Genomic DNA, 54773 nt, shown 5'->3' on the forward strand with positions numbered 1-54773 from the left:
GGGAATAGCTCAGTTGGTAGAGCGCAACCTTGCCAAGGTTGAGGTCGCGAGTTCGAGCCTCGTTTCCCGCTCCAAATTAAAATCATCAGTCATGGCTGATGGTTCGCCGGCAACGGCGGGGTAGCAAAGTGGTTATGCAGCGGATTGCAAATCCGTCTACGCCGGTTCGATTCCGACCCCCGCCTCCAGTTAAAGCCCCGTAAGTCAAAGACTTGCGGGGCTTTTGCTTTGTTCGGCCCGCGCCCGCAATCGCCAAGCTCTGCGTGGTTTCTCCTCTTTGTCCCGGATCGGGATCAAGCCCGCCGTCCCCCGCGGCGGCGTGCCATGGCCTTGATCGCCATCCCTGTTTGCCAGCGGCCCGGCTCTGGGATAGAATCGCCGTCTCTTTGCCCGCCCCGGTGGTGAAATTGGTAGACACAAGGGACTTAAAATCCCTCGACTTCGGTCGTGCCGGTTCGATTCCGGCCCGGGGCACCACGACGGCAAAACCGTCCACGAGACGAAAACAACCCGCACAGCCTGGCGCTGGGCGGGTTTTTTTATCGGCTTCTCTTAAAGCTGCGCCTCGAATTCATAGAGATCGCTGCGGCACAAAACTTCGCTGAATTCCAATACCTGCTCCGCCGCGTTCAAGCTGGTCTGCCGGATGCGCAGCAGCGGCGTGCCGGCCTGCACATGCAATAGGGCGGCGCTGTCCTGATCCGCCGCGCAGGAGGTCAGACGGAAGGTCTTGCGGCCGATCTCGACGCCATGGCGTTCCCACCATTGGTATAGCGAGTGTTCCAGACGCTCCGGTTCGGGCAGGTAGGCCAGCGGGATATAGGTGGTTTCCAGCGCCGCCGGCGTGCCGTCCATCAGCCGCAGGCGGCGCAGCTTGGCGATGTCTGCGCCGACAGGCAGGCGCAGCAGGCTGGCGATGGCGGCCGGCGCGCTTTCCCGTCGCCGCAACAGCCACTGATTGGCCACGCTGCCGCCGCTGCGCAGCACCTGCTCGGTGAAACCTCCGCTGTCGTTGAGCGAATAGCGAAAGGCTTGAGCGACGCGAGTGCCCTGGCCTTGCTGACGGGTGATCAGCCGCTTGCGTTCCAGTTCCGCCATCGCCTTGCTGATGGTGACGCGCGACAGTCCCAGTTTTTCCGCCATCTGCCGCTCGGTCGGCAGGAACGCCCCTTCGGGCAACTGGTGCTGGCGGATGGCCTGTTCCAGCGCGTCGGCGATCAGCAGATAGCGCGGCGTTGCGCCGGGCTGCCGCAGGCTGGCGGACAGGCATTCCAGAATCTCGCTCATATCGTGTGAAAGCTCCTGTGCGTGCGGGCTTCAGTCTAAATCAATGCCGACGGCAATGGGGTGGGCTGAGCTCTGTGGCATGCTTTCCTGATCAATAGTATGGTTATGTACTATTGGATTTGTATTGGACTTATCATACGATGCCAATCGAAGTCCATGGTTCCTGTTTACGCTCGCGTTGCGCGAAGGCGGGGCAAGGCGAAACAGCCGGGAAAGCGGAATGCGCCTGCGAGGCATGGGCGTTTCGCGGGCGGCTCCTGGTTTCCTTGACGCGTGGCGGATCGTAAACGGGTTCTGGCGGTCGATGGGCATCCTGGCGGAGAGGCAGGTTTGACGATGATCAGCAAGGGCTACCAGTCCATTCTCGGGGCCCTGTACGGGCAGGCGGCGGGGGATGCCATGGGCATGCCTTCCGAGCTGTGGCCGCAGCGGCAGGTACGGGCGTTTTTTGGCTGGATAGACGATTTTCTGCCGGGCCCGGCCGAGAATTTCGCCGCTTCCGAGTTCGCCGCCGGAGAGTTTACCGACGACACCCAGCAGGCCATTGCCTTGATGGACGCGTTGATCGCCGCGGACGGCGCGGTGGAGCCGGAGCGCATCGCGGACAACATCATTGCCTGGGCCGAGCGCATCGACGCCTTCAACAAGAATATTCTGGGGCCCAGTTCTAAGGCTGCGCTCAGGGCTATTTTGTCCGGCCAGTCCATTGATTCTCTGGGCGCCAACGGCGTGACCAACGGCGCGGCGATGCGGGTGGCGCCGCTGGGTTGCCTGCTGTCCAGCCAGGACCGCGCGGCTTTCGTGCAGGCGGTGAGGCTGAGTTGCAGCCCCACGCATCAGTCCGATATCGCGGTGGCCGGCGCGGCGGCCATCGCCTGGGCGGTGTCGCGGGCGGTGGAGGGCGCGGCCTGGTCCGACATCAAGGCCGAGCTGCCCGCCATTGCCGATCTGGCGCAGCTGGAGCGGGTGACGACGTTCAGCCCCTTGCTGAGCCGGCGCCTGGCCTGGGGCTTCGAGCTGGCGGAAGGCTTGCGGGGCCAAGACGATGCGGCCGTGGTGGCCGAGCTGTACCAGACCTTGGGCGCCGGCATGGACACCATAGAGTCGGTGCCCGCCGCCTTGGCCCTGGTGGACTGCGCGCAAGGCGATCCGCGCCGCTGCGCGGTCTTGGCGGCGAATCTGGGCGGAGACACCGACACCATAGGCGCGATGGCGACTGCGGTGTGCGGCGCCTTGCAGGGGGCGGACGCCTTGCCGGTCGCATGGCGGGAACGCATCCGGGACGTGAATGGCGTTGATTTCGAATCTTACGCGCGGGCTTTGTGCGCATTGCGGTTTAGGGGGTGAGGGGATGAGCGATGTACAAGCGGTAGACGGCTGGCGGCTGGAGAGCGCGGGCATAGATCTGGTGCCGGAGCATGAGTGCAAGGGCCGGCCGGTGGAGTTGTTCTGGGTATGGCTGGCCGCCAATATCGGCATCCTGGGCGTGGTGTACGGCGGCATCGTCACCAGCTTCGGGCTGTCGTTCTACCAGTCCTTGCTGGCCGCGGCGGTCGGAGTGGCCAGTTTCGCGCTGGTGGGTTTGACCAGCATTGCCGGCCAGCGCGGCCGCACTTCCACGCTGACCTTGTCGCGGGCCATTTTCGGCCTGCGCGGCAACGCCGCGCCCACCGCCTTCAGCTGGTTCAACCTGATGGGCTGGGAGGCGGTCAATGTGGTGACCGGCGCCTTGACGCTGGCGGCCTTGTGCCAGTCGCTGGGCATGGCGGAAAGCCGTCCGCTGACCGCGGTCTGCTTGTTCCTGTTCATCGGTCTGACCATCGTGGTCAGCCTGCTGGGCCAGGCCACCGTGGTCTGGATGCAAAGCTGGCTGAGCCGGATCTTCGGCAGCATGACCCTGGTGGTGATTCTGTACGTGGCGACGACCGCGAACTGGGGCGCCATCTTGGCGCGGCCGGACGGCGACTGGCTGACCGGTTTCTGGCCGGCGGTATCGGTGATCGCCGCGGGCACCGGCATCAGCTGGGCCATCGCCGGCGCCGATTACAGCCGTTACCAGCGGAGCGGAGCGTCCGGCGGCAGCATTTTCGGCGCGGTGATGGTGGGGGCGTCGCTGCCGCTGATGCTGCTGATCTTCACCGGCGTGCTGTTGTCGGCGCAGATCCCGGATCTGGCCAGCGCGGCCAATCCCATCGCCAAGATCGGCGCGGTGCTGCCGGCCTGGATGGCGGTGCCCTATCTGCTGACCGCTACCGCCGGCATCGTCACCATGGCCGTGCTCAGCCTGTATTCGGCCAGCCTCAATCTGCTGACCATAGGCGTCAAGGTTCGTCAGGCGCAGGCGGTGTCCATCAATGCGCTGATCGTGCTGGCCATCGCCGCTTACGTCTTGTTCGTGTCCAGCGACTTCCTGGGACCCTTCATCGCGTTTCTATTGTTTTGCGGCGTGTTTCTGGCGGCCTGGGAGGCGGTGTTCGTGCTGGATTACCTCTTGTTGCGTCACCGCCAAGGCTATGAGGCCGCGGCCCTGTCCGGCGGCGGGCGGCAGGCCTTCTGCGGCGGTCCGCTGCTGTGCTGGCTGCTGGGCGCCGCTTGCGGCCTGCTGGTGAGCAAGACCGGCTTCATCGACGGCCCGCTGGCGGTGGGCGTTTTCGCAGATTCCAGCCTGGGACTGTTTGTATCCTTTGGGACCAGTTTGCTGGCTTATGGATTGTATTTGTTGCTGAAGGAGCGACGCGCATGACCATTCCGTGTCCAAACTATCATCCGACCAGAGCCATCCTGGCTTTGGGCGGCGCCGTGGGCGACGTGGTGTTGACCCTCCCGGCCTTGCCGCGCAGCGGCGCCGACGTGGAGGCGTTGCAGCAGGAACGCGAGATCGGCGGCTGCGCCTTCAATGTGGCGCGAGCGTTGCGCCAGTTGAACGCTCCCGTGATCAACGGCATGCCGGTGGGCAACGGCCCTTGGGGCGCGGCGATAGACGCGGCCATGCGGGAGTTGGGCTTGCCGGTGCTGCTGCGCAACGCGGATCGCGACAACGGCTGGTGCGTGGCCATGGTGGAGCCCAGCGGCGAGCGCAGCTTCATTTCGATCTCCGGTTGCGAGACGGAATGGACGCGCGAGCAGTTGGACGCGCTGCCCTTGCCCGCCGACGGCCTGGTGTACGCCAACGGCTATGAACTGGCCGGAGAGGGCGGAAGGGCGTTGCGCGCCTGGCTGCTGGCCTTGCCGGCGGAACAGTTGCGGGTGATAGACCCCGGTCCGCGCGTCGTCTTGCTGGAGCCGGCGTTTCTGTCCGCCCTGAGCGGCACCGAGACCTTGCTGACGCTGAACCGGGACGAGATCGCCCTGTTGTGCGGCGACGGCGATCCGGTGGCGGCGGCGCAGCGTTTCGCCAAGGATTACCGGCTGACGCTGATCTGCCGGCTGGGGCAGGACGGCGCCTGGGTGTGCCCGGGCACCGACGCGCCGTGGCACCTGCCCGGCTACCAGGTTTCGGTGGTGGACACCATAGGTGCCGGCGACGCGCATTGCGCCGGCTTGTTGGCCGGCCTGTCCAGCGGCTGGCCGCTGCATTACGCGGTGGATCTGGGCAACCGGCTGGCGGCCTGCGTGGTGGCCAGCGCCGGCCCTGACGCGGCGACGGACTGGGACAGCTTGAATCGCCGCTTTCCCGTCGCCTGCCTGTAAGCCGCCGGCTCACGCTTGAGAAAGTGGCAAAAGAAAGACGGGATAAGGGCGGAAAGGGCGCAATCGGCGTCTAATGCTGGACATCAAGGGGCATTACTTAGTACTCTCCCTCCCTCGTAAGCGCCAGCCCGAGCGAGGGAACGCCCGGAGCGTTCCGTCTGGTGTTTTCGCCCATGACCGCCAAGTCGGCTCCTCCGCCGACAAACAGCGGCGGTCGATGGGGGCGGGCGCCTGGTCTTCGGACCGGCCGCGCCGCTTGGGCCCGGTTCCAGGCCTTCGCCATGTTCGGCGATTTTTTACGGCGCGCCGGCGTCTTGTCGGAGCGCCTTGGTCAAACCGCATTACGATGTCGTCATTTTTTCACCGGCTGTCAAGCTGGCCGGGCGGCGGGTTGCGGCGCTTCGCTTGATTGGGCAGCATGCGCTGCTTTTGCATCAATGGATCTAGATAGAAGTTCATGAAGCCAAATACTGAAACGGCACTCGGTGCTGCACTTAAGTCCGCTGTACAAAGTCTGTCCAAGAAAAAGCAGACCGAGATGATCGCGGATCATGTCTACAGCAAGTTCGACGTTTTCCGCCAGTTTCGTCCGCTGGCCTTGGGCATCCATGAGAGCCTGATCGCGGCTTTGCCGCAGTTCGACTCTACGCTGATCTCCCGCGTGGTGGCCAATCACTGTCGCAAGCCGCGCTACGTGAAGTCTCTGGCGCGCGGCGGCAAGCGGTTCGATCTGGCCAACAAGCCGGTGGGCGAAGTCAGCGCCGAGGAGAAAAAGGCGGCGGAACAGATGTCCGCGCCCAAGCCGGCCGCGGCGGCCCCTGCCCCGGCTCCGGCCGAACCCGCAGGCGACGCGGCGGAATAAGCGTGCCGCGGCCGCGTGGCATGAACGTAAAACAGCCTGACAGATCCGTTTGTCAGGCTGTTTTGCATTGGCGGGACGGAACATTGGCGTGGGCGGGGCGGTCGCAGCAGAACGCGCCGCGCGGCGGCGCCGAATCAGGACAGGAGTAGAATTCCCGGCATGAAACGTTATTTCTTGTGGGCCGCGATGGCCCTGAGCTTGTCCGCCTGCAGCGCGCTGCAGCAATTGGGCGCGCCCATCAGCTCGCATCCTTCCTCGCCGGCCAAGGGCCGGCCGCAGACGGCGCCGGCGCCCAGCGCCAAATCGGACGCCTTGCTGCGGGAAGCCAACCGCCTGGCCGACAAGGTCAAGAGCGGCGAGTTGACCCGGCTGGCCGCCGCGGATCAACTGGGCGCGTTCCGGCTCAAGGCGGTGGGCTCCAATCCCATCGACGACAACACCTTCGCCATGTACCGCTATCTGACGGTGGAGCGCGAGGCGGGCCGCATCGACCAGGAAACGTTTCGCGCCAAGATGGACGAGCGTCTGCGCGAATGGATGCGACGCTGGCCCAAGATGAATCCGAAACCGGCCGAGCCTGCCTTCACCAACTTCCTGCTCAAGCTGTACGGCTTGCCGGCCCTGGGGGCTTGAGCATGGGCAAGAAAGCCAAGCCGGACGCGGCCGGCTGTCCCTGCGGGCTGGGCGGCGCTTACGCGGCCTGTTGCGGCCGTTACCTGGGGGCGGACGGCGCGCCCGCGCCCACGGCGGAAGCCTTGATGCGTTCGCGCTACACCGCTTACGCGCGCGGCGACGAGGCGTATCTGCTAGCAAGCTGGCATCCCAGCACCCGGCCGCAGGCGCTGGATCTGGCCGCGGACGCCGGCGTGGTCAAATGGCTGGGCCTGGAGGTGTTGGCGACCGAGGCCGGCGGCGCGGCCGACGCCGAGGGCGTGGTGGAGTTCTCCGCGCGCTACAAGGTGGGCGGCAAGGCCGAACGCATGCGCGAGCGCAGCCGCTTCCTGCGCGAGGACGGCCGCTGGTTCTATCTGTCCGGCGAACTGAGCTGAGCTGTCGCTAGAGAATCTAGTGCTTCTGCGTTCGCAGCAGGCTTTCGATGGCGCGCTCCAGCGCCGCCGGCTTGACGTAGGGGGCGAAACGCTTGCGGATGCGCCCTTCGCCGTCCACCAGGAATTTGGTGAAATTCCATTTGATGCGCCGGCTGCCCAGCAAGCCGGGCTTGGCGGCGACGAGATGACGCCAGAGCGGATGCGCGTCGGCGCCGTTGACGTCGATCTTGGCGGATAGCGGGAAGCTGACCCCGAAATTCTTCCGACAGAACTGGCCGATGGCGGCGGGGTCCCCAGGCTCCTGGCCGCCGAACTGATTGCAGGGGAAGCCGATGATCTCCAGGCCTTGCTCGCGGTAGCGCTGGTACAGCTGTTCCAGGCCGCCCAATTGCGCGGTGAAGCCGCACTCGCTGGCGGTGTTGACCAGCAATAGCACTTTGCCGCGATAGCTCGCCAGCGGCAGGGTCTGCCCGTTTAAAGACTCAATGGAAAAATCATATATGTCCGGCATATTTCCGCCTTTCGCCAAAGCGAAGATCATGGCAAGAAACCGGAGGCAGGGCAATGGGATCGGCGGATAAAAAAAGGGGCGCAACGGCAAGGGGGAACCGCTACGCCCCAAGAAGAAATCAATTGCTGTACAAGGGCCGACCAACCGGGAAAGTCAGCTAACCCTCTGTTTATCCTAGAACATTAAGGTGAAATTGCGAGGACGGATTTGGCGGGATTTAAATGACAAAGGGATGGCTAAGCCATCCCTTTTTTGCTGGCGGGAAGCGTTTCAGGGGCGCGGCAGGGTTACGCCCACCTGGCCCATGTATTTGCCGGCGCGGTCGCTGTAGGACACGTCGCAAATTTCATCGGATTCGAAGAACAAGACCTGGGCCACGCCCTCGTTGGCGTAGATCTTGGCCGGCAGCGGCGTGGTGTTGGAGAACTCCAGCGTCACATAGCCTTCCCATTCCGGTTCGAACGGGGTGACGTTGACGATGATGCCGCAGCGGGCGTAAGTGGATTTGCCCAGGCAGACGGTCAGCACCGAGCGGGGAATACGGAAGTATTCCACGGTGCGGGCCAGCGCGAAGCTATTGGGCGGGATGATGCAATAGCCCTTGCCGGAGACTTCCACGAAGGAATTGGGGTCGAAGTTTTTCGGGTCGACGATGGTGCTGTTGATATTGGTGAACACCTTGAATTCGTCGGCGCAGCGGATATCGTAGCCGTAGCTGGACGTGCCGTAGGAGATCACCTTCTGGCCGTCCACCATCTTGATCTGGTTGGGCTCGAAGGGTTCGATCATTTTGTACTCGTCCGCCATCCGGCGAATCCACTTGTCCGATTTGATGCTCATTGTCTTGGGCCCGTAGCTTGTCGATTGATTGTCCGCGATTTTAACCGCAAGCGCAGTGGCCGGCTATCGATAATCCATCGTCGATCCGGATAGGACAATGCTATTGATGCAGGTCAAGCAGGGCGGGAATTGCCGCGGTTTGCCGATATTCGACGGGGTTCGGCTGGATATACTAATGCAAACCATTCTCGTTCTTGATCGGATCATCATGTTGACTTTGGATGCATTCCCCGCCGGACGCCACGGCGTGGTCGACAGCCTGGAGCTGGCCGAAGAGGCCATGCGCCGCGTCGCCGCCTTTGGCCTGGAGCCGGGCTGCCGGTTTTATCTGCGTCGGGCGGCGCCCTTGGGCGGGCCATTATTGCTGGACGTCGGCGCCACGCGCTTCCTGCTGCGCCGCAGCCTGGCGCGCCTCATCGTGGCGAGGGTGGCGGTATGAAGCGTTTCGCCCTGATCGGCCTGCCCAATACCGGCAAGTCCACCTTGTTCAACCGTCTGACCGGCATGTCGCAGCGCGTCGGCAACTGGCCGGGCCTGACCATAGAGTTGAGCAGCGCGCGCCTGTTGCTGGGCGGCCACATGGTGGAGTTGGTGGATTTGCCCGGCGTCAATGATTTGACCGGCTATTCCGACGACGAAGCGGTGGTGCGCGACGTGCTGCTGGCCAGCGCCTTCGACGGCGCGGTCCTGGTGCTCAACGCCAGCCAGCTGGACCGGCAACTGCCGCTGGCCTTGCAGGTGCTGGCCAGCGGCCTCAACTGCCTGGTGGTGCTGAATATGGCCGACGAGGCCAAGGCCCTGGGCGTGAGCGTGGATGTGGAGCGCTTGTCGGAGCGCCTGGGCGCGCCGGTGTTTCTGGCCTCGGCCCGGCATATGCAGGGCTGGCCGCCGCTGATGGCGGGCTTGAACCGGCTGGCCAACGACGGCGGCCCGGCGACGCGCGCCAGGCTGGACGCGGTGCCGGACACCCGGGAGGCGATGGCGGAGGCCAAGCGGCGGCTGGCGGGCTGCTGGGCCTTGCCGCCCGTGCTGCCGGCGGGGCTGACGGAGAAGATGGACCATTGGCTGATGCATCCATGGCTGGGTCTGCCGCTGTTCTTCGCGCTGATGGCGCTGCTGTTCAATCTGACGTATCAGATCGGCACCCCATTGCAGGAGCTGGCCGGCGCCGGTCTGGACTGGATCAAGGAGCAGGCGCTGACGCCCTTGCTCGCGCCCTTGCCCGAGATTGTGCAGAGCCTGGCGCTGGACGGGATCTGGCAGGGGGTGTCGACGGTGCTGACCTTCGCGCCCATTTTGCTGGTGTTTTTCGTATTGATGGCGATGGTGGAGGATTCCGGCTACCTGGCGCGCGCCGCCTATCTGACCGACGCCTTCATGGCGCGGCTGGGGCTGGACGGCCGCGGCTTCGTGATGCAGCTGATGGGCTTTGGCTGCAATGTGCCGGCCATCATGGGCACTCGGGTGATGCGCGAGCGCAAGCAGCGGCTGCTGACCATGCTGGTGATCCCGTTTTCGCTGTGTTCGGCGCGTTTGCAGGTGGTGGTGTTCTTCGCCGGGCTGTTGTTCACGCCGACGCAGGCGCCGTGGGTGTTGATGGGCCTTTATCTGATGAGCTTCGCCGTCGCGGTGTTCACCGCCTGGGTGTTCAAGCGCCGTTACGCCGGCGGCGAGGCCTTCTTGCTGGAAGTGCCGCCGTACCGGCTGCCCGGCTTGAGCCATTTGCTGAGCCGGGCGGTGGGGGAGGTGCGGGCCTTTCTGCAACTGGCCTCCAGTTTCATCCTGTTGGGCGTGGTGCTGGTCTGGCTGCTGACCCATGTGCCGGCGGGCGAGGGCAAGACCCTGGCCGACGCTCTGGGCAGCCTGCTGGCCCCGGTGCTGGACCCGATAGGCATCCGCCACGAACTGGCGGCGGCCTTGCTGTTCGGCTTCATCGCCAAGGAAATCCTGCTGGGCAGCCTGGCGGTGATCTACGGGGTGCCGGAGGCCGGCCTGGGCGCGGCCTTGCTGCAACATCTGGATTGGCGCTCGGCGATGAGCTTCCTGATCTTCACCTTGATCTACGTGCCCTGCCTGTCCACGGTGGCGGCGATGTACCGCGAGTCGCGCAGCAAGGCCTACACCGCGATGTCGGTGGCGTGGTCGGTGGGACTGGCCTGGTTGTTGTCGTTCGCGTTTTATCAAGCCGGCGTGCAACTGTGGCCCTGAGGGCTTAGAATGAATGGTTCGCGAATTCCGTTCGCGCCGGCGGCGCGCCCGCCGGCGTTATTGAACTACAACAACAAGAGGTCGTTTTATGCAAGGTGATCCCAAAACCATCGAGTTGCTGAACGAACTGCTGGCGGAAGAACTGTCCGCCGCGGACCAGTATTTCATTCATGCCGAGATGTACAAGGACTTCGGTCTGCACAAGCTGTTCGAGCGCATCGATCACGAGCGCGAGGACGAGTTGTCGCACGCGCGGGTGCTGATCGCGCGCACCTTGTTCCTGCAAGGCAAGCCGAACGTGGCCAAGCGCGTGCCCATCGTGGTGGGCGAGAACGTGCGGGCGATGCTGGCCAGCGATCTGGAAGTGGAATACCGCGTCGGCAACTTGCTGAAAAAAGTGGTGGCCCACTGTGAGAGCGTGAAGGACTACGTGACGCGCCAGGAACTGATGGTGCTGCTGGAAGAGACCGAGAACGACCACGCCCACTGGCTGGAGCAGCAACTGCGCCTGATCGATATGGTGGGCGAGCAGAACTATATCCAGTCCCAAATGTAAGCTCCGGGAATTTCGGCGTTAAGACGCGGCCGCCTTCAGGGCGGCCGTTTGTTTTGCGGCGCCCGCGCCGGTTTTGACTTGGCGCAGCATGGCCGGCGAGGCTTGCGTCTATCATCGCCGGCAGATGAATTCGCCGGAGGGCGCGATGTCGCTGGATCTATCCGTTTCCTGGCTGGGCATGAAGATGGCCAGCCCCCTGTTCAACGCTTCCGGCGTCTATTGCCGCACGCGGGAGGAACTGGAGCAGGTGCGCCGCTCCGCCGCCGGCGCGGTGGTGACCAAGAGCTGCACGCTGGAGCCGCGCACCGGCAATCCCGAGCCGCGTTATCGGCGCACCGCGCTGGGCAGCATCAATTCCATGGGCCTGCCCAACGAGGGCTACCGCTATTACCTGGACTACGCCCAGGCTTACGACGACGCCAAGCCGCTGTTTCTGTCCGTGTCCGGCATGACGCTGGACGACACCCTGACCATCCTGACCGAACTGGCGGCGCTGAAGCTGCCCTGCCTGCCGGAGGTGAACCTGTCCTGCCCCAATCTGCCGGGCAAGCCGCAGCTGGGCTATGACTTCGCCGCCAGCGCCGAGGCTCTGGCGGCGATCAGCCGGGTGTACGCGCGGCCGTTCGGCGTCAAGTTGCCGCCGTATTTCGATCCGGCGCACTTCGCCGCCATGGCCGCGGTGTTGAATGCTTTCCCATTGCTGCGCTTCGTCACCTGCATCAATTCGGTGGGCAACGGCCTGGTGATAGATCTGGACAGCGAGGCCGCGGTGATCAAGCCCAAGGGCGGGCTGGGCGGCTTGGGCGGCGACTACGTGTTGCCGACGGCGCTGGCCAATGTGCGCGAGTTCGCCCTGCTGCTGGCCGACAAGCATGTGATAGGCTGCGGCGGGGTGAAGAGCGGGGCGGAGGCCTTCATGCACATCCTGGCCGGCGCCGCCGCGGTGCAGGTGGGCACCTGCCTGCACGAGGAGGGCGTCAGCGCCTTCGATCGCATCGAGGCGGAGTTGGCCGCCATCATGCAGGCCAAGGGCTACCAGCGGCTGGATGAGTTCCGCGGGCGGCTGAAGACGCTGTGAGCGCATGAAAAAAGCCCGGAGAACCCGGGCTTTTTTCTATAGAGCGTGTTTACGATCGCGCGAGCTAAGGCGAGACAAGGCGAAAACGGCAGAGAAAGCGGAATGTACTTGAGGTACATGAGCATTTCGAGGCGGTACTCACTGTGTCACGCTTCACGACGCGCAGCAGATCGTAAACAGGCTCTTAACGGCTGATCGGCTTGTAGCGGATGCGCTTGGGCTTGGCGGCTTCCTCGCCCAGGCGTTTCTTCTTGTCGGCTTCGTATTCCTGATAGTTGCCGTCGAAGAAGGTCCATTGCGATTCGCCTTCCGCCGCCAGGATGTGAGTGGCGATACGGTCCAGGAACCAGCGGTCGTGGGAGATCACGAACACGGTGCCGGCGTATTCCAGCAAGGCGTCTTCCAGCGCGCGCAGGGTTTCCACGTCCAGGTCGTTGGACGGTTCGTCCAGCAGCAGCACATTGCCGCCCTGGAGCAGGGTTTTGGCCAGGTGCAGGCGGCCGCGTTCGCCGCCGGAGAGCATGCCCACCTTCTTCTGCTGATCGGCGCCCTTGAAGTTGAAGCGGCCGAGGTAGGCGCGGCTGGACATCTCGAACTTGCCCACGGTGAGGATGTCGGCGCCGGCGGCCACGTCCTCGAACACGGTCTTGTCGCCGTCCAGGCCCTCGCGAGTCTGCTCGACAAAGGCCATCTGCACGGTCTGGCCGATCTTGACCTCGCCGCTGTCCGGCTGTTCCTTGCCGGCGATCATCTTGAACAGCGTCGATTTACCGGCGCCGTTGGGGCCGATGATGCCGACGATGGCGCCCGGCGGGGCCTTGAAGCTGAGATTGTCGATCAGCAGGCGGTCGCCGAAGCCCTTGGACACGCCGTTGAACTCGATCACCTCATTACCCAGGCGCTCGGCCACCGGGATGAAGATTTCCTGGGTTTCGTTGCGCTTCTGGGTTTCGTAGCTGGACAGTTCCTCGAAGCGGGCCAGACGCGCCTTGGATTTGGCCTGACGGCCTTTCGGGTTCTGGCGCACCCATTCCAGTTCCTGCTTCATCGCCTTCATGCGCGCGCCTTCGCTCTTGGATTCCTGCGCCAGGCGGGCTTCCTTCTGCTCCAGCCAGCTGGAGTAATTGCCTTTCCACGGGATGCCTTCGCCGCGGTCCAGTTCCAGAATCCATTCGGCGGCGTTGTCCAGGAAGTAGCGGTCGTGGGTGACGGCCACCACGGTGCCGGGGAAGCGCACCAGGAATTGCTCCAGCCATTCCACCGATTCCGCGTCCAGGTGGTTGGTGGGTTCGTCCAGCAGCAGCATGTCGGGCTTGGACAGCAGCAGCTTGCACAGCGCCACGCGGCGCTTCTCGCCGCCGGACAGCGGGGCGATCTTGGCGTCCCACGGCGGCAGGCGCAGCGCGTCGGCGGCGATTTCCAGCTGGTGCTCTACGTTATCGTTGGCGCCGGCGGCGATGATGGCTTCCAGCTTGGCTTGTTCTTCGGCCAGCGCGTCGAAGTCGGCGTCCGGGTCGGCGTAGGCGGCGTAGACCTCTTCCAGGCGTTTTTGCGCGCCCATCACGTCGCCCATGCCGCTTTCCACTTCCTCGCGCACGGTCTTTTCCGGGGCCAGCTGCGGTTCCTGCGGCAGGTAGCCGATCTTGACTCCGGCCAGGTGCTGCACCTCGCCTTCGTATTCCTTGTCCGCGCCGGCCATGATGCGCAGCACGGTGGATTTACCGGCGCCGTTCAGGCCCAGCAGGCCGATCTTGGCGCCGGGGAAGAAGGACAGGGAGATGTCCTTGATGATCTGGCGCTTGGGCGGAACGATCTTGCTCACGCGGAGCATGGACATTACATATTGTGCCATCGGTATTCACGCTGGATTGAAGGGGATAAACCGGGATTCTACCAAATCCCCCGGTGTAGAGCCTGTTCAAAGTCTCGCGAGCAAGGGCGAGACAAGGCGAAAACGGGGGAAGAAGCGGAATGTACATACGGTACATGAGCATTCTGAAGCCGGTTTCAACGCCGTATCGCCGAAGCGCAGTAGACTTTGAATAGGTTCTTAGGTCAGTCGCGCGGCCGCTAGAACAGTAGCGCCAGCGCCGCCGTCGCCAGCATGGCGAAGGCGCAGGCCACCTTGGCCACCGCGCCGACGATGAAGCCGATAAAGGTGCCGATGCCGACCTTGCCGGCCTGGAAGGCGTCCTTGCGGGCGATGAACTCGCCGATGACGGCGCCGACCAGCGGGCCGAGCAGCACGCCGGCCAGTCCGAAGAACATGCCGACGATGCCGCCGATGAAGGCGCCCCACAGCGCCTGGCTGCTGGCGCCGCTGGCCTTGGCGCCCAGCAGGCCGGCGAAGAAGTCAATCACCAGGCCCAGCGCGGTGAGCAGGGCCATGATGATCAGGCTGATCGCGCCCAGATGGTTGAAGTTGTCCAGCCAGGCGGCCAGCAGCAGGCCGCCGAACATCAGCGGCAGGCCGGGGATGATGGGCAGCATGGTGCCGGCCAGGCCGGCGACGATGAGCAGGGCGGCAAGACTGTAGCCGGCGATTTCCATGGGGGTCCTTGCGGGAGAACGCGCCCGCGGCCTGGCCGCGGGCCGGGTGTCAGCGGGTGTACTCTTCCAGCAATTGCAGTTGCGCGCAGTGCGGCTTGCCGCGGGAGGTGCGGCGTTTGTAGCTGCCGTCCGGCAGCATGTCCCAGGCGTTGACGTTGTCGTCCAGATAGAGACGCAGCGCTTCCTTGATCACCCGGCGCTTGAGTTTGACGTCGACGATGGGCACGCAGGTTTCGATGCGGCGGAAGAAGTTGCGGCCCATCCAGTCGGCGCTGGCGATCAGCAGGTCTTCCTTGCGGTCGTTGTGGAAGTAGAACACGCGCGGGTGTTCCAGGAAGCGGCCGACGATGGAGCGCACGACGATGTTGTCGGACAGCCCCGGCACGCCGGGCCGCAGCGCGCACACGCCGCGCACGATCAGCTGGATCTTGACCCCGGCCTGGCTGGCGCGGTACAGCGCGTGAATCACCTGGCTTTCCAGCAGGGCGTTCATCTTGGCGATGATCTGCGCCGGCTTGCCGGCCTGGGCGTGGGCGATTTCGCGGTCTATCGCCTCCATCACCATGCTGTGCAGGGTGAACGGGCTCTGGAACAGCAGCTTGAGCTGGCTGGCGCGGCCCAGGCCGGTCAGCTGCACGAAGATGTCGTTGACGTCGCTGGCGATCTGCTCATTGCAGGTCAGCAGGCCGAAATCGGTGTAGAGGCGGGCGGTGCGCGGGTGGTAGTTGCCGGTGCCCAGATGCACGTAGCGGCGCAGGCCGTGTTCCTCGCGGCGCACCACCATCAGCATCTTGGCGTGCACTTTGTAGCCGATCACGCCGTAGACCACGTGGGCGCCGGCGTCTTCCAGCCGGCTGGCCCAGCCAATATTGGCTTCCTCGTCGAAGCGGGCCATCAATTCCACCACCACGGTCACCTGTTTGCCGGCGCGGGCGGCGGCGATCAGCGATTCCATCAGCACCGAGTCGGTGCCGGTGCGGTACACCGTCATCTTGATGGCCACCACGTGCGGATCGGACGCGGCCAGCGTCAGCATGTCTATCACCGGCTGGAAGCTCTGGAAGGGGTGATGCAGCAGGATGTCGCCCTTGCGGATGGCGTCGAACAGCGGCGTCTTCTTGCGCAGCATTTCCGGCAGCGTGGGGATGAAGGGCGTGAACTTCAGATCCGGCCGGTCCACCAGGTCCGGCACCTGCATCAGCCGCACCAGATTGACCGGGCCGTTGACGCGGTAGACGTCGCGCGGCTTGAGGTTGAACTGGGTCAGCAGGAATTCTTCCATGTGCGCCGGGCAGGTGTCGGCGATCTCCAGCCGCACCGCGTCGCCGAACTGGCGCTGGCGCAACTCGCCTTGCAAGGCGGTGCGCAGGTTTTTCACTTCCTCGTCTTCCACCGTCAGCTCGCTGTCGCGGGTGACGCGGAATTGGTAGCAGCCCTTGACCGCCATGCCGCTGAACAGCTCGTGCACGTGCGAGTGCAGGATGGAGGACAGGAAGACGAAGGTGTGGCGGTGGCCGTCGCTGACGTCCGCCGGCAGCTTGATCACCCGCGGCAGGATGCGCGGCGCCTGGACGATGGCGATGCCGGAGGCGCGGCCGAAAGCGTCGCGGCCTTCCAGCTCCACCGCGAAGTTCAAGGATTTGTTCAGCACCTTGGGGAAGGGGTGGGACGGGTCTAGACCTATCGGGGTCAGGATGGGCATCAGTTCGCGGAAGAAGAAATCCCGCACCCATTGCTGCTGAGCCGGGCTCCATTCATTGCGGCGCAGGAAGATGATGTTTTCCTCGCGCAGCGCCGGGAACAGCACTTCGCTCATCACCGCGTACTGGTCGCGCACCAATTGGTGGGCGGCGGTGGCCACCTTGGCCAGCGCCTGTTCCGGCGTGGAGCCGTCGGCCAGGATGCGCTCCGGCGTGGCCTCGGCGGTTTCCTGCAGCCAGGCCACGCGCACTTCGAAGAACTCGTCCATGTTGGAGGACACGATGCACAGGAATTTCAGCCGTTCCAGCAGCGGCAGGTTGGCGTCTTCCGCCTGGGCCAGCACGCGGCGGTTGAATTCGAGCAGGCCAAGTTCGCGGTTGATCAGCAGGTCTTGCGTGTGTGACATACGGGGTTCAAGCCAACAGTGGAGAGTTCAGGGAAAAACAAAGCCCTCGCTTGGAGGGCTGGGCATGGCGATTAGTTCTGCGGCGGAGTATAGCCGGCGGGAGCGTCGGCGCCGTCGCCGAAGAAATAGGCTTCCAGCTGCGCGGCCAGATACTGGCGGGCGCGGGCGTCGGCCAGGCTCAGGCGGTTTTCGTTGATCAGCATGGTCTGATAGCGCAGCCAGCCTTGCCAGGCTTCCTTGGACACGTTCTCAAACACTCGCTTGCCCAGTTCGCCCGGCAGCGGCGGGAAGTCGAGGGCCTCGGCTTCGCGGCCCAGCTTGACGCAATTGACGGTTCTGCTCATGGCGCAATCCTTAAAATATCGGAAAAAGGTTAATTCAATATTGTGTCACAGAGATGAAACGCTTCCAACCTCGACGCGGCCCTAGGCTTACAAGACCTTGACGAAAACCTTGGAGCGGCGCTGATAGTTGTAGAACTGCTGCCGCGCCAGCGGCAACGCGCTCTTGTCCGCTTCGGCGAAGCCGCGCTCGACAAACCAGTGCGCGGTCTGGGTGGTGAGCACGAACAGCGATTGCAGGCCCTGGGTGCGCGCCTGGTATTCCACATGTTTGAGCAGCATCTCGCCGAAGCCGCCGTCGCGCTTGTCCTGAGCCACCGCCAGGCAGGCCAGTTCGGCGGTGCCGGAGTCGGGGAAGGAGTGCATGGCCACGCAGCCGTAGATCTTGCCGTCGTGTTCCAGCACCGAGTATTCGCCGATCTCCACTTCCAGGTGTTCGCGGCTGCGCTTGACCAGCACGCCTTGTTCTTCCAGCGGCTGGATCAGGCCGATGATGTCGCCGATGTCTTCGATGCTGGCGTTGCGCACCCTCACCAGCGGGTCGCGGGCGATCATGGTGCCGTTGCCGCCGCGGGTGAAGTGTTCCACCAGCAAGGCGCCGTCGGCGTGGCGGCTGATCAAGTGGGCGCGCGGAATGCCTTCGCGGGTGGCGCGGATGGCGTAGGGCAGGTAGGCGCTGACGTCTTCCTGCAGCCGGCCGGAGGCCAGCAGGTCCTCGGCCTGCTGCGCGGTCAGCGTGCTGATCAGTTCCTCGTCCAGCATCACGCCGCGTTGTTCGATCACGAAGATCAGCTTTTCCGCCTTCAGGGTGATGGCGACATGGGTGGCCAGTTCTTCCATGGTCAGGTTGAAGGCCTCGCCGGTCAGCGAGTAGCCGATGGGCGACAGCAGCACCAGTTCGCCGTGGTCTAGGCGGGCGCGGATGGCGGCGCCGTCGGCGCGGCGCACCTGGCCGGTGTATTGCATGTCCACGCCGTCCAGCACGCCCAGCGGCTGGGCGGTGACGAAGTTGCCGCCGGCCACGCGCAGATGGGCGCCGTGCATCGGCGAATTGGGCATGCCCATGGACAGCAGCGCTTCGATGTCGCAGCGGGTGGCGCCGGCCGCCTGCTTGACCACATCCATGGTGGCGGCGTCGGTGACGCGGCGGTCGCGGTGGAACAGGCGGGCGATGCCGTGTCGTTTCAGCAGGCCTTCGATCTGGGGGCGGATGCCGTGCACCAGCACGATGCGCACGCCCAGGCTGACCAAGAGGTTGATGTCTTGGGCCAGGCTGGCGAATTCGCCGTCCTGCAGGGTTTCTCCGCTGACGGCCAGCACGAAGGTCTTGCCGCGGTAGGCGTTGATATAGGGGGCGGCTTCGCGAAAGGAAAGCACGAATTCGCGGGTAAGCATGGGGTCAGCGGCTCCGGCCGGAAAACTAGGGTTGAGCCGGATAGCGTAGCAGGAATGACGGTGTTTTGCAGGAGGACAATAGCGGGCGCGCATGAAAAACGCCCCTGGAAAAACCAGGGGCGCGCGATGGCTGCCGTCGCGGGATCAGCTGCCTTTTTTCTGCAGGATTTGCTGCACCTTGAGAATGTTCAGCGCCTGCGACAGTTGGTTGTCGTTCTTGGGGTTGGGATCGCGCGGACCGAACTGGCTCTTTTCTTCCGGCTTGGCCTTGTCCTTGCCGTCGTCCGGCTTGGCCGGGGCCGGCTGGGGGGCCGGAGCGGGAGCCGGCTTGACGCTGCTCTTGGACGCCGGCTTGTCCTCGCCGTTGGGGTTGGCCAAGTGGTTTTCCAGATCGGCTTCGCGCACGCGGATGGCTTGTTCCGCCGCGGTCAGCGTGCCGTCCTCCACCACCACGTCGGGCACGATGCCCTTGGCCTGGATCGAGCGGCCGTTGGGCGTGAAGTAGCGGGCGGTGGTCAGCTTGATGCCGCCGGCGTTGCCCAGCGGCATGATGGATTGCACCGAGCCCTTGCCGAAGGTCTGGGTGCCCACCAGCACCGCGCGCTTGTGGTCTTGCAGCGCGCCGGCGACGATTTCCGACGCCGAGGCGGAGCCGCCGTTGACCAGCACCACCAGCGGCACGTTGCGGGCTTCCACCGGCAGCCGGGCCAGCGGGTCGCTGCCGTTGGGGCGGGCGTAGTTCTGCAGATTGGCGGTCAAGCGCATCTTGGCGTCCGGCGTGCGGCCTTCGGTGTAGACCACCAGCTGGTTCTTGGCGAGGAAGGCGGCGGATACGCCGACCGCGCCGTTGAGCAGTCCGCCCGGATCGTCGCGCAGGTCCAGCACCAGGCCTTTCAGCCCCTGCTTGTTTTCCTTGTAAAGCGCCTGCACGCCGGCGGCCAGGTCCTCGGAGGTGTGCTCCTGGAACTGGGTGATGCGCACATAGCCGAAGTCCGGCTCCAACAGCTTGTACTTGACGCTCTTGGTCTTGATCACCGCGCGCGCCAGCGTGAACACCAGCGGTTTGGTCTCGGTCTTGCGGGCGATGGTCAGCGTGACCTTGGTGCCCGGCTTGCCGCGCATTTTCTTCACCGCGTCGGTCAGGGACAGGCCGCGCACCGGGGTGTCGTCGATCTTGATGATCAGGTCGCCGCTCTTGATGCCCGCCTTCTGCGCCGGCGTGTCCTCGATAGGGGACACCACCTTGACCAGGCCGTCCTCGGCGCCGATCTCGATGCCCAGGCCGCCGAATTCGCCCTGGGTGCCTTCCTTGAGTTCCTTGAAGGCCTCCGGGTCCATGTAGTCGGAGTGCGGGTCCAGACCGGTCAGCATGCCCTTGATGGCGGCGGTGATCAGCTTCTTGTCTTCCACCGGGTCGACGTAGTCCTGCTTGATGCGGCCAAACACTTCGGCGAAGGTGCGCAGCTCGCTCAGCGGCAGAGGGGATTCGCCCTTGTCGGCAAAGGCTTGCATGCTCAGCGTCAGCACGCCGCCGGCCATGGCGCCGGCCACTAGCCAGGCAATCTTCTTCATTCTTTGGCTGCTCATGTTTGTTATCTGTCTCCGTTGCCTGGCTTAGCGCGCCCAGGCTTGCGGGTTTAGGGGTCGTCCCATGTGTCGGATTTCAAAGTACAGGCCGGATTCGCCGCTGTCCAGTGTTCCTGTGTTGCCGATCGTGTCGCCGGCCTTGACGCTGCTGCCCACGGATTTGCCTATCACCGATAGTCCGGTATAGACCGTCATGTAATTGCCGCCGTGATCGACCAGAACGGCGTTGCCGAAACCGCGCAGTTGATCGGCGAACACCACGGTGCCGTCGGCCACGCTGCGCACCGGGGTGCCGTTGGCGGTCTGGATGAACAGGCCTTTCCAGCTGACGCCTTGCTGACGCGGCTTGCCGAAGCGGCCGACCAATTGTCCGGCCACCGGCATTTTCATCCGCCCCTGCAGGCTGACGAAGGCGCGGCCGGCGGCGCTGTCGTCGGCCACGTCGGTGATGGCTTCCTCTTTCACCGTGACCGTCTGCTTGGCTTCCTCCGGCACCGGCTTGCCTTGTTTCTTGGCGTTTTCCGCCAGCTTGCGGCGGCGTTCGTTTTCCTTGCGCGCGGCTTCGCGGGCGGCGGCCAGCCTGGCCTTGCGTTCTTCCGCCGCCTTGCGCGCGATCTCGGCGCGGCGACGCTGGATTTCCTTGTTGATCTGGGCGATCAGGCCGGTCAGGCGTTTTTCGTTTTCCTGCAACTGGCTGAGTTTGCTCTGTCCCGTCTTGATCTCGCCGGTGACCTTGTTGAGTTCTTGCTGCTGGCTGGCCTTGTCCTGCTGCAGCGAGCTCTTTTCCTGGCTCTTGCGGTCCGACAGCGAGTTGAGCCGCGCCAGTTCCTGCTCCAGCTGGAAGGACAGCGCTTCCAGCTCGTGCTGGTGGGTGATCAGCTGGGCCACCAATTGCTGTTGGGCGCGGGCGATGTGCTGATAGTAGGCGAGGTCGCGCGCGCTCTGATTGGGGTCGTTCGCGTTCATCATCAGCTTCATCGCGTCGTGCTGGCCGCTCTTGTACTGGCGCGCCAGCATCAGGGCCACGCGCTGGCGCACCGCGGCCAGGCTGTTGCGGCTGGCGTTGATCTGGGCGCGCAGCGCTTCGAGCTGCTGTTCCGAGCTGCTTTGTTTCTTTTCCAGCTTCACCAGCGCCTGGCTGGTCTGGCTAATGGCTTGTTCCGACTCCTTGATCGCCGATTGCGCTTCTTTTTGCACCGCCTGCTTCTGGGCGATGTCTTTTTTCAGAGTGTCGATTTCCTTGCGCACCGATTTGAGATCTTGCTGGTGCGGGGCGGTGGACAGCGCGGCGGAGGCCGGAGGCGCGGCGTGGCTGCTTCCGGCGATCAAGGCCGCCATCAGGACATAGGGTTTCATGGCCGGGAATATGCTTTCTGCTTGGGCCGCGGGCCGGACGCCCCGTCCTCGAGCGAGGGGTCCGGCTCCTTGACGCCGGCGGAGCCGGCGGCGGCGGGTCTTATTGGAGTTCGATCAGCGATTGACCGGTCATCTCCGCTGGTTGTTCCAGGCCCATCATCGCCAGCAGCGACGGCGCGATGTCGCGCAGCGAGCCGCCGGCGCGGATCCGGGCCGGACGGCCGACATAGAGGAAGGGCACCGGGCTCAGCGTGTGCTGAGTGTGCGGCTGGTGGTGTTCGGCGTCGTACATCTGTTCGCAATTGCCGTGGTCGGCGGTGATCAGCACCTCGCCGCCGGCGGCGCGCATCGCCTCCACGCAGCGGCCGACGCAGTCGTCCAGCGCTTCCACCGCCTTGACCGCGGCGTCGAAGATGCCGCTGTGGCCCACCATGTCGCCGTTGGCGTAATTGCAGATGATGGCCTGATATTGGCCGGAGGCGATGGCGGCGACGATTTTGTCTGTGACTTCGCCTGCGTTCATTTCCGGCTGCAGGTCGTAAGTGGCCACCTTGGGCGATGGCACCAGGATGCGGTCTTCGCCGGGATAGACCTGCTCCTCGCCGCCGTTGAAGAAGTAGGTGACGTGCGGGTATTTCTCGGTTTCGGCGATGCGCAGCTGTTTCAGGCCCTGGCTGGCCAGGTATTCGCCGAAGCCGTTGCTGATTTTCTGCGGCGGATAGGCGATGGACAGGCGGCTGTAGGCTTCGCCGTAGGAGGTCAGGGTGACGAAGTCGGCGAACTTGGGCTGGCGCGCCTTGAAGCCGTCGAAGGCCGGGTCGGTCAGCGCGCTGACCAATTGGCGCGCGCGGTCGGCGCGGAAATTCATGAACACCACGACGTCGCCGTCGCGCATCCGGGCGCTCTCGCCGATGGCGGTGGCCTTGACGAACTCGTCGTTCTCGTCGCGGGCGTAGGCCGCTTCCAGCGCTTCCAGGCCGTTGCGGGCGTGGAACAGGCCTTCGCCTTCCACCAGCAGCCGGTAAGCCGGCTCCAGGCGCTCCCAGCGTTTGTCGCGGTCCATCGCCCAGTAGCGGCCGGTCACGGACGCCAGGCGCGCGGCCGGGCATTCCGCCAGCACCGCGTCCAGCCGTTCCAGATAGGTCTTGGCGCTGCGCGGCGGGGTGTCGCGGCCGTCCAGGAAGGCGTGCACGTGGATGCGCGCGACGCCGGCGGCCTGGGCCGCGCGGATCAGCGAGTGAATGTGGTTTTCATGGCTGTGAACGCCGCCGTCGGACAGCAGGCCCATGATGTGCAGCGTCGCGTCCTTGGCTTTGGCGATGCCGGAGACCAGCGCGGGATTGGCGGCGAAGCGGCCGTCTTCGATGTCGCAGTCTATGCGGCTGATGTCCTGTTGCACCACGCGGCCGGCGCCGATGTTGAGGTGGCCCACTTCGGAATTGCCGAACTGGCCGGAGGGCAGGCCGACGAAGTTTTCCGAGGCGTTGATGGTGCCGTAGGGGAAGGTCTGGCGCAGACGGTTCCAATTAGGCATCGAGGCATGAAGAATTGCGTTGTCATCGCCTTCGGTGCGATGGCCAAAACCGTCGAGAATCAACAACAACACCGGTTTGATGGATTTCATGGCATTCACATTCTGAATATTAGAAAATCTTGATGGTATTGGATTTAGTGTAGTATTGTACCGCAGTCAGACTAAATAAAATGACTCTACAGGGAGAGAAGCCTTGCTGTTCAACGATGACCAGATCGAGCAGACCTCGAGGGCGATGAAGGCCATGTCGCACCCGCTGCGTTTGAAGATCATATCGGTGCTGGAAGACCAGGAAGTGAGCGTGCAGGATATAGTCGAGCAGGTGGGCACGTCGCAGAGCAATATTTCTCAGCATTTGGCCATTATGCGCGACAAGGGCGTGTTGCGCACGCGTAAGGACGCCAACCGCGTTTATTACCGCGTCGGCGACATCCGCACGCTGGAAGTCTTGAAGATGATGCGCGAGGTGTTCTGTGGCTTCGGCGAATAATTCTCCGCCCGGCTGACGCCCGCCGCCGGCCTCCGGCCGGCCTTTGATCGTACCCGGATATGAAAACGCCGCGGCGCATGGCGAGCCGCGGCGTTTTTGCGTCGGGCCCTCGGCCCGGCGATCAATTACTTGGCGGCGGAAGCCGCTTTGTGTTCAGCTTTCTTTCCCGAATGCTTGTGGCCGGATTTCTTGTGGTGCGCGGCGCCCGAAGCATGCTTCTTGTGGTGCTTTTTGCCGGCCTGCTTGTGTTCGGCCTTATGCTCCATTTTCTTTTCGGCGGCGGGCGCGGACGCCGGGGAGGCGGCCAGGGCGCTAGTGGCGAAAGCAGCGGCGATCAGAGCGGAAATCAGTTTCATGATATGTCCTTTCTTGTGTGAAGCCGGTGGTGCATGTCGGCTGCAATTCCAAATGGGTGGAATATGCCTTCTCTGGGATTGAACCCTTCTCGAAAAGTTCACAGGAATTCACAAAGTATCGCTGCGCCGCAAAATGATGACATTGGGTTTTACGGCAACCTGTAGCTGAGCGCCACGCCGACGAGGATGGCCGCGCCTACGCGATTATTGTCGAGAAAGGCTTTGAAGCAGGCGGCGCGGTCGCGTTCCCTGATGTCCTGATATTGCTTGGCCATCAAGGCGACGGCCACGAGCAAGGACAGGTAAAAAGGCCAGGCCAGCGCCAGGTGTAGGCCGATGCCGGCCATCAGCGCGAGGAAGACGGCGTGGAACAGCATGATGGCCAGCACGTCGTAGTCGCCGAAGGTGATCGCCGAGGTCTTGATGCCGATCTTGAGATCGTCCGGTTTGTCGCTGATCGCGTAGGCGGTGTCGTAAGCCAGCGTCCAGCTGGCGTTGGCCAGCAAGAGCAGCCAGGCCAGCGCCGGCACCTCGCCGGTCTGGGCGGCGAAGGCCATCGGGATGCCGAAGGAGAAGGCCAGGCCCAGATAGGCTTGCGGCACCGGGAAGAAGCGCTTGGTGAACGGATAGCTGGCGGCGATGAACAGCGCCGGCACGCTCAAGAGCAGGGTCAGGCCGTTCAGCGGCAGGATCAGCAGCAGCGACAGCAAGGCCAGACCGGCGGCCAGCAGCAAGGCCTCCTTCTTGCCGACCGCGCCGCGGGCGAACGGCCGTTGCCGGGTGCGCGCCACGTGGCCGTCGAAGTCGCGGTCCGCGTAGTCGTTGATCACGCAGCCGGCCGAGCGCATCAGAAAGGTGCCGACGACGAAGATCAGCACGATCAGCGGGTCGGGCCGGCCCTGGCCGGCGATCAGCAGCGCCCACAGCGTAGGCCACAGCAGCAGGAAAGTGCCGATGGGTTTGTCCATGCGCATCAGTTGCATGTAAACCGTCAAACGTTCATTGAGGCGGGTGGCGTTCATCGCAGGAAATTCTCCAGCTCCGGCAAAAAGAGTTCGCAAACCAGCAAGGGCGCCTGCCGCAGCAGAAAGCGGCAGCGCCGCGCCGGGTAGCTGGCGTGCGGGCTGAGTCGGGCCGCCGGCGCGAACAGCGGATGATCGGCGGCGATGAGGCGGTAGCGCAGCGGGTCGCGGAGCAAATCGGGCAGACCGCCGAACAATGTCAGACCCAGCGAGCGGCTGCCGCGGTCTAGAATGGGCTGCCAGGCCGCGCAGTCCAGACGGGTGACGCTGCGGGCGAACACCACCGGGGTGTCGTCCAGGGTCAGCGCCACCTCGCGGGCCTGCAGCGGCGCGCCGGCGGCCAGGCCGAGCGGCTGCGCCTCGTCTTCCAGGCAGGCGTCGGGGCCTTGCCGCAGCACGCGCACGGCGAAGCGGCGGCCGGTGCTTTGCAGCCGTTCGGTCAGCGAGCCGGCTTCGGTGAGACAGGATTGCGCGGCGGCGGACAGCGCCGGCGGTTCCGGCAGCCAGATTGGGGGATTGGGCATGGCGCGCATTATGCCAAAGCCGGCGGGGGCTTGTCCCGTCCCTTCTGCGACGCGACGCGCGCCCATCTGTCTATCCCCAAGCGCAAGCCGGCGGATTATCATGTCGTCATCAAGGGGAAGGAGGAATGATCGCATGATGGAGACTGCGCTGTGGCTGCTGGGCTATCAATTGGCGGGGGAGGTCTTGTCGCGCGGTTTGGGCGTGCCGGTGCCGGGACCGGTTCTGGGCATGCTGCTGCTGTTCGTCACCTTGTGCGCGCGCCGCGGGGCGCCGGCGACGCTGCAGACCCATGCGCCGCGTTTTCTGGCGCATATGTCCTTGCTGTTTATCCCGGCCGGCGGCGCGGTGCTGGCGTATCAGGCCTTGCTGGCCGATTACGGCGCGCGCCTGGCGACGGTGCTGGTCTTGTCGACCTTGATCACCTTGCTGGTGCCGGGGCTGGCCTTGCATTGGATGCTGGCGCGGCGGCGAGGAGGCGGGCATGACTAGCGTCGGCGTATTGTCCGCGCTGAGGGAATCGCCGCTGACCGGGGTGTTCATCACGCTGCTGGCTTACCGGCTGGCCTTGGGGTTTAATCGCCGTTGCCGCGGCCATCCGCTGTCCAACCCGGTCTTGATCGGGGTGTTGCTGGTGCTGGGCTGGCTATTGCTGACGCGCACCGATTACCGGCAGTACATGCAGGGCGCGCAGTGGATACAGATGTTGCTGGGGCCGGCGACGGTGGCTTTGGCGGTGCCCTTGTACGGCAATCTGAGCCGGCTCAAGCGCGCGGCCGGGCCGCTGGCGCTGAGCATCGCCTTGGGCGGCGTCACCGGCGTCGTCAGCGCCGTGGGCCTGGGCTGGCTGTTCGGCTTGCCGCGCGAGGTTTTGCTGTCGCTGAGCACGCGGGCGGCGACCACGCCGATCGCGATGAGCGTGTCGCAAAGCATAGGCGGGGTGCCGGAGTTGGCGGCGATGTGCGTGATCCTGTCCGGCGTTTTCGGCGCGGTGGCGGCGCGGCCCTTGTTCAACGGTCTGCGCCTGCGCGACGATATGGCGCTGGGCGTGGCCACCGGCATTTCCGCGCACGGGATTGGAACGGCGCGGGTGTTTCAGCTGTCGGAGACTGCGGGCGCCTTCGCCGGCCTGGCGATGGGCTTGAACGGGGTGCTCACCGCCTTGTTGGTGCCCTTGCTGCTGGCGCTGTTCCCGTTGTAGCGCGCCGGCGGTTTTCATTTCGCAGTCGCGCCAAGCCGCGCATCCCGCCCTGGGCGGGTGCCCGACTTGGCTCGCTTGCGCCGAATTAAAAATATTTGACGAGGGGTGTGTATGGATTTGATTTTGTGGCGCCACGCCGAGGCCGAGGACGGCTCCGATGATCTGGCTCGCGCGCTGACGCGGCGCGGACAGCAGCAGGCCAGCCAGATGGCGTCCTGGCTGCGGGTGCGCCTGCCGCGCGATTATCTGCTGCTGGCCTCGGAGGCCAAGCGTTCGCAGCAGACGGCGGCCTTGCTGGCGAAAAGCTTTCAGACCTTGCCGGCGCTGAACCCGACGGCGTCGCCGGAGGAGGTGCTGGAGGCGATAGGCTGGCCGGAGACGGACCGCACCGTGGTGCTGGTCGGCCATCAGCCCTATATCGGCTGGCTGGCGTCCAGCCTGTTGTCCGAGCAGCAGCAGTTGTGGAGCGTGAAGAAGGGCTCGATCTGGTGGTTGAGCCACCGCGAGCGCCACGGCATAGAGCAGACGCGTTTGAAGGCGATGATGACGCCGGGCATGTTGCAGCCTTGAGTCGGAACGAAAAAAGGCCCCTCGATCGAGGGGCCTTTTCTATTATGCCGACAGATTGAACGCTTCAAACGACGGCGTCGGCCTCCTGCGCCAGACGCCGGCGCAGCGTCTTGCTGACCTTGACCATGCTGGAGAGCGCGGCTTCCACCTCCGGCCAGCCGCGGGTTTTCAGGCCGCAGTCGGGGTTGACCCACAGTTTTTCCGGCTCGATCACCTGGAGCGCCTTTTCCAGCAGTTGCTGGATTTCCGCTTCCGGCGGCACCCGCGGGCTGTGGATGTCGTAGACGCCGGGGCCGATGGCGTTGGGATAGCGGAAGTGGCCGAAGTCCTGCAACAGCTCCATGTCCGAACGCGAGGTTTCGATGGTGATCACATCGGCGTCCAGCGCGGCGATGGCCGGCAGGATGTCGCCGAACTCCGAATAGCACATATGGGTGTGGATCTGGGTGGCGTCGGCCACGCCGTGGCAAGACAGCCGGAAGGCCTCGCCGGCCCAATCCAGATAGGCGGCGCGGTCGGCGCGCTTCAGCGGCAGGCCTTCGCGGATGGCCGGTTCGTCGATCTGGATCACGCGGATGCCGGCGGTCTCCAGGTCGCGCACCTCGTCGTTCAGCGCCAGGGCGATCTGGCGGCAGACTTCGCCGCGCGGCAGGTCGTCGCGGACAAAGCTCCATTGCAGGATGGTGACCGGGCCGGTCAGCATGCCCTTGACCGGACGCGGAGTCAGGCTTTGCGCGTACTCCGCCCATTCCACGGTCATTGCTTGCGGCCGCGCCACGTCGCCGAACAAAATGGGCGGCTTCACGCAGCGGCTGCCGTAGCTTTGCACCCAGCCGCCCGCGGTGAACACGAAGCCGGACAATTGCTCGCCGAAGTACTCCACCATATCGTTGCGTTCGGCCTCGCCGTGCACCAGCACGTCGATGTCCAAAGCCTCCTGACGGCGGATCGCCAGCTCGATTTCCTGCCGCATCGCCTGGCGGTAGGCGTCGGCGGACAGCTCGCCGCGTTTGAAGGCGGCGCGAGCGCCGCGGATGGAGGCCGTCTGCGGGAAGGACCCTATGGTGGTGGTGGGCAGCAGCGGCAGCTTGAGCCAGGCTTGCTGCGCGGCGGCGCGCGCCGGATAGGCGCTGTGGCGGCGGTCGGCGTCGGCCGGCAGCGTGGCCAGGCGTCGCTGCACTTCGGGGCGGTGGATCAGCGGGCTGGCGGCGCGCTGCTGACGGGCGTAGTCGCTGCCGGCCAATTCATTGGCGATGGCTTCGCGGCCTTGCTCCACGCCGCGTTTCAGCACTTTCAGCTCATTGAGTTTTTGCACCGCGAAGGCGAGCCAGGTTTTGACGTCGACGTCGAGCTGGGTTTCCGCGGCCAGGTCGAAGGGCGCGTGCAGCAGCGAGCAGCTGGGGGCGATCCACAGACGCTCGCCCAGATCGGCGGCCAAGGGTTGCAGGCTGGCCAGCACGCGGGACAGATCGGCGCGCCAGATATTGCGTCCGTCGATGACGCCGGCGGACAGCACCTTGTCCTGCGGCCAGCCGTCGGCGAAGGCCGCCAGTTGCAGCGGCGCGCGCACCAGGTCCAGGTGCAGGCCGGCCACCGGCAAGCGTTGCAGCAGCTCGGCGTGTTCGGCGACGCTGCCGAAGTAAGTCGCCAGCAGCAGGTTCAAGGAACCGTCCTGCAATTGCCGGTAGGCGGGTTCGAAGGCGGCCAGCCATTCCGGCGGCAGGTCCAGCGCCAGAATGGGCTCGTCGATCTGCACCCATTCCACCTTGGCCGCCGCCAGCGCGGCCAGCACGTCGCGATAAGCCTGCAGCAGGGCGGGCAGCAAGGACAGCCTGTCCAGGCCGGCGTGCTTGGCCTTGCCCAGCCACAGCAGCGACAGCGGTCCCAGCAGCACCGGCTTGGCGCGCAGGCCCAGGGCCTGGGCTTCGCGCACTTGCGCCAGCAGGCGCTCCGGCTGCGCCTGGAAGGCGGTGTCCTCATGCCATTCCGGCACCAGGTAGTGGTAGTTGGTGTCGAACCATTTGGTCATTTCCAGCGCCGGCTGGCCGGCGTTGCCGCGCGCCAGTTGGAAATATTGCTCGGTGCTCAGCCGGGCGGCGTCGAAGCCAAAGCGCGGAGGCAGTGCGCCCACCAGCAGCTGCGCATCCAGCACGTGGTCGTACAGGGAGAAATCGCCTACCGGGGACAGTTCCACGCCGGCGCCTTTTTGCAGCAGCCAGTGGCGCTGGCGCAGTTCACGCGCGCCGCTCAGCAGCGCGGCTTCGTCGATTTCGTTTTTCCAGTAGTTTTCCAGCAGGGTCTTCAGTTCGCGCTTGGCGCCGATGCGGGGAAAGCCGAGCAGGTGCAGGGTGGTCATGGCGGACTCCTTGGTTCGTGATGTCCCTAGCATTGCGCAAGCTGTTGTATGATACAAACTCATTATTTTGCCAGTTAACATGAAATGAATTCATGATGAGCATTCTGGAGATCCGACATCTGCGCACCCTGCTGGCGCTGGCCGAAACCGGCAGCGTGTCTTTGGCGGCCAGCCGCCTGTTCCTGACCCAGTCCGCGCTCTCACACCAGTTGAAACAATTGGAGCAGGGCTATGGCATGAGCTTGTTCGAGCGCAAGACCCAGCCGCTGCGCTTCACCGCCGCCGGCGAGCGGCTGTTGGCGCTGGCGCACGACCTGAACGCCCGAGTGGCGTCGGCTGAGCGCGATCTGGCGCGGCTGCGCCAGGGGGAGGCCGGCGAGTTGCGGGTGGCGGTGGAGTGCCATACCTGCTTCGACTGGCTGATGCCGGCGATGGACGCATTCCGCCAGCATTGGCCGGGCGTTGAACTGGACATCGTATCCGGCTTCCACACCGATCCGGTCAGCCTGCTGCTGAGCCATCGCGCCGATCTGGCCATCGTGTCGGAGGCGGAGCCGCAGGCCGGCGTCGATTACCAGCCGCTGTTCGCTTATGAGATGGTGGGCATCGTGGCGCGGGATCACCCGCTGGCGAACAAGCGCTGCTGGCTGGCGGAGGACTTCGCCGGGGAAACGCTGATCCATTACCCGGTGCCGGACGAGATGCTGGATCTGGTGCGCAAGGTTTTGCGCCCGGCGGGCGTCAACCCGGCGCGGCGCAGCAGCGAGCTGACCATCGCCATCATCCAGCTGGTGGCCAGCCGCCGCGGGGTGGCGGCCTTGCCCTACTGGGCGGTCAAGCCCTATCTTGAGCGCGGCTATGTGGTGGCGCGGCCGATAGGCGAGAGCGGTTTGAGCAGCGAGTTGTACGCGGCGGTGCGCAGCGACGACGGCGGCCTCGCCTATATGCAGGATTTTCTGGTCACGGTGAGGGAGCAGAGCTTCGCCACCTTGCCGGGGCTGACGCCGCTGGGCGCGGCCGCCTGACTGGGAAGCGGTTTACGATCGGCTGCGCGCCGTCTGCGACATGCTCATGCGCCACGAGTAGATTCCGCTTTCTCCGCTGGTCTCGCCCTTGCTCACGAGACTGTGAACCGGCTCTTAGGGCAGGTCCAATTGCCGGCGCAGCGACGGCAATTGATTCCAGACGCAGCGCATGCGTTCCGGATGCGCCTGGCCGTAAGCCTTGCCGAACACCAGATAGCTGTTTTCGGTCTTCAGCGGCGGCAGCAGCTTTTTCATGCGCAGCTGCGGGTGTTGCGCCAGGTAAGCGTCGCCGCCGGGTTCGTGCATGGCGAAGGCGGCGATGCGGCCCGCCTGCAGCTTGGCGAAATTTTCTTCCAGATCGGCGCCGGCCTCGGTGGGAATCCGGCGGGCTTTCAATACGCGGATGACCGACCAGCCGCGATTGAAGCCGACGCTGTCGTCCTCGGGCAGGTCCAGCCGGTGGCCGTCCCAACGCAGTGTTGAAGTTTGCGGAACGTAGAGCACGTAGGACAGCGCGGTCAGCCTCAGCCGGCTGTCCGCCAGCTCGCCGCGCATCGGATAGAGCATCTGCTTGGCGCGGTCAGTCTGGAAGGAGAGCATGGCGGCGGCGTCGGCCTGGTTCAGCGCCAGGCTGCGCAGCAGGCGTCGCGCCGGCAGCTGTTGGAACTGGGCGTGCAGGCCGCAGTGTTCCGCCGCTTGCCGGGCGAGGTCGATGACGGGGCCGGACAGTTGCGAGGAGGTCTGTTGGATGAAGGGCGCCGGTTCGGCGCTGCCGACGACGATGCGCAGGACGGGAGCGGCTTGGACCCACCCGCCGGCCAGCAGGGTGAGCAGCGCCAGCGCGGATTTGGACATGGGCGGGTCCTTGCGGAATGATCATGGATTCATTTTATGAGCCCGAGATCGGCCTTGTCATGGCTTTCATCGGCATGGGCTTCCAAACCCAGTTCCTGGATCTTGCGGGTCAGGGTGTTGCGGCCCCAGCCCAGCAGGTGGGCGGCCTCCACTTTGCGGCCGCCGGTATGGGTCAGGCCGCTGCGGATGCAGCTGGTTTCGAAGCGCCGGGTCAGCTCGTCGATGATGCCGGCCTCGCCGGCGCGCAGGCGGCGGCTGACCTCTTCGGCCAGCAGCTGCGGCCAGTCAAGCTGTCCCGCTTCCGCGCCGCCGGCATGGCGCGCGCCGGCGGCCGGGTCGCGCAGTTCCTGCGGCAGATCGGCCACTTCCACGGTCTGGCCGGGCGCCATCACGCTGATCCACTGGCACAGGTTTTCCAGTTCGCGGACATTGCCGGAGAACAGGCTGTGCTTGACCACGTCCATGGCGGCGTCGCTGAGCCGCTTGGGTTCCACGCCCAGCTGGGTGGCGCTCTTGGCCAGGAAGTGGCGGGCCAGCAGCGGGATGTCCTCGCGCCGTTCGCGCAGCGGCGGCAGCCGCAGGCGGATTACGTTCAGGCGGTGGTAGAGGTCTTCGCGGAACTGGCCGTCGCGCACGCGCTGTTCCAGGTTTTGATGCGTGGCGGCGATGACGCGGACATTGGCCTTGATCGGGGTGTGGCCGCCGACGCGGTAGAAGTGCCCGTCGGACAGCACGCGCAGCAGTCGGGTTTGCAGCTCGGTGGGCATGTCGCCGATCTCGTCCAGGAACAGGGTGCCGCCCTCGGCCTCCTCGAAGCGGCCGCGACGGGTGGCTTGCGCGCCGGTGAACGCGCCTTTTTCATGGCCGAACAGTTCCGACTCCAGCAAGTCTTTGGGAATGGCGGCGGTGTTCAGCGCGATGAAGGGTTTGCCCGCGCGCACCGAGTGGCGGTGCAGGGCCTCGGCCACGCGCTCCTTGCCGGTGCCGGATTCGCCGGTGATCAGCACGGTGACGTTGGACTGGGACAGCCGGCCGATGGCGCGGAACACGTCCTGCATCGCCGGCGCCTGGCCCAGCAGCACCGGCATCGCTTCCGGATGATCGCTGACCGCGATGTCCGGCCGGCTTTCCGCCAGCGCGCGCTCGATCAGCAGCACCGCCTGATCGACGTCGAAGGGTTTGGGCAGGTATTCGAAGGCGCCGCCCTGAAAGGCCGCCACCGCGGAATCCAGGTCGGAGTGCGCGGTCATGATGATGACGGGCAGCGTCGAGTGCTCGGACTTGACCTTGGACAGGAATTTCAGCCCGTCGGTGCCCGGCATGCGGATGTCCGAAATGATGACTTGCGGGGCGCGGTCGTAGAGCGCGTTCAGCGCGTCGTCGGCGCTGGCGAAGCTGTCGAAGCCGATGCCGGCGCGCCCCAGCGCCTTTTCCAGCACCCAGCGTATCGCCTTGTCGTCGTCAATAATCCATACCGCTTGGTTCATCGCGAAATCCTTGTGCTCGGCGCCGCCGGCGTGAGCGGGCGGCGGCAATGTGTTTGGGGTGGGCGGGTCCGCTCAATCCGTGGCGAAAGGCAAGGTCACGGTGAAGCAGGTCTGTCCCGGCCGGGAGTCGAATTCGATATTGCCGCCGTGCTGGTGGACGAAGGCCTGGGCCAGGGTCAGCCCCAGGCCGGTGCCTTCGGCGCGGCCGGTGACCAGCGGGTAGAAAATATGGTCCTTGATCTCGTCGGGGATGCCGGGACCGTCGTCGATGATCTGCAATTTCAATGCCAGGGTGTGGCGCTTGCGCGCCAGCGTCACCTGGCGCGCCACCCGGGTGCGCAGAATCAATTGGCCGCGGCCCTTCATCGCCTGAACGGCGTTCTTGACGATGTTGAGCGCCACCTGGATCAGCTGTTCCTTGTCGGCCACCAGCTGGGGCAGGCTGGTGTCGTAGTCGCGGCGAATCTGCAGGCCCTGCGGATATTCGGCCAGGGCGATGCTGCGCACGCGTTCCAGCACTTCGTGGATATTGATCTCGCCGCGCACATGGCTGCGGTGCGGCGCCAGCAGCCGGTCGACCAGCGATTGCAGCCGCAGCGCCTCCTCCTTGATCACCGCGGTGTATTCCTTCAGCTCCGGGCGGTCCAGCAGCTCGTGCTCCAGCAATTGTGCCGCGCCGCGGATGCCGCCCAGCGGGTTCTTGATCTCATGCGCCAGGTTGCGGATCAGCTCCCGATTGGCCTGGTGTTGCAGCAGCAGCCGTTCCTCGTTGGCGATCTTCAACTGCTGATCCAGCGGCCGCAGTTCGATCAGCGCCAGTCCGCCGTCCGCGTCCACCGGCGCCACCGACAGCGCGATGTGCAGCGCCTGCTCGCTGTGCTGCGGGATCAGTTCCAGATCGTGCTCGATGAAGCTGGCGTTGTGGCGCAGCGCGGTGGACAGCGCCTGGCGCAGCGCCGGGCAGGGCTGGAACAGATCGAACAGGCTGTGGCGGCGCAGCTCGCGGCTGCCCAGCGCCAGCAGGTTCTCGCATGCGGGATTGACGAAATGCAGCGCGCCGTCGGCGTCGACGATCAGCACGGGGGTGTCCAGCAGTTCTAGTCCGGCAAAGCTGGTCGGCGGCATGGTGCGGTGTGTCCTGTAGGCTGAGGCGGAGGGCTTGCGCAGGCTGAGCAAAATTCGGGCCATGCCCGCGCGCCCGGGAATGGCCCATTTCTTTTCAGTATGCACCATGATGGTGCGTCAAACTAGTTCTGCCCCAGCTCGCGGCGCAAGGCTTCCACGTTTTTCTGGCGGTCGGTGACTTCGTCCTGCAGCTTCTGCACCCGGTTCAGGTATTTCTGGTAATTGCGGGTTTCGTCGCCGTTGCGCGTGGCCTTGCCGTCGGTCAGCGCTTTTTCCGCCTCGCTCAGCGCTTTTTGCTCATTGGCCAGCTCCTGCTCCAGGATCTTGCGGCGGCCGTTGTCGCGCTGCTTCTGGGTGCCGGGATCGACGCTGGGGTAGCTGCCGGAGGGCTTGGCGTCTCCGTTGCCGCCGCTGCTGTTGGCGGGGGAGGCGCTTTTCTTGTGCTGGCTGGGATAGGAGGAGAGCGGGTTGAGCCGGATCGCCTGCGCGCCGCGTATCGGCACATTGGTGAAAGTGACGTTGCCGTCTTTGTCCACGTACTTGTAAACGGTGGCGTGAGCGGAGGCGCTCAGCAACAGCAAGAGACAAAGCGATAGAGTTTTCATGGGCGGCGTGTCGAGTTCCGGGTTTCAGCTCTGCAATGATATGCAAATCCGCCGGACAAGTCATATATGAAAACGGCAGCCCGAAGGCCGCCGTTTTTCCATGCGCCGGTATTACAGCGAGTAATACATCGCGAATTCCACCGGATGGGTGGTCATGCGGGTCAGGTTGACCTCCTGCATCTTCAGCTCGATGTAGGCGTCGATCCAGTCATTGGAGAACACGCCGCCGCGGGTCAGGAACTCGCGGTCCTTGTCCAGAGCGGCCAGCGCCTCGTCCAGGCTGGCGCACACGGTCGGGATCAGCTTGTCTTCTTCCGGCGGCAAATCGTACAGGTTCTTGTCCGCGGCGTCGCCCGGGTGGATCTTGTTCTGGATGCCGTCCAGGCCGGCCATCAGCAGAGCGGAGAAGCACAGATAGGGGTTGGCCAAGGGGTCCGGGAAGCGCGCTTCGATGCGGCGGCCTTTGGGGCTGGCCACATGCGGAATGCGGATGGAGGCGGAGCGGTTCTTGGCGGAGTAGGCCAGCTTCACCGGCGCTTCATAGTGCGGCACCAGGCGTTTGTAAGAGTTGGTGCCCGGGTTGGTGATCGCGTTCAGCGCCTTGGCGTGCTTGATGATGCCGCCGATGTAGTAGAGCGCGGTTTCGGACAGGCCGGCGTAGCCGTCGCCGGCGAACAGGTTCTTGCCGTCCTTCCAGATGGACTGGTGCACGTGCATGCCGGAGCCGTTGTCGCCGACGATGGGCTTGGGCATGAAGGTGGCGGTCTTGCCGTAGCTGTGGGCCACGTTGTGCACCACGTATTTCAGGATCTGGGTCCAGTCCGCGCGCTGGGTCAGGGTGCTGAACCTGGTGCCGATCTCGTTTTGGCCGGCGGTGGCCACTTCGTGGTGGTGCACTTCCACCGGGATGCCCAGCTCTTCGAGCAGCAGCACCATGGCGGAGCGGATGTCCTGCGAGGAATCCACCGGCGGCACCGGGAAGTAACCGCCCTTGATGCCCGGGCGGTGGCCCATATTGCCGCCTTCGAACTCCTCGGCGGACGCCCAGGCGGCTTCTTCGGCCTTGATCTTGACGAAGCAGCCGGACATGTCTGTGCCCCAGGTCACGCTGTCGAAGATGAAGAATTCCGGTTCCGGGCCGAAATAGGCGGTGTCACCCAGGCCGGAGGCCTTAAGATAGGCTTCGGCGCGTTTGGCGATGGAGCGCGGGTCGCGGTCGTAGCCCTTGCCGTCGGCCGGATCGATCACATCGCAGTGCAGGAAGACGGTGGGTTCGTCGTAGAACGGGTCGATGCGGGCGGTGGCCGGGTCGGCCATCAGCAGCATGTCGGATGCCTGGATGCCTTTCCAGCCCGCGATCGAGGAACCGTCGAAAGCGTGGCCGTGTTCGAACCATGCGTCCGGATCGTCCAGCAGCACATGGGCCGGAATCGACACGTGTTGTTCTTTGCCGCGGGTATCGGTAAAGCGCAGGTCGATGAACTTGACATCATTTTCGGTAATCAGCTTGACTACGTCTGCAACCGCCATGGTTTTCTCCTGAAAGGCTACATGCATCATGTGCGAATGAGTGGATGGCAGGCTCTTAAGCATTAAGCGTGCCAGCTATGAAATCACTGAGATTCCATTGTGTCATAGCCCAAAACCGGGCGCTAGCGGAGTTGAATGAACCAGGGTGGTGCCTGGATTCGGCTTATGCACCAAAACAGGGCGTTGACGGCATTGCGGCCGTCTTCGTCGATATGGATAATCCGTATATTCCGTATATAAGGTAACGAGAGCGGCTGACAAAACCCCGCTAAGACGCTGAGGCCGGCCGGCGCAGCGTCAAGGGGTGTCGGCGGTTCGACAAGGCGGCCGGGCCGCGGGGAGAGCTTGCATGGATCAGATGACGCGGCTATTGCAACAGGCGCGGCGCCGGGCGGAAGAACAGGGCCTGCCCTATCGCGGTGCCTTGACGCCGCAGGAAGCGCACCAGCTGAAGCAGGCGATGCCGGAAGCGGTGCTGCTGGACGTGCGCAGCGCGGCGGAATGGCAGTTCGTCGGCGTGGTGCCCTATGCCCAGCGGCTGGAGTGGCGGAGCTTTCCCGGCATGCAGCCCAATCCGCGTTTCATCGAGCAATTGCAGGACATGCTGCCCAAGGACGGCGTGCTGATGCTGATGTGCCGTTCCGGCGTGCGCTCGGACGAAGCGGCGCGCATGGCCGCCGCCGCCGGTTACACCGAAGCCTACAACGTGCTGGAGGGGTTTGAGGGCGACAAGGACGCCGACGGCCACCGCAACACCGTGGGCGGCTGGAAAGCGCGCGGCCTGCCCTGGCAACAAGGCTGAGCCGGGGCCGGCGCGGCGACGTCGTGGTTGAAGTTTGGCGTATTCCACGGCAAAGTGTCATAGCGCCGCCGGCAGGGCGGCGCGGACGCGACGAGAGCCGCCAACAAAGCCAAGCGCGACGCGGCGCCGGGGCTTTGTTAGCCACTCTCTATCCGAATACCGAAAACATAGCCAAATCTTGGAAAGCTGACTCATGACCGACCGTTACGCCGTTATCGGCAACCCTGTTTCGCACAGCCAGTCGCCGTTCATCCATAACGAATTCGCGACGGCCACCGGCCAGGATATCGCTTACGACAAGTTGTTCGCCGAGCTGGGGCGTTTCAACGAGGTGGTGGCCGAGTTCGTCTCAGCCGGCGGCAAGGGCCTCAATATCACGCTGCCGTTCAAGGGCGACGCCTACCGTTTCGCCAATGAGCTGACCGAGCGCGCCCGCGCGGCGGAGGCGGTCAATACCCTGTGCTTCCGCGACGGCAAGATCTACGGCGACAACACCGACGGCGTGGGCCTGGTGCGTGACATCGTGGACAATCTGGACTACCCGATCGCCGGCGCCAAGGTGCTGATCCTGGGCGCGGGCGGCGCGGTGCGCGGCGTGCTGGAACCCATCCTGGCGCAAAAGCCGGCCTCCTTGACCATCGCCAACCGCACGCTGATCAAGGCCGAGGCGCTGGCGCATCACTTCGCGCCCTGGGGCAAGGTGGAGGCCATAGGCTACGAGCAATTGAAGGGCCGCAGCTTCGACATCGTGATCAACGCCACCTCGACCAGCCTCAGCAATGAATTGCCGCCCATCCCCTACGGCCTGTTCACCGCGCGCACCCTGGCTTACGACATGGTGTACAGCAAGGGCCTGACGCCTTTCTTGCAACGCGCGCAGGCGGAAAACGCCGGCATGCTGGCCGACGGCCTGGGCATGCTGGTGGAGCAGGCGGCGGAGTCCTTCGCCATCTGGCGCGGCGTGGAGCCGGCCACCCGCAAGGTGACCAATATGCTGCGGGAAGTGCTGGCCTGACGCTCGCCGGGTCCGGCGGGTCCGGACCCATCAACAAAGCGTCGCTTTCCCCTCCCGCGGTTTGAATCCCAATCCCCCTTGCCCTGCGAGGGGGCTCGCTTCGCGAGTCAGATGATGCGTCTCTTCCTGAAAGTACTGGCGGCCCTGATGGCCGCCTTTCTGCTGTATAACCTGTGGATCTTCGGCCATATCGTTTATTGGCGCGGCCACAATCCGTCGGCCAGCGCCTTCATGAACGAACAGCTGGCCAAGCTGCAGCAGGACGATCCCGAGGCGGAGCTGCGCCACAAATGGGTGAGTTACGAGCAGATCTCGCCCAATCTGAAGCGCGCGCTGATCGCGTCGGAAGACGCCAAGTTCGTCGATCACGAAGGTTTCGATTGGGACGGCATCGAGGCCGCTTTCGAAAAAAACCTGAAGAAGGGAAAGATCGTCGCCGGCGGCTCCACCATCAGCCAGCAGCTGGCCAAGAATTTGTTCCTGTCCAGCAGCAAGACGCCGTGGCGCAAGGTGGAGGAAGCCTTGATCACGGTGATGCTGGAAACGGTATTGGACAAGCGGCGCATTTTCGAGATTTACCTGAACGTGATCGAGTGGGGCAACGGGGTTTTCGGCGCGGAGGCGGCCTCGCGCTATTACTACCGCTCCAGCGCGGCGCGGCTGTCTTCGTCGCAGGCGGCCAAGCTGGCGGCGATGGTGCCCAATCCGCGCTATTACGACAGCCATCGCGGCGCGCCGGGCCTGGCGCGCAAGACCCGCATCATCCAGCGGCGTATGGGCTATGTGGAACTGCCGTGAGCGCCCGGGGGCCGGATTGGAGCGGCGCAGGCGGCATGTTACAATCGCGACTTTCTTTGAGTGCGCCATGCGCGAGGCATGGCGGCTACGCAATGGACTTACCCAGTTACCCCGTAATCCAATCCCGATTTACCGTTAGAGAATAACGCCCGCCTCAGACCGCCCGCGCCGCGCGCGCCATCTGGGCGGAAGGAGACGTGCATGACGGTTGCCTTCAAGCAACAATCCGCCGATCGTCTGCAAGAAAGCCTGGCCCTGGTGCAGCGCCTGATCGAGCGCCAGCGGCAGTTGGAAGATCTTGTATCCCGTCAGGAGGCGTCCGAGCCGCCGACGGACCCGCTGGCCCCGCATTACAATCTGGAAGCGCTGCGGCTGAAGCTGGAGCAGCTGCACCCGGCCGACGTCGCCCATATCCTGGAAGCCTTGCCGCTGGAAGACCGCCTGCTGGTCTGGGACCAGGTGGGCGGCGCGCGCGACGGCGCCATCCTGCTGGAAGTGTCCGACGCGGTCAGGGAATCGCTGATCGAAGTGATGGAGCACGGCGAGCTGGTCAACGCCGCCGAGCAACTGGACGCCGACGAACTGGCCGAACTGGCGCCGGACATGCCGCGCCAGGTGGTGTACGAAGTGATGGGCGGCCTGGACGAGGAAGAGCGCGCCCAGCTGCAATCCGCGCTGTCCTACGACGAGGACAAGGTCGGCGCGCTGATGGACTTCGACCTGGTCAAGATCCGCGCCGACGTCAGCTGCGAAGTGGTGCTGCGCTATCTGCGCCGTTTCGACGAACTGCCGGCGCATACCGACAAAATCTTCGTCATCGACGACTTGGGCCTGCTCAAGGGCGTGCTGTCCATCCGCAAACTGCTGGTGTCCGACCCCGACGCCTTGGTGGCCGAAGTGATGGCCACCGAGCTGGTCAGCTTCAGCCCGGACGAGGACGCCGCCGACGCGGCGCTGGCCTTCGAGCGCTACGACTTGATCACCGCGCCGGTGGTGGACGAGGCCGGCAAGCTGATCGGCCGGCTGACCGTGGACGAGATGGTGGACGTGATCCGGGAGGAATCCGACAGCGAAGTGCTGAATCTGGCCGGCTTGAAAGAGGAAGAAGACCTGTTCGCGCCGGTGATCGACTCGGTGAAGAACCGCTGGGCCTGGTTGGCGATCAATCTGTGCACCGCCTTCATCGCCTCGCGGGTGATCGGCGTGTTCGAACACTCCATTTCCCAATTGGTGGCCCTGGCCGCGCTGATGCCCATCGTCGCCGGCATCGGCGGCAACTCCGGCAATCAGACCATCACCATGATCGTGCGCGCGCTGGCCATGGGGCAGATGCAGCTGAGCCAGGCCTGGCGTTTGTGGCGCAAGGAGTTGCGAGTCAGCATGATCAACGGCGTGCTGTGGGGCGGGGTGATAGGCAGCGTGGCCTGGCTGTTGTACGGCAGCTTTTCGCTGGGTCTGGTGATGCTGGGCGCGATGCTGCTCAATCTGATGCTGGCCGCCACCATGGGCGTGTTGATTCCCTGCCTGATGCAGCGCTCCGGCCGCGACCCGGCGCTGGGCTCCAGCGTGCTGATCACCGCCTGCACCGACTCCGGCGGCTTTTTTATTTTCCTGGGTCTCGCCACCCTGTTCCTGTTGTGACGAGCATGCTGACGATAGCCGAGGCGTTGCGCCTATACCCCTTGCCCCGCCTGGAAGCCCGCATGCTGTTGCAGCAGGCGGCGCCGGAGCTGACTCACGCCCGCATCGCGGCCTACCCGGAACAGACGCTGAGCGCGGAACAGGAGGCGTGTTTCCGCGGGCTGGCCGCCCGGCGCGCCGCCGGCGAGCCGGTGGCCTATTTGATCGGCCGGCGAGAATTCTACGGCCGCGATTTCACTGTGGGCCCGCAGGTATTGATCCCCCGGCCGGAAACCGAGCACTTGATCGAGGCGGCCTTGCAGCGGTTTGGCGACCGCGCCGCCCGCGTTGTCGACCTGGGCACCGGCAGCGGTGCCATCGCCGCGACGCTGGCGCTGGAGGCGCCGGCATGGCGGGTCTGCGCCGTTGATCTGTCGCCGGAGGCGCTGGCCATCGCGCGCGGCAACGCGGAACGCCTGGGCGCGCGCGTCGATTTTTATCAGGGTAGCTGGTATCAAGCCTTGCCCGAGAACGCGGTCTTCGATCTCATCGTGTCCAATCCGCCGTATATACAGCGCGACGACGAACACCTGGGGCAGGGGGATGTGCGCTTCGAGCCGCGGATGGCGCTGACCGACGAGGCCGATGGGCTGGACTGTCTGCGCGCCATCGCCGCCGACGCGCCGCGACGGCTGGCGCCGGGCGGCGGCTTGATCGTCGAGCACGGCTACGACCAGGGCGCGGCGGTGCGCGGGCTTTTCGCCGACGCGGGTTTGCTGCAAGTGGAAACCATTGTCGATCTGGCGGGTCTGGATCGAATCACCCTTGCAACGATGAAAGCTGACTGATGTGGTTTAAGTTGTCCTGTTTGCGCCGGCTGTGGCCGGCGTTGTTGTTATCGCCGCTGGCTGTCCTGCTGGCAGTGTCCCCGGATTTCAATCGAGAATTGTTTCTGATCCTGCATGAGGCCGGCCGCGTCGCGCCCGGCGCGTTCTGGCGTCTGTTGAGCGTGCTGGGCGACTGGCCCACGGTGCTGGCCCTGCTGCTGGCCTTGAGCTGGCGGCGGCCGGACAAGCTGCCGGCCTTGTTGGCGGGCTGCGGCGTCGGCGTGTTTCTGGCCATCGTGCTCAAGGCGGGCTTCGCCGTGCCGCGACCGCCGTTGGCGCTGCCGCCGGGCTCGGTGCAATTGCTGGATGATTTGCCCGGCAACGGCTCTTTCCCCTCCGGCCATGCGATGGCATCCGCCACGCTGGCGAGCTTTCTTTATTATTCAGGCGTCTTGCGCCGCGGAGCCTTGCTGACGGCGGCCGTGGCCTTGGTGATGCTGTCGCGCTTGGCGATAGGCGTGCACTGGCCGCTGGATGTGACGGTGGGCGCCTTGCTGGGATGGGCGTCCATGAGCGCCGCTTGCCGCTGGGCCTGGCCTCGGGGATGGCCGGCGGGCTTGAGCGCGCGGCTGCAGTCGCTGATGCTGCCGGCCTTGGCGCTGCAGCTGCTGTGGCTGTTGTACAAGCCGGGCAGCCATGAGGAGTACGGCCTGAGGCTGGCGGTGTGCGCGCTGGTGCTGGCCGCGGGTTGTTGGCGCTGGCGGCGCGCGCGCTTGGGATAGCGCCGGAGCGTTCGTGCTCCGGCATGACAAAGGCGGCCCAATGGGCCGCCTTTGTCGAAATCAGGCCGGCGCGCCGGCAAAAGCATTACAATAACGCCGGTGCCGGCAGGGCCGGATGCCTGATCAATGGTGGTGGCCGTGCTCGCCGTGGGCGTGACCATGGCTGACTTCATCGGCGCTGGCGGCGCGGATTTCTACTACCTTGGCGGTGAAGCGGATGCTCTGGCCGGCCAGCGGGTGGTTGGCGTCGACCACGGCCTTGCCGTCGGCGATGTCGGTGACGCGGAACAGCAGCACGTCGCCGGTTTCCGGATCGTCGGCTTCGAACATCATGCCGACTTCGACGTCAGCCGGGAACACGTCCAGGTCTTCCAAGCGGATCAGTTCTTCTTCCGGGTCGCCGAAAGCGTCGTCCGGCGTCATCTTGACGTCGATGGCGTCGCCAACGGCCTTGCCTTCCAAAGCTTCTTCCACCAGCGGGAAGATGCCGTCGTAGCCACCGTGCAGATAGCTGATCGGCTCTTCGGTCTTGTCGAGGAGGTTGTTGTCAGCGTCGAACATCTCGTAGTGGAGGGTCACGACGGTGTTTTTGGAGATTTGCATGAGTGCGGATCCGTGAAGGAAGGTAAATAAAGCGGATGGCGGCGCAAGCCGGCCATCGAAAACGATTTTCAGATGCGCCGCCAATTGCGCGCATCCCATATTGTAAACCATTGCCGGGCGTTTCAGCCCGTGAAACTGCCATGAACACAACAACTTTGCTGGGCGGGATGTCGCCCGAACAGTTCCTCGCCGAGTACTGGCATAAGAAGCCTTTGCTGATCCGCGGCGCCCTGACCGAGGTGGGGCCGCTGGCGGATTTTTCGGTGCTGTCGCAACTGGCGACCCGCGAAGACGCGGAGTCGCGTCTGATTGAATGCCGCAACGGCCGCTGGAGCCTGGAGCGCGGTCCGTTCCGCCCGGCGCGTTTCCGCCGGTTGCCGGAGACGGACTGGACCTTGCTGGTGCAGGGCGTTAACCAGCATCTGCCGCATATCGACGAGCTGCTGTGGCGCTTCAACTTCATTCCCTACGCGCGGCTGGACGATCTGATGATCAGCTACGCGCCGCCGGGCGGCACCGTGGGGCCGCATTTCGACGCCTACGACGTGTTCCTCTTGCAAGTGGGCGGGCGCAAGCGCTGGCAGATCTCCACCCAGCACGACGACGACTTTATCGAAGACGCGCCGATCCGGGTGCTGAAGGACTTCCGTTGCGAGCAGGAGTTCGTGCTGGAGCACGGCGACATGCTCTATCTGCCGCCCAAGTGCGCGCATCACGGCGTGGCGCTGGACCCGGGCATGACTTATTCGATCGGCTTCCGCGCGCCGCCGGCGCAGGAGCTGGCGACGCAATTCCTGGTGCATCTGCAGGACCGCATCTGCGCGGAAGGCGTGTACGCCGATCCCGGGCTCAAGCTGCAGCAGGACCCGGCGCGGATCGGCGACGAGATGGTGGAGCAGGTCAGCCGTCTGCTGGAGCAGATCCGTTGGGACAAGGCCGCGGTGGGGGACTTCCTGGGCCACTATCTGACCGAACCCAAGGCGCATGTATTTTACGACGCGCCGGAAGAGGAGTTGGATGAAGCCGAATTCGAGAGCGAAGCGACATTGCGCGGACTGGAACTGGACCGCAAGAGCCAGATCCTGTTCTGTGGCGATAGTTTCTATTGCAACGGCGAGAAACTGGAGGTCGCGGAAGAGGATTTCGCCGCTTGGCGCGCCTTCGCCAATGCCAGAGGCATTGCCGGCGCGGCGCTTGGGCCTGGCATGCAGGAATGTTTGTACGAGGGATACCTGGCAGGCTATTGGCATTTGGCGACGAATGTAGCAAAATAACCACAGAAATTGTTCGGATGCGCAAGTGATATCGACAAATTCTGGCCTCAACGACAGGGGTAAACGCCCGTTTTTGTGGCTATGCTGCTTTGCGGAAGAGGATTATGGGCAAAGGTGTTTTTTTGGAATTTTGCCCCCTATACAGCCTTTTTTTTCGTGATACAATTTGCGCACTGATGGATTTTCAGTCGCCCGGCTTATTTCGAAGACCGTGCGATAACTGACGTCTTGTTCAACTTATCCTCAAAGGTAATGAAAAAATGAAACAGTCGCTCCTCGTTGCTGCCCTGCTGGCTGTAGCCCTGTCCGCTTGCGGTAAGAAAGCTGAAGCTCCGGCTGAAGCTTCCGCTCCTGCTGTTGAAGCATCCGCTCCGGCTGCCGCTCCGGCATCCGCTCCGGCTGCTGAAGCTTCCGCTCCGGCTGCTGCTTCCGCTCCGGCTGCTGAGGCTTCCGCTGCCAAGTAATTCTTGGCCTGCGACAAAAAAACCGGCTATGGCCGGTTTTTTTGTATCTGTAGCAAATGGAACAAGGGGTGTTGCAACATGAAAACAACACAATTGTCTGTTCGCTACAAAGCGTTACATTTCGCCTGATAACGGATGGCCGGATTCATTGACCGGCCATTGGGAAAACAAGGCGCAAAGAAAAGCCCGCGACAGCGGGCTTTATCTTTTGGGACGCGTTGATTTCGCGTCTTATTGCAGCTCGGTTTGCAGCTTGGACAGCGCGGCCTTGCTGAAGGCGTCCGACAGCGGCTTGCCTTGTTTGTCCTGGATGGACACCGTGCTGGAGCCGGGCGCGGTTTCCTTGATCTGCACGCGGTATTCCTGCTCCGTGGGTTTGGCGGATTTGCCGTCGTCGCTCTTCCAGAAGGCGAGGCCGGACCAGAAACCGCCGGACTCGTTCTTGTCGGTTTCGCTCTTGGCCGGTTTGACGAAGTAAACGCCCTGGGAGCGGTCGCGGTCACTGACCACCAGGCCGACGCGGTCCAGCGCCAGGCCGACGCGGCGCCATGCGCGGTCAAACTCGTCGCTGAGCAGCAACTGGCCGTCGACGATGGGGGTTTGCGGCTTGGCCGGCGCGCTCAGCGTCTGCTTGACCTGTTCGCGGGCTTTGTCTTCCGCCATGCCCAGATTCATCATGAAGCGGCCCAGCAACTCGGCTTCCAGGCCCGGGTCGGTGGCGCGTGGCTGCCAGATGGTATTGGTCTTGGTGGTGTCGGCATAGACTTCTTCCATGCCGCGGTGGGAGAAGTAAACTTCCGTGCCGTTGGCGGTCTTTTCCAGACGAATGCGGAACTTGTCGCGCTCGCCGGTGGAGTAGACGCTGCCGAGGCCGACGGTTTCCAGCAGCTTGCGCAGGCCGTCGTTGGGCAGTTTGGCGCGGTTTTCCGCCCAGTCCGTTTCCATCACGCCCACGGCCGGGTCTTCGCTCTTGATCACGAAGCCGTTGTCCTGCCAGAAGGCTTTCAGCGCGGGCCACAGCTGTTCCGGGCTCTTGCCCGACACCACCAGCCAGCGCTGGGTGCCGGCGCGTTCCATCTTGACGTTGTCCAGCTGGTTCAGCGCGACCGAGCTACCGGCCGCCGGCTGTTGCGCCGGCGCGTCGGTCTTGGCGCCCTGGGCGGCGGCGCTGGCGGCGCCTGGGATGGTGTATTTGTTCTGGACTTGCGGCGCGGTCAGATCCGGCGGCACTTCCAGAGTGTTGACGGTTTTGGGCTTGTCGGACTGGTAGTCCAGCTTTTTGGTCAGCGGCTGTTGCGAGCTGCAACCGGCGATAATGCCAGTTGCCAGCAGAATCGCGGCGGGCGCGGTTCGTTTCATGCGGTCTCCCATCGTTTCGGCAGGGGAAGGGTTAAAGGACGTCGGCTTGTTTCATCGCCGCTTCCACGGCCGCTTGCGCGTCGGGGGAGAGCGGAGTCAGCGGCAGGCGGATGCCGGAGGGAATCCGGTTCATCCGCGTCAGCGCCCACTTGGCCGGAATCGGGTTGGGTTCGATAAACAGCTGCTTGTGCAGGCCTTGCAGCTTGTCGTTGATCTCGCGAGCCAGCTTGGCGTTGCCGCTGGTGGCGGCTTTGCACAGCTCGCTCATGGATTTGGGGGCGATGTTGGCGGTGACCGAGATCACGCCGTGGCCGCCGCACAGCATGAAGGCCATGCCGGTGGCGTCATCGCCGGAATAAAGGGTGAAGCCGTCCGGAACGCGCATGACCAGATCGCAGGCGCGGCCGATGTCGCCGGTGGCGTCTTTCAGGCCGACGATGTTGGGGTGGGCGGCCAGGCGCAGCGCGGTGTCGTTGCTCATGTCGGCAACGGTGCGGCCGGGCACATTATAAAGAATGACCGGCAGCTTGCTAGCGTCGGCGATCGCTTTGAAATGCTGGTACAGACCTTCCTGAGTGGGCTTGTTGTAATAAGGCACGACGGACAGCACGTAATCGGCGCCAACCTCCTGGGACAGGTGGCTCAGCTCGATCGCTTCGGCCGTGGAGTTGCCGCCGGCGCCGGCGACGACTTTGACGCGGCCTTCAGCGTATTCGACAACCGCCTTGACCACGGCGATATGCTCGGTCACGTTCAATGTGGCGGATTCGCCCGTGGTGCCAACCGCGACAATGCCGTCGGTGCCATTCTCAATATGGAAATCGACGAGTCGTCGCAGTGCCTCGTAGTCCACCGAGCCGTCTGCGGACATCGGGGTGACCAGGGCGACCAAGCTGCCGGTAAGCATAGTTCAGCCTATCTCAGGGAATAGAAAACAAGGCTTACGATTGTAGCGGAATTCCAGATGCTGGCAAAAGGTAGGCGGCGTTTCCGTGACGGACGGCTCGGGAAAACGCCGGCACTGTGCTAGAATCCCACGTTTTTCCGATACTTACGGCTATTTGGCTGAAGGATCCCTAAGCGTGATTACCACAAGCAACATTACCATGCAGTTTGGCGTCAAACCTTTGTTCGAAAAGGTTTCCGTCAAATTTGGCGAAGGCAACCGTTACGGCCTGATCGGCGCCAACGGTTCCGGCAAATCCACTTTTATGAAGATTCTGGGTGGCGACCTGGAGCAGACCAGCGGCGAGGTGGCCATCGAGAACGGTCTGCGCCTGGGTAAGCTGCGTCAGGATCAGTTCGCCTATGAAGATCAGCGCGTCATCGACGTGGTGATGATGGGCCACACCGAGATGTGGGCGGCGATGAGCGAACGCGACGCCATCTACGCCAACCCGGAGGCCAGCGAAGACGACTATATGCACGCGGCCGAACTGGAAGCCAAGTTCGCCGAATACGACGGCTACACCGCCGAGGCGCGCGCGGGCGAGCTGCTGATGGGCGTGGGCATTCCGGTGGAACAGCACGCCGGCCCGATGAGCGAAGTGGCGCCGGGCTGGAAGCTGCGCGTCTTGCTGGCGCAAGCCCTGTTCTCCAATCCGGACATCCTGTTGCTGGACGAACCGACCAACAACCTGGATATCAACACCATCCGCTGGCTGGAACACGTGCTCAACGAGCGCAACGCCACCATGATCATCATTTCGCACGACCGTCACTTCCTGAACTCGGTGTGCACTCATATGGCGGACTTGGACTACAACACCATCCGCATCTACCCGGGCAACTACGACGACTATATGATCGCGTCGGCTCAGGCAAGGGAGCGTCAGCTGTCGTCCAACAGCAAGGCCAAGGAACGCATCCAGGAACTGCAGGAGTTCGTGGCCCGCTTCTCCGCCAACAAATCCAAGGCGCGTCAGGCGACCAGCCGACTGAAGCAGGTGGACAAGCTGAAGTCCGAAATGGTGGAAGTGAAGCCGTCCAGCCGTCAGAACCCGTTCATCCGTTTTGAAATGGACGACAAGTTCAAGCTGCACCGTCAGGCGGTGGAGGTGGATCACCTGAACAAGGCTTACGACGCCAAGGTGCTGTTCAAGGATCTGAGCCTGATCCTGGAAGCCGGCGCCCGTCTGGCCGTCATCGGCCCCAACGGCGCGGGCAAGACCTCGCTGGTCAAGCTGCTGGCCGGCGCCTTCAACGCGCCGTTCGCCGAAGGCCTGAGCGCCGACCGCGGTTCGATCAAATGGGCGGAAAAAGCCCAGGTCGGCTATTTCGCCCAGGACCATGAAGCCGATTTCGACAGCGATATGACGCTGACCGAATGGATGCGCGAATGGGGCCAGGAAGGCGACGACGAGCAGGTGATCCGCGGCACGCTGGGCCGTCTGTTGTTCGGCGGCGACGAAGTGGGCAAGCCGGTGCGCGTGCTGTCCGGCGGCGAGAAGGGACGCATGCTGTACGGCAAGCTGATTCTGCAAAAGCCCAATGTGATGATCATGGACGAACCGACCAACCATATGGATATGGAATCGATCGAGTCCCTGAACATGGCGCTGGAGAAGTACAAGGGCACCCTGGTCTTCGTTTCCCACGATCGTCAGTTCGTCAGCTCGCTGGCGACGCACGTGCTGGAACTGGACGGCAAGGGCGGTTATGACTACTACACCGGCAACTACGAAGACTATCTGGCCAGCAAGGGCCTGGAGTAAGCCTCGGCTCTTGGTCGGTTACACGCGGTAACTGACCTGTAGAGCAGTTGCTTTACCGGCGGGAGTCAGTGCGCTATATTGCAGTGCGTCTTGTGCGCTGCAATGGCTGCAGCGCACAAACTCCCGCTTTTCTTTTTTGCTTTAAAAAATAACCAATAAAAACAGGTGTTTGGCCATAGGTGGTCGATGGTGGAGTTGTAAGTCCGGCCTCCGGGCGGATTGCCTGTCATCTACAAAGTCAGTAAGGAAAATCCATGCGCTTGAAAGGTAAAGTCTCCATCATCACCGGCGCCGCCAGCGGCATCGGCAAGGCGACCGCCGAGAAATTCGTCAAAGAAGGCGCAGTCGTCGCCGTTTGCGACCTCAATCTGGACGCGGTCAACGCGGTGGTCGAGGAGTTGCAGCAGGCCGGCGGCGAAGCCATAGGCTATAAGGTGGACGTGACCAATAAGGGCCAGATCGCCGACATGGTCGCCGACCTGAAAAACCGCCGCGGCCGCATCGACGTGCTGGTCAACAACGCCGGCATCGTCATGGACGCCCAGTTGATGAAAATGACCGAAGACCAGTTCGACAAGGTGATCGACATCAATCTGAAAGGCGTTTACAACTGTGCCCGCGCGGTGATCGACACCATGGTGGAGCAGGGCGGCGGCGTGATCTTGAACGCGTCCTCGGTGGTGGGCGTCTACGGCAACTTCGGCCAGACCAACTACGCGGCGTCCAAGTTCGGCGTCATCGGCTTCGTCAAGACCTGGGCCAAGGAGCTGGGCAAGAAGGGCATCCGCGCCAATGCGGTGTGTCCGGGCTTTGTCGCCACTCCCATCCTGCAATCGATGCCGGAAAAAGTGATCCAGGCGATGGAAGACAAAGTGCCGATGCGGCGCATGGCCGACCCGACCGAGATCGCCAACGTCTACGCCTTCCTGGCGTCCGACGAGGCCAGCTACATCAACGGCGCGGCCATTGAGGTGACAGGCGGCCTGACGCTCTGATCCTGCGCCCCTGTACGCGAAAACGCCCCGATATCGGGGCGTTTTGTTTTGTCTGGCCGGAAGCGGCTCAATCCTCGCTGTCCGGGTCGCGCGCCAGCAGCGCGGCTTCGACTTCGCGCCGGTGCAGATGGGGCGCGAACAGTTCGATGAAGGTGTAGGCGAAGCCGCGCAGATAGGCGTCCTTGCGGATGCCGATCTTGGTGGTGGACGGCTCGAACAGATGGCCGGCGTCCAGCAGCTGCAGATTGATATCGCGCTCCGGCTCGTAGGCCATGCTGGCGATGATGCCGATGCCCAGCCCCAGGCTGACATAGGTCTTGATCACGTCGGTGTCTATCGCGGTCAGCACCACATTGGGCGCCAGGCCCTGATCGGCGAAGGCCTTGTTGATCTTGGAGCGGCCGGCGAAGGCGAAGTCGTAGGTGACGATGGGGTAGCGGGCGATGTCCGCCAGCGTCAGCGGGCGATCCAGCTTGGTCAGCTCGTGCCCTTCCGGCACCACGATGGAGCGGTTCCATTCATAGCAGGGCAGCATCGCCAATTCCTTATACAAGGCGATGCCTTCGGTGGCGATGGCGAGGTCGGCTTCGCCGGACACCACCATTTCGCAGATCTGGGTGGGGCTGCCCTGCTTGATCGACAGCCTCACCTTGGGGTAACGTCGAACGAACTCGGCGATGGCCGGCGGCAGCGCGTAGCGCGCCTGAGTGTGTGTGGTGGCGATGGTCAGCGCGCCTTCCGCCTCCTTGGAGAATTCGTCGCCCACCCGTTTCAGATTCTGCGCTTCGCGCAGAATGCGCTCGGAAATGCGCAGCACCTCCTTGCCCGGCTCGGACACCGAGACCACCCGCTTGCCGTTGCGGATGAAAACCTGGATGCCCAGCTCGTCCTCCAGCAGCCGGATTTGCTTGGAAATGCCCGGTTGCGAGGTGTGCAGCTTTTCCGCGGCCTCCGAGACGTTCAGCCCTTGCTTGGCCACCTCGACCAAGTAACGCAGTTGTTGCAGCTTCATGCGACGCCATCCTCTATAAAACCTGTAGTAATTAAATACTAACACAATATTCTTTTCGGTTTATAAGCGGCTTGGGTAGGATTGTCATGAAATTTCCTGCCTGGAGCCTTTGATGAGCCTGGAAGCAAAACTGGACGCCACCGTCGCCTGCCTCAGGACGATCGCGGCCGAGCATCCGGACGCCGTGCTGGCCAACAGCTATGGCGCCGAGGACATGGTGCTGACCGATCTGATCGCCCGCCTGGGCCTGGGCATCGCGGCCTTCAGCCTGGACACCGGCCGCCTGCCGGCGGAAACCTACGACCTGATGCAGCGGGTGGAAGAGCGTTATCCCAGCCACCCCGTCGCCGTGTATTTCCCGCAGTCCGCCGCGGTGGAGCAGTATGTGGCCCTCCACGGCATCAACGGCTTTTACCGCAGCGTGGACGCGCGCAAGTCCTGTTGCCAGCTGCGCAAGCTGGAGCCGCTAAGGCGCGCGCTGGCCGGGCGGTCCGCCTGGATCACCGGGCTGCGGCGCGAACAGTCGCCGACGCGCCAGGATCTGCAGGTCAGCGAATACGACGCCGACAACGGCCTGCAAAAGTTCAGCCCGCTGCTGGACTGGAGCGAGGGCGAGGTCTGGGACTATCTGCGCGCACACGAAGTGCCCTACAACGCCCTGCACGACCGCCATTACCCCTCCATCGGCTGCGCGCCCTGTACCCGGGCCATTTCGGTGGGCGAGGACGTCCGCGCCGGCCGCTGGTGGTGGGAAAACCCCGATTCCAAGGAATGCGGCCTGCACGTCAAGGCCAGCCCGTTGAAACGCCCGGCATAGCGCCGCCTGAAAGAGCACCATGTATCAATATGATGAAGTCGATCACCGCATCGTGCGCGAGCGCGTGGTTCAGTTTCGAGATCAGACCCGGCGCTATCTGGCCGGCGAACTGAGCGAGGACGAGTTTCGCCCGCTGCGGCTGATGAACGGCCTGTACGTGCAGCGCCACGCGCCCATGTTGCGCGTCGCCATTCCCTACGGCCACCTGCGCAGCGGCCAGCTGCGCAAGCTGGCCGACATCGCCCGCCGCTACGACAAGGGCTACGGCCATTTCACCACCCGCCAGAACATCCAGTTCAACTGGCCGGAGCTGGCGCGGGTGCCGGATATCCTGGAAGAGCTGTCCACGGTGGAAATGCACGCGATCCAGACTTCCGGCAACTGCGTGCGCAACACCACCACGGACGCCTTCGCCGGCGTGGCCGGCGACGAGCTGCTGGACCCGCGCCCCTGGTGCGAGATCATCCGTCAGTGGAGCACGCTGCACCCCGAGTTCACCTTCCTGCCGCGCAAATTCAAGATCGCGGTGTCCGGCAGCGTGGAAGACCGCGCGGCCACCCGCGTGCACGACATTGGCCTGCACGTGGTGCGCAACGAGGCCGGCGAAGTCGGTTTCCGCGTGATGGTGGGCGGCGGACTGGGGCGCACGCCCATCGTCGGCGACGTGGTCAAGGATTTTCTGCCCACCCCGCATCTGCTGACCTATCTGGACGCGGTGCTGCGGGTCTATAACCGCTTCGGCCGCCGCGACAACAAATACAAGGCGCGCATCAAGATCCTGGTCAAGGCGATGACGGTGGAGGGCTTCGCCGCCAAGGTGGAGGACGAATGGCTGCATATCAAGGGCGGCCCGGCCACGCTGCGCGACGAGGACGTTGCGCACTACGCCAGCTTTTTCACCGATCCGCCGTATCAGACGCTGCCGGCCAATCCGCCCGAGCTGCGGACCTGGCTGGAAGAAGACAAGGGCTTCGCCCGGTGGGCGGAGCGCAATACCCGCGCTCACAAGCGGCCGGGTTATCGTTCGGTCGTGCTGTCGCTGAAACGCGCCGGCGTGCCGCCCGGCGACATCAGCGCGGAACAGATGGACGCGGCGGCGGAATTGTCCGAGCGCTTCGGATTCGGCGAACTGCGCGTCGCCCATGAACAGAACCTGGTGTTGCCGGACGTGCCGGAAAAGGATTTGCACGCCTTGTGGCAGCTGGCGCGTCAGCACGGCTTCGCCACTCCCAATATCGGCCTGCTCACCGACATCATCTGCTGTCCGGGTGGCGACTTCTGCTCGCTGGCCAACGCGCGCTCGATTCCGGTGGCCGAGGCCATCCAGCAAACCTTCGAGGACATGGACTATCTCTACGACCTCGGCGACATCGACTGCAATTTCTCCGGTTGCATGAATGCCTGCGGCCACCATCACATCGGCAATATCGGCATTCTGGGCGTGGATAAAAACGGGGAAGAGTGGTACCAGATCACGCTGGGCGGCAGCCAGGGCAGCGCCACCAGCATAGGCAAGGTGATCGGGCCCTCGTTCGCCCAGGCCGACGTGCCCAAGGCCTTCACCACTATCATGAGCGTCTATCTGGAGCAACGCGGTCCGGGCGAGCGCTTCATCGAAACCGTGCGCCGCATCGGCATCGAACCCTTCAAGGAGCGGGTGTATGCCAAACATCATTAAACAGGGACAAGTCCGGCCCGACGATTGGAATCTGCTGCGCCAGGATGAAAACGGCCAGTTGCCGGAAACCGCCGCGGGCGGCAATGTGATCGTGCCGCTGTCCGATTGGCTGGAACGACGCGCGTTCTGGCGCAGCCATGCGGCGCGGGTGGGCGTCTGGCTGGGACCGGAGGACGATCCGGGGCGGCTACTGGCCGATTTGCCAGAGCTGGAGCTGATCGCCGTCGATTTTCCGGCCTTCACCGACGGGCGCGGCTACAGCCATGCGCGCTTGCTGCGCGAGCGCTATGGCTATCGCGGGGAACTGCGGGCGATCGGGGATGTCTGGCAAGACTTGCTGCATTCCATGGCGCAAGTTGGTTTTGATGCATTTGCCATCAAGGACGGCAAGACACTGGAATCTTCGCTGGATGGTTTCAATACTTTTAGCGAAAACTATCAGGCTACCGTGCTGAACCCGCTGCCACTGTTTCGTAGGCGCGTCACATCGGTGTAATGTGTGGCTTATGCGAGACAGAGGCTGAAAAAAAACGCTTTTTTTGACGTTTTTTTGCAACGGATTGCTCGCAATCTGTGGCGCCTCAAGTTGACATGGGATTGCAGCGTTTCTATAGTGCGGGTTAACTGCATAAACACAGTTTGCAGATCACCCTGTTGTTTGCAGTAAAATTGTTCGTGTGGTCTTTGCGTCAGCCCGCATTGCTACCCATTTTATAGATTAAAGAGGGAATAACATGACTAAACAGCTGAAACTGAGCGCCCTGGTTGCTGCTCTGTTGGTTTCCGCTAGCGCTTTTGCTGCTAAACCTGGCTATGCCGTTGACCAGTCCACCGAATCCGTGACTCGCAACAACTACGGCGAGTGCTGGAGAACCAACTTCTTCGACAAGGCCAAGGACGGCCTGGTTGAATGTGGCGACCGTGAAGCTGCCAAGCCGGTAGCCGAAGCTCCGAAGCCGGTGCTGGTTTCCGAAAAAGAAAAAGTCACCCTGTCCGCTAAAGTGCTGTTCGACTTCGACAAGGCCAAGCTGCGCGCCGACGCCAAGAACGAACTGGACCCGCTGGTTGAAAAGCTGAAAGCCAACGCCGGCAAAGGCTACCTGAAGTCCGTTGAAGTTGCTGGCTACACCGACTTCATGGGTTCCGCCGCTTACAACAACCGTCTGTCGCAAGAGCGCGCCGACGCTGTTAAAGGCTACTTCATCGCTGCTGGCGTTCCGGCTGAAAAAGTGACCTCCGTAGGTCGCGGCTCCGCTGAAGCCAAGATGACCGCCGAGTGCAAGGCCAAATTCCCGAAATACCAGAAGAAAGGTTCCAAGCAGAACCTGGCTATCAAGGAATGCATCGAGTCTGATCGTCGCGTTGAGCTGACCATCGACGCGGTTAAAGAGTCCCTGGTTGAGAAGAAGTAATCTCGATTAGTCGCTCTGTTCAAAAAGCCCCGCAATCTTGCGGGGCTTTTTGCATTGGACGGCGGAGGGCGGGCTCCTTTCGCCGTCGCCGCCCCAATTGCGTTTCATGTCTGGACGCTATCCGTGGCTGGCAGATACAATCGAAGGTTTTCAGGACGCAATAAGACCAGCACATGCAGGTATTTTTTGGAGATCCGCGGCGTTATCAGCTGCCAGCCTGCGCCTTGACCATCGGCAATTTCGACGGCGTGCACCTTGGCCATCAGAAAATGCTGCAGCGCCTGCGGCTGGAAGCCGACGCGCGCGGCTTGCCGACGGCTCTGTTGACCTTTGAACCCCATCCGCGGGAGTTCTTCGCGCGCGACAAGCCGCCCGGCCGCCTGTCAACGCTGCGCGACAAACTGGCTTTCTTGCAGCGGCTGGGCCTGGTCGACTATGTGTTCGTCTATCGCTTCAACCACGGTTTCGCCGGCATGTCGGCGCAGGACTTCATCGACAAAGTCCTG

The 54773-nt window shown here is 63.8% G+C and carries 53 protein-coding genes and 2 tRNA genes (1 of these 55 running past the window's edge); 31 read left to right on the forward strand and 24 right to left on the reverse strand.

The features are described 5' to 3' along the window. Positions 1–114: 114 nt before the first annotated feature. Positions 115–188: transfer RNA gene (locus tag NK214_RS17365), tRNA-Cys, on the forward strand. Between the two features lie 204 nt (positions 189–392). Next, positions 393–477: transfer RNA gene (locus NK214_RS17370), tRNA-Leu, on the forward strand. Between the two features lie 75 nt (positions 478–552). Here NK214_RS17370 and NK214_RS17375 read toward each other — a convergent pair. After that, complete coding sequence (locus NK214_RS17375; RefSeq protein ID WP_253315090.1) at positions 553–1287, reverse strand: GntR family transcriptional regulator; 735 nt, start codon at positions 1285–1287, stop codon at positions 553–555. Between the two features lie 336 nt (positions 1288–1623). Here NK214_RS17375 and NK214_RS17380 point away from each other — a divergent pair, with 336 nt between their 5' ends. From NK214_RS17380 to NK214_RS17405, 6 genes are all read left to right on the forward strand, one after another. Next, positions 1624–2634, forward strand: coding sequence for an ADP-ribosylglycohydrolase family protein (locus NK214_RS17380; RefSeq protein ID WP_253315114.1), 1011 nt, complete (start codon positions 1624–1626; stop codon positions 2632–2634). Positions 2635–2638: 4 nt separating this feature from the next. Next, positions 2639–4030 (forward strand): cytosine permease, encoded by a 1392-nt coding sequence (locus NK214_RS17385; RefSeq protein WP_253315091.1) that lies wholly within the window; start codon positions 2639–2641, stop codon positions 4028–4030. Then, positions 4027–4977, forward strand: coding sequence for a PfkB family carbohydrate kinase (locus NK214_RS17390; RefSeq protein WP_235087280.1), 951 nt, complete (start codon positions 4027–4029; stop codon positions 4975–4977). Before NK214_RS17385 ends, NK214_RS17390 begins: the two co-directional genes overlap by 4 nt. A gap of 457 nt (positions 4978–5434) precedes the next feature. Beyond that, positions 5435–5839: a ProQ/FINO family protein gene (locus NK214_RS17395; RefSeq protein WP_107798484.1), complete on the forward strand. Its 405-nt coding sequence runs from the start codon at positions 5435–5437 to the stop codon at positions 5837–5839. Between the two features lie 159 nt (positions 5840–5998). Next, complete coding sequence (locus NK214_RS17400; protein WP_107798485.1) at positions 5999–6472, forward strand: hypothetical protein; 474 nt, start codon at positions 5999–6001, stop codon at positions 6470–6472. Positions 6473–6474: 2 nt separating this feature from the next. Then, the gene (locus NK214_RS17405) at positions 6475–6888 is read left to right on the forward strand and encodes a YchJ family protein (RefSeq protein ID WP_253315092.1); all 414 of its coding nucleotides are present in this window, start codon (positions 6475–6477) and stop codon (positions 6886–6888) included. Between the two features lie 16 nt (positions 6889–6904). Here NK214_RS17405 and NK214_RS17410 read toward each other — a convergent pair whose 3' ends face one another. Both NK214_RS17410 and dcd read right to left on the reverse strand, forming a co-directional pair. After that, complete coding sequence (locus NK214_RS17410) at positions 6905–7399, reverse strand: glutathione peroxidase (RefSeq protein WP_253315093.1); 495 nt, start codon at positions 7397–7399, stop codon at positions 6905–6907. Positions 7400–7669: 270 nt separating this feature from the next. After that, the gene (dcd, locus tag NK214_RS17415; RefSeq protein WP_048412542.1) at positions 7670–8239 is read right to left on the reverse strand and encodes a dCTP deaminase; all 570 of its coding nucleotides are present in this window, start codon (positions 8237–8239) and stop codon (positions 7670–7672) included. 175 nt (positions 8240–8414) lie between these two features. On the opposite strand from dcd, the gene NK214_RS17420 reads away from it, so the two are divergent. The 4 genes from NK214_RS17420 to NK214_RS17435 all read left to right on the forward strand — a co-directional run bounded on the left by NK214_RS17420 (position 8415) and on the right by NK214_RS17435 (position 12081). Further along, a complete protein-coding gene (locus NK214_RS17420) occupies positions 8415–8678 on the forward strand; it encodes a FeoA family protein (RefSeq protein ID WP_199225814.1) in 264 nt (87 codons plus the stop codon). Continuing rightward, complete coding sequence (gene feoB / locus NK214_RS17425; protein WP_253315094.1) at positions 8675–10447, forward strand: ferrous iron transport protein B; 1773 nt, start codon at positions 8675–8677, stop codon at positions 10445–10447. The genes NK214_RS17420 and feoB overlap by 4 nt, the downstream gene beginning before the upstream one ends. An 88-nt stretch (positions 10448–10535) precedes the next feature. Then, the gene (gene bfr, locus NK214_RS17430) at positions 10536–11003 is read left to right on the forward strand and encodes a bacterioferritin (protein WP_043591049.1); all 468 of its coding nucleotides are present in this window, start codon (positions 10536–10538) and stop codon (positions 11001–11003) included. A gap of 145 nt (positions 11004–11148) precedes the next feature. Then, positions 11149–12081 carry a dihydroorotate oxidase gene (locus NK214_RS17435; protein ID WP_253315095.1) on the forward strand — a complete coding sequence of 311 codons (933 nt, stop codon included), beginning with the start codon at positions 11149–11151 and terminating at the stop codon, positions 12079–12081. A gap of 184 nt (positions 12082–12265) precedes the next feature. Here NK214_RS17435 and ettA read toward each other — a convergent pair whose 3' ends face one another. From ettA to gpmI, 8 genes are all read right to left on the reverse strand, one after another. Beyond that, on the reverse strand, positions 12266–13933 hold the full coding sequence (gene ettA / locus NK214_RS17440; protein ID WP_253315096.1) for an energy-dependent translational throttle protein EttA: 1668 nt from the start codon (positions 13931–13933) through the stop codon (positions 12266–12268). Positions 13934–14151: 218 nt separating this feature from the next. Next, positions 14152–14631, reverse strand: coding sequence for a DUF456 domain-containing protein (locus tag NK214_RS17445; protein ID WP_019100492.1), 480 nt, complete (start codon positions 14629–14631; stop codon positions 14152–14154). 49 nt (positions 14632–14680) lie between these two features. Further along, the gene (ppk1, locus tag NK214_RS17450) at positions 14681–16738 is read right to left on the reverse strand and encodes a polyphosphate kinase 1 (RefSeq protein ID WP_107798491.1); all 2058 of its coding nucleotides are present in this window, start codon (positions 16736–16738) and stop codon (positions 14681–14683) included. 71 nt (positions 16739–16809) lie between these two features. After that, positions 16810–17082 carry an oxidative damage protection protein gene (locus tag NK214_RS17455; protein WP_048409108.1) on the reverse strand — a complete coding sequence of 91 codons (273 nt, stop codon included), beginning with the start codon at positions 17080–17082 and terminating at the stop codon, positions 16810–16812. A gap of 87 nt (positions 17083–17169) precedes the next feature. Continuing rightward, positions 17170–18474 carry an amino-acid N-acetyltransferase gene (gene argA, locus NK214_RS17460; RefSeq protein ID WP_107798492.1) on the reverse strand — a complete coding sequence of 435 codons (1305 nt, stop codon included), beginning with the start codon at positions 18472–18474 and terminating at the stop codon, positions 17170–17172. Between the two features lie 144 nt (positions 18475–18618). Next, a complete protein-coding gene (locus NK214_RS17465; RefSeq protein WP_227104445.1) occupies positions 18619–20061 on the reverse strand; it encodes a S41 family peptidase in 1443 nt (480 codons plus the stop codon). 27 nt (positions 20062–20088) lie between these two features. Beyond that, positions 20089–21417 (reverse strand): murein hydrolase activator EnvC, encoded by a 1329-nt coding sequence (locus tag NK214_RS17470; RefSeq protein WP_107798494.1) that lies wholly within the window; start codon positions 21415–21417, stop codon positions 20089–20091. A 100-nt stretch (positions 21418–21517) separates the two neighbouring features. Next, positions 21518–23041 carry a 2,3-bisphosphoglycerate-independent phosphoglycerate mutase gene (gene gpmI, locus NK214_RS17475; RefSeq protein ID WP_253315097.1) on the reverse strand — a complete coding sequence of 508 codons (1524 nt, stop codon included), beginning with the start codon at positions 23039–23041 and terminating at the stop codon, positions 21518–21520. A gap of 103 nt (positions 23042–23144) precedes the next feature. Here gpmI and NK214_RS17480 point away from each other — a divergent pair, with 103 nt between their 5' ends. Next, entirely contained in the window at positions 23145–23441 is a 297-nt protein-coding gene (locus tag NK214_RS17480; RefSeq protein WP_019100570.1) for a helix-turn-helix transcriptional regulator, read from the forward strand. Positions 23442–23566: 125 nt separating this feature from the next. On the opposite strand, the gene NK214_RS17485 is transcribed toward NK214_RS17480, so the two are convergent. From NK214_RS17485 to NK214_RS17495, 3 genes are all read right to left on the reverse strand, one after another. After that, positions 23567–23797, reverse strand: coding sequence for a hypothetical protein (locus NK214_RS17485; RefSeq protein WP_199225815.1), 231 nt, complete (start codon positions 23795–23797; stop codon positions 23567–23569). Positions 23798–23946: 149 nt separating this feature from the next. After that, positions 23947–24819 (reverse strand): 4-hydroxybenzoate octaprenyltransferase, encoded by an 873-nt coding sequence (gene ubiA / locus NK214_RS17490; RefSeq protein WP_253315098.1) that lies wholly within the window; start codon positions 24817–24819, stop codon positions 23947–23949. Next, on the reverse strand, positions 24816–25343 hold the full coding sequence (locus NK214_RS17495) for a chorismate lyase (protein ID WP_227104441.1): 528 nt from the start codon (positions 25341–25343) through the stop codon (positions 24816–24818). Before NK214_RS17495 ends, ubiA begins: the two co-directional genes overlap by 4 nt. Positions 25344–25476: 133 nt before the next feature. Here NK214_RS17495 and NK214_RS17500 point away from each other — a divergent pair, with 133 nt between their 5' ends. From NK214_RS17500 to NK214_RS17510, 3 genes are all read left to right on the forward strand, one after another. After that, on the forward strand, positions 25477–25833 hold the full coding sequence (locus NK214_RS17500; protein WP_253315099.1) for a CidA/LrgA family protein: 357 nt from the start codon (positions 25477–25479) through the stop codon (positions 25831–25833). Next, positions 25826–26542 (forward strand): LrgB family protein, encoded by a 717-nt coding sequence (locus NK214_RS17505; protein ID WP_253315100.1) that lies wholly within the window; start codon positions 25826–25828, stop codon positions 26540–26542. The genes NK214_RS17500 and NK214_RS17505 overlap by 8 nt, the downstream gene beginning before the upstream one ends. A gap of 111 nt (positions 26543–26653) precedes the next feature. Continuing rightward, a complete protein-coding gene (locus NK214_RS17510; protein WP_107798500.1) occupies positions 26654–27112 on the forward strand; it encodes a histidine phosphatase family protein in 459 nt (152 codons plus the stop codon). A 64-nt stretch (positions 27113–27176) separates the two neighbouring features. Here the strand turns inward: NK214_RS17510 and metE are convergent, their stop codons facing one another. Further along, the gene (gene metE, locus NK214_RS17515; protein ID WP_371926294.1) at positions 27177–29549 is read right to left on the reverse strand and encodes a 5-methyltetrahydropteroyltriglutamate--homocysteine S-methyltransferase; all 2373 of its coding nucleotides are present in this window, start codon (positions 29547–29549) and stop codon (positions 27177–27179) included. Between the two features lie 11 nt (positions 29550–29560). Here metE and NK214_RS17520 point away from each other — a divergent pair, with 11 nt between their 5' ends. Then, a complete protein-coding gene (locus NK214_RS17520; protein ID WP_256477493.1) occupies positions 29561–30493 on the forward strand; it encodes a LysR family transcriptional regulator in 933 nt (310 codons plus the stop codon). Between the two features lie 114 nt (positions 30494–30607). Here NK214_RS17520 and NK214_RS17525 read toward each other — a convergent pair whose 3' ends face one another. The 5 genes from NK214_RS17525 to glnA all read right to left on the reverse strand — a co-directional run bounded on the left by NK214_RS17525 (position 30608) and on the right by glnA (position 36095). Continuing rightward, on the reverse strand, positions 30608–31348 hold the full coding sequence (locus NK214_RS17525; protein WP_253315102.1) for an ABC transporter substrate-binding protein: 741 nt from the start codon (positions 31346–31348) through the stop codon (positions 30608–30610). A 29-nt stretch (positions 31349–31377) separates the two neighbouring features. After that, entirely contained in the window at positions 31378–32835 is a 1458-nt protein-coding gene (ntrC, locus tag NK214_RS17530) for a nitrogen regulation protein NR(I) (protein WP_253315103.1), read from the reverse strand. A 72-nt stretch (positions 32836–32907) separates the two neighbouring features. Further along, positions 32908–33960 carry a nitrogen regulation protein NR(II) gene (gene glnL / locus NK214_RS17535; RefSeq protein ID WP_107798503.1) on the reverse strand — a complete coding sequence of 351 codons (1053 nt, stop codon included), beginning with the start codon at positions 33958–33960 and terminating at the stop codon, positions 32908–32910. A 122-nt stretch (positions 33961–34082) separates the two neighbouring features. Then, on the reverse strand, positions 34083–34565 hold the full coding sequence (locus NK214_RS17540; RefSeq protein WP_107798504.1) for a DUF4124 domain-containing protein: 483 nt from the start codon (positions 34563–34565) through the stop codon (positions 34083–34085). 111 nt (positions 34566–34676) lie between these two features. After that, positions 34677–36095, reverse strand: coding sequence for a glutamate--ammonia ligase (gene glnA / locus NK214_RS17545; RefSeq protein WP_107798505.1), 1419 nt, complete (start codon positions 36093–36095; stop codon positions 34677–34679). Between the two features lie 349 nt (positions 36096–36444). Between glnA and NK214_RS17550 the strand changes: the two genes are divergently transcribed. The 6 genes from NK214_RS17550 (at position 36445) to NK214_RS17575 (ending at position 41939) form a co-directional block, all read left to right on the forward strand. Continuing rightward, positions 36445–36897 (forward strand): rhodanese-like domain-containing protein, encoded by a 453-nt coding sequence (locus NK214_RS17550; protein WP_107798506.1) that lies wholly within the window; start codon positions 36445–36447, stop codon positions 36895–36897. Positions 36898–37090: 193 nt separating this feature from the next. Next, on the forward strand, positions 37091–37912 hold the full coding sequence (aroE, locus tag NK214_RS17555; protein WP_107798507.1) for a shikimate dehydrogenase: 822 nt from the start codon (positions 37091–37093) through the stop codon (positions 37910–37912). A gap of 111 nt (positions 37913–38023) precedes the next feature. After that, the gene (gene mtgA / locus NK214_RS17560; protein WP_199225817.1) at positions 38024–38710 is read left to right on the forward strand and encodes a monofunctional biosynthetic peptidoglycan transglycosylase; all 687 of its coding nucleotides are present in this window, start codon (positions 38024–38026) and stop codon (positions 38708–38710) included. 201 nt (positions 38711–38911) lie between these two features. Then, positions 38912–40351: a magnesium transporter gene (gene mgtE / locus NK214_RS17565; protein ID WP_107798508.1), complete on the forward strand. Its 1440-nt coding sequence runs from the start codon at positions 38912–38914 to the stop codon at positions 40349–40351. Between the two features lie 8 nt (positions 40352–40359). Next, positions 40360–41178 carry a peptide chain release factor N(5)-glutamine methyltransferase gene (gene prmC, locus NK214_RS17570; protein ID WP_371926295.1) on the forward strand — a complete coding sequence of 273 codons (819 nt, stop codon included), beginning with the start codon at positions 40360–40362 and terminating at the stop codon, positions 41176–41178. Then, the gene (locus NK214_RS17575; protein WP_253315105.1) at positions 41178–41939 is read left to right on the forward strand and encodes a phosphatase PAP2 family protein; all 762 of its coding nucleotides are present in this window, start codon (positions 41178–41180) and stop codon (positions 41937–41939) included. The genes prmC and NK214_RS17575 overlap by 1 nt, the downstream gene beginning before the upstream one ends. A 123-nt stretch (positions 41940–42062) precedes the next feature. Here the strand turns inward: NK214_RS17575 and NK214_RS17580 are convergent, their stop codons facing one another. Further along, positions 42063–42542 (reverse strand): peptidylprolyl isomerase, encoded by a 480-nt coding sequence (locus NK214_RS17580; RefSeq protein ID WP_107798510.1) that lies wholly within the window; start codon positions 42540–42542, stop codon positions 42063–42065. A 140-nt stretch (positions 42543–42682) separates the two neighbouring features. Here NK214_RS17580 and NK214_RS17585 point away from each other — a divergent pair, with 140 nt between their 5' ends. Then, positions 42683–43816 carry a cupin domain-containing protein gene (locus NK214_RS17585; protein ID WP_253315106.1) on the forward strand — a complete coding sequence of 378 codons (1134 nt, stop codon included), beginning with the start codon at positions 42683–42685 and terminating at the stop codon, positions 43814–43816. Positions 43817–44511: 695 nt separating this feature from the next. On the opposite strand, the gene bamC is transcribed toward NK214_RS17585, so the two are convergent. Together bamC and dapA are read right to left on the reverse strand one after the other, a co-directional pair. Then, entirely contained in the window at positions 44512–45639 is a 1128-nt protein-coding gene (bamC, locus tag NK214_RS17590) for an outer membrane protein assembly factor BamC (protein ID WP_107798512.1), read from the reverse strand. Positions 45640–45670: 31 nt separating this feature from the next. Then, the gene (gene dapA / locus NK214_RS17595; protein ID WP_107798513.1) at positions 45671–46546 is read right to left on the reverse strand and encodes a 4-hydroxy-tetrahydrodipicolinate synthase; all 876 of its coding nucleotides are present in this window, start codon (positions 46544–46546) and stop codon (positions 45671–45673) included. 175 nt (positions 46547–46721) lie between these two features. Between dapA and NK214_RS17600 the strand changes: the two genes are divergently transcribed. Continuing rightward, complete coding sequence (locus tag NK214_RS17600; RefSeq protein ID WP_107798514.1) at positions 46722–48353, forward strand: ABC-F family ATPase; 1632 nt, start codon at positions 46722–46724, stop codon at positions 48351–48353. A gap of 254 nt (positions 48354–48607) precedes the next feature. After that, the gene (gene fabG, locus NK214_RS17605; RefSeq protein WP_043638508.1) at positions 48608–49348 is read left to right on the forward strand and encodes a 3-oxoacyl-ACP reductase FabG; all 741 of its coding nucleotides are present in this window, start codon (positions 48608–48610) and stop codon (positions 49346–49348) included. A gap of 67 nt (positions 49349–49415) precedes the next feature. On the opposite strand, the gene cysB is transcribed toward fabG, so the two are convergent. Further along, positions 49416–50360: an HTH-type transcriptional regulator CysB gene (cysB, locus tag NK214_RS17610; protein WP_107798515.1), complete on the reverse strand. Its 945-nt coding sequence runs from the start codon at positions 50358–50360 to the stop codon at positions 49416–49418. 112 nt (positions 50361–50472) lie between these two features. On the opposite strand from cysB, the gene NK214_RS17615 reads away from it, so the two are divergent. From NK214_RS17615 to NK214_RS17635, 5 genes are all read left to right on the forward strand, one after another. Further along, positions 50473–51177, forward strand: coding sequence for a phosphoadenylyl-sulfate reductase (locus tag NK214_RS17615; protein ID WP_107798516.1), 705 nt, complete (start codon positions 50473–50475; stop codon positions 51175–51177). 19 nt (positions 51178–51196) lie between these two features. Beyond that, on the forward strand, positions 51197–52855 hold the full coding sequence (locus NK214_RS17620) for a nitrite/sulfite reductase (protein ID WP_227104418.1): 1659 nt from the start codon (positions 51197–51199) through the stop codon (positions 52853–52855). Beyond that, positions 52839–53351 (forward strand): DUF934 domain-containing protein, encoded by a 513-nt coding sequence (locus NK214_RS17625; RefSeq protein WP_253315107.1) that lies wholly within the window; start codon positions 52839–52841, stop codon positions 53349–53351. The genes NK214_RS17620 and NK214_RS17625 overlap by 17 nt, the downstream gene beginning before the upstream one ends. Before the next feature lie 238 nt (positions 53352–53589). Next, positions 53590–54267, forward strand: coding sequence for an OmpA family protein (locus NK214_RS17630; RefSeq protein ID WP_107798519.1), 678 nt, complete (start codon positions 53590–53592; stop codon positions 54265–54267). Positions 54268–54440: 173 nt separating this feature from the next. Then, positions 54441–54773, forward strand: partial view of a bifunctional riboflavin kinase/FAD synthetase gene (locus NK214_RS17635; RefSeq protein WP_107798520.1) — the 5' portion only. Its footprint extends 603 nt past the window's final position; the window shows 333 of its 936 coding nt (coding positions 1–333); the start codon lies at positions 54441–54443; the stop codon falls past the right edge of the window.

Origin of the sequence: Chromobacterium sp. S0633 (genome assembly GCF_024158805.1) — a bacterium.
Lineage (GTDB): Bacteria > Pseudomonadota > Gammaproteobacteria > Burkholderiales > Chromobacteriaceae > Chromobacterium.

What these genes read in the sequence shown, in the direction of transcription:
- dapA (WP_107798513.1), bottom strand. Translation starts at nt 46,546, where the DNA reads ATGCTTACCGGCAGCTTGGTCGCCCTGGTCACCCCGATGTCCGCAGAC.
- NK214_RS17615 (WP_107798516.1), top strand. Translation starts at nt 50,473, where the DNA reads ATGAGCCTGGAAGCAAAACTGGACGCCACCGTCGCCTGCCTCAGGACG.
- NK214_RS17580 (WP_107798510.1), bottom strand. Translation starts at nt 42,542, where the DNA reads ATGCAAATCTCCAAAAACACCGTCGTGACCCTCCACTACGAGATGTTC.
- ppk1 (WP_107798491.1), bottom strand. Translation starts at nt 16,738, where the DNA reads ATGTCACACACGCAAGACCTGCTGATCAACCGCGAACTTGGCCTGCTC.
- NK214_RS17470 (WP_107798494.1), bottom strand. Translation starts at nt 21,417, where the DNA reads ATGAAACCCTATGTCCTGATGGCGGCCTTGATCGCCGGAAGCAGCCAC.
- NK214_RS17435 (WP_253315095.1), top strand. Translation starts at nt 11,149, where the DNA reads ATGTCGCTGGATCTATCCGTTTCCTGGCTGGGCATGAAGATGGCCAGC.
- NK214_RS17400 (WP_107798485.1), top strand. Translation starts at nt 5,999, where the DNA reads ATGAAACGTTATTTCTTGTGGGCCGCGATGGCCCTGAGCTTGTCCGCC.
- NK214_RS17405 (WP_253315092.1), top strand. Translation starts at nt 6,475, where the DNA reads ATGGGCAAGAAAGCCAAGCCGGACGCGGCCGGCTGTCCCTGCGGGCTG.
- NK214_RS17465 (WP_227104445.1), bottom strand. Translation starts at nt 20,061, where the DNA reads ATGAGCAGCCAAAGAATGAAGAAGATTGCCTGGCTAGTGGCCGGCGCC.
- NK214_RS17625 (WP_253315107.1), top strand. Translation starts at nt 52,839, where the DNA reads ATGCCAAACATCATTAAACAGGGACAAGTCCGGCCCGACGATTGGAAT.
- NK214_RS17510 (WP_107798500.1), top strand. Translation starts at nt 26,654, where the DNA reads ATGGATTTGATTTTGTGGCGCCACGCCGAGGCCGAGGACGGCTCCGAT.
- ntrC (WP_253315103.1), bottom strand. Translation starts at nt 32,835, where the DNA reads ATGAACCAAGCGGTATGGATTATTGACGACGACAAGGCGATACGCTGG.
- NK214_RS17575 (WP_253315105.1), top strand. Translation starts at nt 41,178, where the DNA reads ATGTGGTTTAAGTTGTCCTGTTTGCGCCGGCTGTGGCCGGCGTTGTTG.
- NK214_RS17410 (WP_253315093.1), bottom strand. Translation starts at nt 7,399, where the DNA reads ATGCCGGACATATATGATTTTTCCATTGAGTCTTTAAACGGGCAGACC.
- NK214_RS17630 (WP_107798519.1), top strand. Translation starts at nt 53,590, where the DNA reads ATGACTAAACAGCTGAAACTGAGCGCCCTGGTTGCTGCTCTGTTGGTT.
- NK214_RS17485 (WP_199225815.1), bottom strand. Translation starts at nt 23,797, where the DNA reads ATGAAACTGATTTCCGCTCTGATCGCCGCTGCTTTCGCCACTAGCGCC.
- ettA (WP_253315096.1), bottom strand. Translation starts at nt 13,933, where the DNA reads ATGGCACAATATGTAATGTCCATGCTCCGCGTGAGCAAGATCGTTCCG.
- NK214_RS17505 (WP_253315100.1), top strand. Translation starts at nt 25,826, where the DNA reads ATGACTAGCGTCGGCGTATTGTCCGCGCTGAGGGAATCGCCGCTGACC.
- cysB (WP_107798515.1), bottom strand. Translation starts at nt 50,360, where the DNA reads ATGAAGCTGCAACAACTGCGTTACTTGGTCGAGGTGGCCAAGCAAGGG.
- NK214_RS17375 (WP_253315090.1), bottom strand. Translation starts at nt 1,287, where the DNA reads ATGAGCGAGATTCTGGAATGCCTGTCCGCCAGCCTGCGGCAGCCCGGC.
- NK214_RS17445 (WP_019100492.1), bottom strand. Translation starts at nt 14,631, where the DNA reads ATGGAAATCGCCGGCTACAGTCTTGCCGCCCTGCTCATCGTCGCCGGC.
- NK214_RS17540 (WP_107798504.1), bottom strand. Translation starts at nt 34,565, where the DNA reads ATGAAAACTCTATCGCTTTGTCTCTTGCTGTTGCTGAGCGCCTCCGCT.
- NK214_RS17495 (WP_227104441.1), bottom strand. Translation starts at nt 25,343, where the DNA reads ATGCCCAATCCCCCAATCTGGCTGCCGGAACCGCCGGCGCTGTCCGCC.
- NK214_RS17395 (WP_107798484.1), top strand. Translation starts at nt 5,435, where the DNA reads ATGAAGCCAAATACTGAAACGGCACTCGGTGCTGCACTTAAGTCCGCT.
- aroE (WP_107798507.1), top strand. Translation starts at nt 37,091, where the DNA reads ATGACCGACCGTTACGCCGTTATCGGCAACCCTGTTTCGCACAGCCAG.
- gpmI (WP_253315097.1), bottom strand. Translation starts at nt 23,041, where the DNA reads ATGAAATCCATCAAACCGGTGTTGTTGTTGATTCTCGACGGTTTTGGC.
- NK214_RS17455 (WP_048409108.1), bottom strand. Translation starts at nt 17,082, where the DNA reads ATGAGCAGAACCGTCAATTGCGTCAAGCTGGGCCGCGAAGCCGAGGCC.
- argA (WP_107798492.1), bottom strand. Translation starts at nt 18,474, where the DNA reads ATGCTTACCCGCGAATTCGTGCTTTCCTTTCGCGAAGCCGCCCCCTAT.
- glnL (WP_107798503.1), bottom strand. Translation starts at nt 33,960, where the DNA reads ATGCCGCCGACCAGCTTTGCCGGACTAGAACTGCTGGACACCCCCGTG.
- bfr (WP_043591049.1), top strand. Translation starts at nt 10,536, where the DNA reads ATGCAAGGTGATCCCAAAACCATCGAGTTGCTGAACGAACTGCTGGCG.
- NK214_RS17525 (WP_253315102.1), bottom strand. Translation starts at nt 31,348, where the DNA reads ATGTCCAAATCCGCGCTGGCGCTGCTCACCCTGCTGGCCGGCGGGTGG.
- mtgA (WP_199225817.1), top strand. Translation starts at nt 38,024, where the DNA reads ATGATGCGTCTCTTCCTGAAAGTACTGGCGGCCCTGATGGCCGCCTTT.
- NK214_RS17385 (WP_253315091.1), top strand. Translation starts at nt 2,639, where the DNA reads ATGAGCGATGTACAAGCGGTAGACGGCTGGCGGCTGGAGAGCGCGGGC.
- NK214_RS17390 (WP_235087280.1), top strand. Translation starts at nt 4,027, where the DNA reads ATGACCATTCCGTGTCCAAACTATCATCCGACCAGAGCCATCCTGGCT.
- feoB (WP_253315094.1), top strand. Translation starts at nt 8,675, where the DNA reads ATGAAGCGTTTCGCCCTGATCGGCCTGCCCAATACCGGCAAGTCCACC.
- ubiA (WP_253315098.1), bottom strand. Translation starts at nt 24,819, where the DNA reads ATGAACGCCACCCGCCTCAATGAACGTTTGACGGTTTACATGCAACTG.
- NK214_RS17520 (WP_256477493.1), top strand. Translation starts at nt 29,561, where the DNA reads ATGATGAGCATTCTGGAGATCCGACATCTGCGCACCCTGCTGGCGCTG.
- NK214_RS17620 (WP_227104418.1), top strand. Translation starts at nt 51,197, where the DNA reads ATGTATCAATATGATGAAGTCGATCACCGCATCGTGCGCGAGCGCGTG.
- NK214_RS17380 (WP_253315114.1), top strand. Translation starts at nt 1,624, where the DNA reads ATGATCAGCAAGGGCTACCAGTCCATTCTCGGGGCCCTGTACGGGCAG.
- bamC (WP_107798512.1), bottom strand. Translation starts at nt 45,639, where the DNA reads ATGAAACGAACCGCGCCCGCCGCGATTCTGCTGGCAACTGGCATTATC.
- NK214_RS17585 (WP_253315106.1), top strand. Translation starts at nt 42,683, where the DNA reads ATGAACACAACAACTTTGCTGGGCGGGATGTCGCCCGAACAGTTCCTC.
- NK214_RS17500 (WP_253315099.1), top strand. Translation starts at nt 25,477, where the DNA reads ATGATGGAGACTGCGCTGTGGCTGCTGGGCTATCAATTGGCGGGGGAG.
- fabG (WP_043638508.1), top strand. Translation starts at nt 48,608, where the DNA reads ATGCGCTTGAAAGGTAAAGTCTCCATCATCACCGGCGCCGCCAGCGGC.
- mgtE (WP_107798508.1), top strand. Translation starts at nt 38,912, where the DNA reads ATGACGGTTGCCTTCAAGCAACAATCCGCCGATCGTCTGCAAGAAAGC.
- glnA (WP_107798505.1), bottom strand. Translation starts at nt 36,095, where the DNA reads ATGGCGGTTGCAGACGTAGTCAAGCTGATTACCGAAAATGATGTCAAG.
- NK214_RS17420 (WP_199225814.1), top strand. Translation starts at nt 8,415, where the DNA reads ATGCAAACCATTCTCGTTCTTGATCGGATCATCATGTTGACTTTGGAT.
- NK214_RS17550 (WP_107798506.1), top strand. Translation starts at nt 36,445, where the DNA reads ATGGATCAGATGACGCGGCTATTGCAACAGGCGCGGCGCCGGGCGGAA.
- metE (WP_371926294.1), bottom strand. Translation starts at nt 29,549, where the DNA reads ATGTTAACTGGCAAAATAATGAGTTTGTATCATACAACAGCTTGCGCA.
- dcd (WP_048412542.1), bottom strand. Translation starts at nt 8,239, where the DNA reads ATGAGCATCAAATCGGACAAGTGGATTCGCCGGATGGCGGACGAGTAC.